The organism is Pseudomonas sp. AIG (genome assembly GCF_977020205.1).
Genome location: NZ_CDROCK010000002.1, coordinates 57,672 through 115,095, shown reverse-complemented (window position 1 = coordinate 115,095; position 57,424 = coordinate 57,672). Strand labels below are relative to the sequence as shown.

The 57,424-nt window shown below is 60.0% G+C and carries 52 protein-coding genes (2 of these 52 only partly in view); 13 read left to right on the top strand and 39 right to left on the bottom strand.

The window, feature by feature from the left end:
* The 24 genes from ACWR1S_RS01965 to ACWR1S_RS01850 all read right to left on the bottom strand — a co-directional run.
* On the bottom strand, positions 1-387 hold the beginning of the coding sequence (locus ACWR1S_RS01965; protein ID WP_454562252.1) for a sel1 repeat family protein. Its footprint begins 615 nt before the window's first position; 387 of the gene's 1,002 nt are visible here — the first part of the coding sequence; the start codon lies at positions 385-387; the stop codon falls past the left edge of the window.
* Positions 388-425: 38 nt separating this feature from the next.
* Positions 426-2,474: a type VI secretion system Vgr family protein gene (locus tag ACWR1S_RS01960; RefSeq protein WP_454562251.1), complete on the bottom strand. Its 2,049-nt coding sequence runs from the start codon at positions 2,472-2,474 to the stop codon at positions 426-428.
* Between the two features lie 28 nt (positions 2,475-2,502).
* Complete coding sequence (locus tag ACWR1S_RS01955) at positions 2,503-3,504, bottom strand: serine/threonine-protein kinase (RefSeq protein ID WP_454562250.1); 1,002 nt, start codon at positions 3,502-3,504, stop codon at positions 2,503-2,505.
* Positions 3,501-4,229 carry a PP2C family protein-serine/threonine phosphatase gene (locus ACWR1S_RS01950; RefSeq protein WP_038359322.1) on the bottom strand — a complete coding sequence of 243 codons (729 nt, stop codon included), beginning with the start codon at positions 4,227-4,229 and terminating at the stop codon, positions 3,501-3,503. The genes ACWR1S_RS01955 and ACWR1S_RS01950 overlap by 4 nt, the downstream gene beginning before the upstream one ends.
* Positions 4,229-7,768, bottom strand: coding sequence for a type VI secretion system membrane subunit TssM (gene tssM, locus ACWR1S_RS01945; RefSeq protein WP_454562249.1), 3,540 nt, complete (start codon positions 7,766-7,768; stop codon positions 4,229-4,231). The genes ACWR1S_RS01950 and tssM overlap by 1 nt, the downstream gene beginning before the upstream one ends.
* A gap of 13 nt (positions 7,769-7,781) precedes the next feature.
* Positions 7,782-8,657 carry a type IVB secretion system protein IcmH/DotU gene (gene icmH / locus ACWR1S_RS01940; protein WP_016985783.1) on the bottom strand — a complete coding sequence of 292 codons (876 nt, stop codon included), beginning with the start codon at positions 8,655-8,657 and terminating at the stop codon, positions 7,782-7,784.
* A 5-nt stretch (positions 8,658-8,662) separates the two neighbouring features.
* Complete coding sequence (tssK, locus tag ACWR1S_RS01935) at positions 8,663-9,994, bottom strand: type VI secretion system baseplate subunit TssK (RefSeq protein WP_007920300.1); 1,332 nt, start codon at positions 9,992-9,994, stop codon at positions 8,663-8,665.
* 2 nt (positions 9,995-9,996) lie between these two features.
* A complete protein-coding gene (gene tssJ / locus ACWR1S_RS01930) occupies positions 9,997-10,497 on the bottom strand; it encodes a type VI secretion system lipoprotein TssJ (RefSeq protein ID WP_007920299.1) in 501 nt (166 codons plus the stop codon).
* Positions 10,498-10,502: 5 nt separating this feature from the next.
* Positions 10,503-11,699 (bottom strand): type VI secretion system-associated FHA domain protein TagH, encoded by a 1,197-nt coding sequence (tagH, locus tag ACWR1S_RS01925; RefSeq protein ID WP_077575068.1) that lies wholly within the window; start codon positions 11,697-11,699, stop codon positions 10,503-10,505.
* 18 nt (positions 11,700-11,717) lie between these two features.
* Entirely contained in the window at positions 11,718-11,858 is a 141-nt protein-coding gene (locus tag ACWR1S_RS01920) for a hypothetical protein (RefSeq protein WP_003229566.1), read from the bottom strand.
* A 93-nt stretch (positions 11,859-11,951) separates the two neighbouring features.
* Entirely contained in the window at positions 11,952-13,472 is a 1,521-nt protein-coding gene (locus tag ACWR1S_RS01915) for a sigma-54 interaction domain-containing protein (protein WP_454562248.1), read from the bottom strand.
* Positions 13,473-13,482: 10 nt separating this feature from the next.
* Positions 13,483-16,140, bottom strand: a complete 2,658-nt coding sequence (tssH, locus tag ACWR1S_RS01910) for a type VI secretion system ATPase TssH (RefSeq protein ID WP_454562247.1) — start codon at positions 16,138-16,140, stop codon at positions 13,483-13,485.
* Positions 16,141-16,151: 11 nt separating this feature from the next.
* Entirely contained in the window at positions 16,152-17,159 is a 1,008-nt protein-coding gene (gene tssG, locus ACWR1S_RS01905; RefSeq protein ID WP_064116462.1) for a type VI secretion system baseplate subunit TssG, read from the bottom strand.
* A complete protein-coding gene (gene tssF / locus ACWR1S_RS01900) occupies positions 17,123-18,910 on the bottom strand; it encodes a type VI secretion system baseplate subunit TssF (RefSeq protein WP_007920286.1) in 1,788 nt (595 codons plus the stop codon). Before tssF ends, tssG begins: the two co-directional genes overlap by 37 nt.
* Positions 18,911-19,154: 244 nt before the next feature.
* Positions 19,155-19,538, bottom strand: a complete 384-nt coding sequence (locus ACWR1S_RS01895; RefSeq protein ID WP_454562246.1) for a hypothetical protein — start codon at positions 19,536-19,538, stop codon at positions 19,155-19,157.
* Positions 19,535-20,518, bottom strand: coding sequence for a DUF6402 family protein (locus tag ACWR1S_RS01890; RefSeq protein ID WP_141125948.1), 984 nt, complete (start codon positions 20,516-20,518; stop codon positions 19,535-19,537). Before ACWR1S_RS01890 ends, ACWR1S_RS01895 begins: the two co-directional genes overlap by 4 nt.
* 10 nt (positions 20,519-20,528) lie before the next feature.
* Positions 20,529-21,053 (bottom strand): PAAR domain-containing protein, encoded by a 525-nt coding sequence (locus tag ACWR1S_RS01885; protein ID WP_454562245.1) that lies wholly within the window; start codon positions 21,051-21,053, stop codon positions 20,529-20,531.
* An 11-nt stretch (positions 21,054-21,064) separates the two neighbouring features.
* Positions 21,065-21,472, bottom strand: a complete 408-nt coding sequence (gene tssE, locus ACWR1S_RS01880; protein ID WP_007920274.1) for a type VI secretion system baseplate subunit TssE — start codon at positions 21,470-21,472, stop codon at positions 21,065-21,067.
* A gap of 9 nt (positions 21,473-21,481) precedes the next feature.
* Entirely contained in the window at positions 21,482-22,957 is a 1,476-nt protein-coding gene (tssC, locus tag ACWR1S_RS01875; protein WP_007920272.1) for a type VI secretion system contractile sheath large subunit, read from the bottom strand.
* A gap of 25 nt (positions 22,958-22,982) precedes the next feature.
* Positions 22,983-23,486 carry a type VI secretion system contractile sheath small subunit gene (gene tssB, locus ACWR1S_RS01870; protein WP_003229587.1) on the bottom strand — a complete coding sequence of 168 codons (504 nt, stop codon included), beginning with the start codon at positions 23,484-23,486 and terminating at the stop codon, positions 22,983-22,985.
* A gap of 32 nt (positions 23,487-23,518) precedes the next feature.
* On the bottom strand, positions 23,519-25,081 hold the full coding sequence (gene tssA / locus ACWR1S_RS01865) for a type VI secretion system protein TssA (protein WP_007920270.1): 1,563 nt from the start codon (positions 25,079-25,081) through the stop codon (positions 23,519-23,521).
* 649 nt (positions 25,082-25,730) lie between these two features.
* A complete protein-coding gene (locus tag ACWR1S_RS01860; RefSeq protein WP_003213368.1) occupies positions 25,731-26,006 on the bottom strand; it encodes an HU family DNA-binding protein in 276 nt (91 codons plus the stop codon).
* A gap of 190 nt (positions 26,007-26,196) precedes the next feature.
* The gene (locus ACWR1S_RS01855; protein ID WP_454562244.1) at positions 26,197-27,345 is read right to left on the bottom strand and encodes an NAD(P)/FAD-dependent oxidoreductase; all 1,149 of its coding nucleotides are present in this window, start codon (positions 27,343-27,345) and stop codon (positions 26,197-26,199) included.
* A 20-nt stretch (positions 27,346-27,365) separates the two neighbouring features.
* The gene (locus ACWR1S_RS01850; protein WP_034152097.1) at positions 27,366-27,533 is read right to left on the bottom strand and encodes a rubredoxin; all 168 of its coding nucleotides are present in this window, start codon (positions 27,531-27,533) and stop codon (positions 27,366-27,368) included.
* A gap of 201 nt (positions 27,534-27,734) precedes the next feature.
* On the opposite strand from ACWR1S_RS01850, the gene ACWR1S_RS01845 reads away from it, so the two are divergent.
* Both ACWR1S_RS01845 and ubiA read left to right on the top strand, forming a co-directional pair.
* Positions 27,735-28,295, top strand: a complete 561-nt coding sequence (locus ACWR1S_RS01845) for a chorismate--pyruvate lyase family protein (RefSeq protein ID WP_454562243.1) — start codon at positions 27,735-27,737, stop codon at positions 28,293-28,295.
* On the top strand, positions 28,295-29,185 hold the full coding sequence (gene ubiA / locus ACWR1S_RS01840) for a 4-hydroxybenzoate octaprenyltransferase (RefSeq protein ID WP_034152099.1): 891 nt from the start codon (positions 28,295-28,297) through the stop codon (positions 29,183-29,185). Before ACWR1S_RS01845 ends, ubiA begins: the two co-directional genes overlap by 1 nt.
* 112 nt (positions 29,186-29,297) lie before the next feature.
* Here ubiA and ACWR1S_RS01835 read toward each other — a convergent pair whose 3' ends face one another.
* Positions 29,298-29,681: a COG4315 family predicted lipoprotein gene (locus ACWR1S_RS01835; RefSeq protein ID WP_077575084.1), complete on the bottom strand. Its 384-nt coding sequence runs from the start codon at positions 29,679-29,681 to the stop codon at positions 29,298-29,300.
* 151 nt (positions 29,682-29,832) lie between these two features.
* On the opposite strand from ACWR1S_RS01835, the gene phoB reads away from it, so the two are divergent.
* From phoB to ACWR1S_RS01820, 3 genes are all read left to right on the top strand, one after another.
* Positions 29,833-30,522: a phosphate regulon transcriptional regulator PhoB gene (gene phoB / locus ACWR1S_RS01830; protein ID WP_007896474.1), complete on the top strand. Its 690-nt coding sequence runs from the start codon at positions 29,833-29,835 to the stop codon at positions 30,520-30,522.
* 138 nt (positions 30,523-30,660) lie between these two features.
* Positions 30,661-31,947 (top strand): phosphate regulon sensor histidine kinase PhoR, encoded by a 1,287-nt coding sequence (phoR, locus tag ACWR1S_RS01825; protein ID WP_240049800.1) that lies wholly within the window; start codon positions 30,661-30,663, stop codon positions 31,945-31,947.
* A gap of 122 nt (positions 31,948-32,069) precedes the next feature.
* Positions 32,070-33,410 carry a hemolysin family protein gene (locus tag ACWR1S_RS01820; RefSeq protein ID WP_007920256.1) on the top strand — a complete coding sequence of 447 codons (1,341 nt, stop codon included), beginning with the start codon at positions 32,070-32,072 and terminating at the stop codon, positions 33,408-33,410.
* Positions 33,411-33,519: 109 nt separating this feature from the next.
* On the opposite strand, the gene ACWR1S_RS01815 is transcribed toward ACWR1S_RS01820, so the two are convergent.
* The 7 genes from ACWR1S_RS01815 to ACWR1S_RS01785 all read right to left on the bottom strand — a co-directional run bounded on the left by ACWR1S_RS01815 (position 33,520) and on the right by ACWR1S_RS01785 (position 42,751).
* Entirely contained in the window at positions 33,520-34,416 is an 897-nt protein-coding gene (locus tag ACWR1S_RS01815; RefSeq protein WP_454562242.1) for a peptidoglycan DD-metalloendopeptidase family protein, read from the bottom strand.
* Between the two features lie 206 nt (positions 34,417-34,622).
* Positions 34,623-35,579 (bottom strand): response regulator, encoded by a 957-nt coding sequence (locus ACWR1S_RS01810; RefSeq protein ID WP_242207864.1) that lies wholly within the window; start codon positions 35,577-35,579, stop codon positions 34,623-34,625.
* A gap of 177 nt (positions 35,580-35,756) precedes the next feature.
* Entirely contained in the window at positions 35,757-36,518 is a 762-nt protein-coding gene (gene phoU / locus ACWR1S_RS01805; RefSeq protein ID WP_016985766.1) for a phosphate signaling complex protein PhoU, read from the bottom strand.
* A 121-nt stretch (positions 36,519-36,639) separates the two neighbouring features.
* The gene (pstB, locus tag ACWR1S_RS01800) at positions 36,640-37,473 is read right to left on the bottom strand and encodes a phosphate ABC transporter ATP-binding protein PstB (RefSeq protein WP_454562241.1); all 834 of its coding nucleotides are present in this window, start codon (positions 37,471-37,473) and stop codon (positions 36,640-36,642) included.
* Between the two features lie 133 nt (positions 37,474-37,606).
* Complete coding sequence (gene pstA, locus ACWR1S_RS01795) at positions 37,607-39,277, bottom strand: phosphate ABC transporter permease PstA (protein ID WP_077575089.1); 1,671 nt, start codon at positions 39,275-39,277, stop codon at positions 37,607-37,609.
* Positions 39,278-39,293: 16 nt separating this feature from the next.
* Positions 39,294-41,327 (bottom strand): ABC transporter permease subunit, encoded by a 2,034-nt coding sequence (locus tag ACWR1S_RS01790; RefSeq protein WP_454562347.1) that lies wholly within the window; start codon positions 41,325-41,327, stop codon positions 39,294-39,296.
* 422 nt (positions 41,328-41,749) lie between these two features.
* Positions 41,750-42,751 (bottom strand): phosphate ABC transporter substrate-binding protein PstS, encoded by a 1,002-nt coding sequence (locus ACWR1S_RS01785; protein WP_034152107.1) that lies wholly within the window; start codon positions 42,749-42,751, stop codon positions 41,750-41,752.
* 188 nt (positions 42,752-42,939) lie between these two features.
* Between ACWR1S_RS01785 and ACWR1S_RS01780 the strand changes: the two genes are divergently transcribed.
* Both ACWR1S_RS01780 and ACWR1S_RS01775 read left to right on the top strand, forming a co-directional pair.
* The gene (locus ACWR1S_RS01780) at positions 42,940-43,998 is read left to right on the top strand and encodes a helix-turn-helix domain-containing protein (protein ID WP_454562240.1); all 1,059 of its coding nucleotides are present in this window, start codon (positions 42,940-42,942) and stop codon (positions 43,996-43,998) included.
* The gene (locus ACWR1S_RS01775) at positions 43,995-44,486 is read left to right on the top strand and encodes a PIN domain-containing protein (RefSeq protein ID WP_141125958.1); all 492 of its coding nucleotides are present in this window, start codon (positions 43,995-43,997) and stop codon (positions 44,484-44,486) included. The genes ACWR1S_RS01780 and ACWR1S_RS01775 overlap by 4 nt, the downstream gene beginning before the upstream one ends.
* A gap of 16 nt (positions 44,487-44,502) precedes the next feature.
* On the opposite strand, the gene ACWR1S_RS01770 is transcribed toward ACWR1S_RS01775, so the two are convergent.
* The gene (locus tag ACWR1S_RS01770; RefSeq protein ID WP_454562239.1) at positions 44,503-45,801 is read right to left on the bottom strand and encodes an MFS transporter; all 1,299 of its coding nucleotides are present in this window, start codon (positions 45,799-45,801) and stop codon (positions 44,503-44,505) included.
* A gap of 500 nt (positions 45,802-46,301) precedes the next feature.
* On the opposite strand from ACWR1S_RS01770, the gene ACWR1S_RS01765 reads away from it, so the two are divergent.
* Both ACWR1S_RS01765 and ACWR1S_RS01760 read left to right on the top strand, forming a co-directional pair.
* Positions 46,302-46,706: an acyl-CoA thioesterase gene (locus ACWR1S_RS01765; protein WP_003229628.1), complete on the top strand. Its 405-nt coding sequence runs from the start codon at positions 46,302-46,304 to the stop codon at positions 46,704-46,706.
* Positions 46,707-46,764: 58 nt separating this feature from the next.
* Positions 46,765-47,664 carry a D-hexose-6-phosphate mutarotase gene (locus tag ACWR1S_RS01760; protein ID WP_454562238.1) on the top strand — a complete coding sequence of 300 codons (900 nt, stop codon included), beginning with the start codon at positions 46,765-46,767 and terminating at the stop codon, positions 47,662-47,664.
* A 124-nt stretch (positions 47,665-47,788) separates the two neighbouring features.
* Here the strand turns inward: ACWR1S_RS01760 and ACWR1S_RS01755 are convergent, their stop codons facing one another.
* The 6 genes from ACWR1S_RS01755 to ACWR1S_RS01730 form a co-directional block, all read right to left on the bottom strand.
* Positions 47,789-48,325 carry a DUF3299 domain-containing protein gene (locus tag ACWR1S_RS01755; RefSeq protein ID WP_007920225.1) on the bottom strand — a complete coding sequence of 179 codons (537 nt, stop codon included), beginning with the start codon at positions 48,323-48,325 and terminating at the stop codon, positions 47,789-47,791.
* A 93-nt stretch (positions 48,326-48,418) separates the two neighbouring features.
* Complete coding sequence (locus ACWR1S_RS01750; protein WP_003229635.1) at positions 48,419-48,664, bottom strand: GlsB/YeaQ/YmgE family stress response membrane protein; 246 nt, start codon at positions 48,662-48,664, stop codon at positions 48,419-48,421.
* 110 nt (positions 48,665-48,774) lie between these two features.
* Positions 48,775-49,857 (bottom strand): 5-(carboxyamino)imidazole ribonucleotide synthase, encoded by a 1,083-nt coding sequence (locus ACWR1S_RS01745; RefSeq protein WP_454562237.1) that lies wholly within the window; start codon positions 49,855-49,857, stop codon positions 48,775-48,777.
* Between the two features lie 10 nt (positions 49,858-49,867).
* On the bottom strand, positions 49,868-50,359 hold the full coding sequence (gene purE / locus ACWR1S_RS01740; RefSeq protein WP_007920220.1) for a 5-(carboxyamino)imidazole ribonucleotide mutase: 492 nt from the start codon (positions 50,357-50,359) through the stop codon (positions 49,868-49,870).
* 37 nt (positions 50,360-50,396) lie between these two features.
* Positions 50,397-50,678, bottom strand: coding sequence for a hypothetical protein (locus tag ACWR1S_RS01735; RefSeq protein ID WP_454562236.1), 282 nt, complete (start codon positions 50,676-50,678; stop codon positions 50,397-50,399).
* Positions 50,650-51,558, bottom strand: a complete 909-nt coding sequence (locus tag ACWR1S_RS01730) for a LysR substrate-binding domain-containing protein (protein ID WP_127930274.1) — start codon at positions 51,556-51,558, stop codon at positions 50,650-50,652. Before ACWR1S_RS01730 ends, ACWR1S_RS01735 begins: the two co-directional genes overlap by 29 nt.
* A 180-nt stretch (positions 51,559-51,738) precedes the next feature.
* Between ACWR1S_RS01730 and aspA the strand changes: the two genes are divergently transcribed.
* From aspA to ACWR1S_RS01710, 4 genes are all read left to right on the top strand, one after another.
* Positions 51,739-53,163, top strand: coding sequence for an aspartate ammonia-lyase (aspA, locus tag ACWR1S_RS01725; protein WP_064116482.1), 1,425 nt, complete (start codon positions 51,739-51,741; stop codon positions 53,161-53,163).
* A 450-nt stretch (positions 53,164-53,613) separates the two neighbouring features.
* A complete protein-coding gene (locus tag ACWR1S_RS01720; RefSeq protein WP_454562235.1) occupies positions 53,614-55,062 on the top strand; it encodes an alanine/glycine:cation symporter family protein in 1,449 nt (482 codons plus the stop codon).
* A 171-nt stretch (positions 55,063-55,233) separates the two neighbouring features.
* The gene (locus tag ACWR1S_RS01715) at positions 55,234-56,238 is read left to right on the top strand and encodes an asparaginase (protein WP_454562234.1); all 1,005 of its coding nucleotides are present in this window, start codon (positions 55,234-55,236) and stop codon (positions 56,236-56,238) included.
* 248 nt (positions 56,239-56,486) lie between these two features.
* On the top strand, positions 56,487-57,424 hold the 5' portion of the coding sequence (locus ACWR1S_RS01710; protein WP_454562233.1) for an AraC family transcriptional regulator. It continues 55 nt past the right edge of the window; only the first 938 of its 993 coding nucleotides appear in the window; its start codon is at positions 56,487-56,489; its stop codon lies off the right edge, out of view.

Sequence of the window (57,424 nt, the reverse complement as noted above, 5' to 3'; positions counted from 1 at the left end):
TCGATTCAGAGCCCAGCAATCACTGTGTTTGAAAAGAAAAATCTTCAAAAAATGGCCCGCCTCATCTCGGACGACCACCCTGTCAGGCACCTTGGTTTCAATAGTGAGACCCAATTTGGCAGCATTTTCCGGAAGCAGCACCTTCAACTCATCGGCGGAAATCGAGCCCAAGCTCCGTTCGACAACCTTCGGTATTTTCCCATCAGCTATCACGTGAACATGCTTCACAGGAGACGCAATAAACGCTTTCTGTGTCTCTGGCTCAGATGCAAAAACTTTTACGAAATCAGCAAAATTGCCGCTTGGGCATTGGGCGGTGCTGGACGAAGAGGCAAAGGCCCCCGAAGTCATCCCCCAGCACAACAAAACAATCGAAAACCACTTCATCTGCCTTACGTACCTGTTTGTTGTCATCACGACACTCATCATTCGGAAAACACAAAAAAAGCCTTCGGTTTAACCTTCTCAGGCGGTGCATTCAACAACGCCTGATCCATCAAACTCCCCGCCTTATCCTTATCCGCCGCCCCCGGTAGCACCGGCGGTTTAATCCCGATCCCCGTGCCGGAGCCAGCCGAGCCACCCGCATTGATCTTGATCACCGGCCCAACCACCGTCACCCCACCGCCATCGAGCTTGATAAAGCTCCCACCCCCAAGAATGGTCAGCTCTGTCCCCGCCTCAATAACAATCTTGTCCCCAGCCTTGAGGTGTATCTCTTTCCCCACGCTGGTCAGTTGCGCCGTGCCCAACTTCACATGCTGGTTCTGCCCAACCGTGAGGTGATCATCCAGCTTCGCTTCAATCTTGCGGTCGGAAATCGTGGTGCGGTGTTCCTCGGCCTTCAGCTCGGTGTAGGTGTTCTTCACCACCGTGTCATGACGTTCATTGCCGACCCGAATCTTCTGGTCGTGCTCAACGTTCTCATCCCAATCACGCTGGGCGTGGATGTAGATCTGCTCCGCACCTTTCTTGTCTTCAATGCGCAGTTCGTTGTACCCACCGCCACCCGGTGAACTGAGCGTTTTGAACACGCTGCGGGTCTTGTTCGCCGGCAGTGCATACGGCACCGGGTTTTCCTTGTGGTACAGGCAGCCGGTCACCAGCGGTTGGTCGGGGTCGCCTTCGAGGAAGGTGACGAGGACTTCCATGCCGATGCGCGGGATGCTGATGGCGCCGTAGCGGTCGCCGGCCCAGGAGCTGGAGACGCGCAGCCAGCAGCTGGTTTTGTCGTCGGCGAGGCCTTCGCGGTCCCAGTGGAACTGGACTTTGATGCGGCCGTACTGGTCGCAGTGGATTTCTTCGCCTTTGGGGCCGGTGACCATGGCGGTCTGGCTGCCGAGGACGCGCGGTTTCGGGTGTTCGAGGGCCGGGCGGTAGAACACGTCCCACGGGGTGGCGAGGAAGGTGTTGCGGTAGCCCTGGTGGAAGTCGTCCTTGTTGTCGGTGGTGTCGCTGGTCACGCCTTCTTCGAGGACTTGCGGCTGTTTGCCTTCGTGGACGATTTCGGTGAGCAGCCACAGGTCGTTCCACTCGCTGCGCGGGTGGTCGGACATGGCCATGAAGTGGCCGCTGACCAGTTTGGTCTGGTCGCCGCGACCTTCGGCCTGCCGGTAGTCGGCGCGATGGCGTTCGAGGGCGCGCTGGCTGAGGAATTTGCCACGGGCGCGGTCGATGAAACGGCCGGGGTAGTCGTAGTCTTCCAGATCTGGCTCAGCGTCTTTGCTATCGAGAGCGCCTTCAGGTTTGTACGCCGCTTCCATTTGCAGGCGCGGTTTTTCGAAGTCGTAGTCGCGGCGCGTGGTGCGGCTGGTGCGGGTTTCCAGGCGCAGTTTGAAGCCTTTGATCACCGGTTCTTCGGCGACCATGCCGCTGCCCTGCACGTACGCGGTTGGCTGGCCGAGGTCGGGGAACACGGTCTGGTCGTCGCCGAACACCAGCAGGTGGGCCTTTTCGCTGTGCTGGAAGTGGTAGTGAATGCCTTCCTCTTCGCACAGGCGCTGGACGAAGTGCAGGTCGGTTTCGTCGTATTGCACGCAGTAGTCGCGATCCGGGCACGGCTGGCTGAGCTGGAAGCTGTAGGCGTTGCCCTTGATGCCGTGTTCTTCGAGGATCAGCGCGATGATTTTCGGCGCTGACATCTGCTGGTAGATGCGCTGGTTGGTGCGGTGATGCAGGTATTGCAGTTGCGGCACCATCGACACTTTGTAGCGGGTCAGGCGCTTACCGGCATCGCCTTGGGCGACGCGGTAGATCTGGCCGTGAATGCCACTGCCCTGCGGATCGAATGCGAGAAACGCCTGCTTGTGCAGCAGTTGTTCGAGGTCCAGATCAGGGTTTTCGCTGACCAGTTCGAGGTCGAAACGAAACGGCTGGCTGATGCCTTCGGTGCCGGTGAACGACAGCACTTGCAGGTCGCCGACGTAGTCTTCGACCTTGAGGCTGAAGTGGGTTTCGTTAGCTGGGTTGAACATAAAGTGCTCCCTGTTCGAATGTCATCCGTTACGCCCGAAGTCGCAGACGTTGCAGCCAGGACGAAGTGGCGCCCAAGGCGTCACGCAATTGTTGGGCAGTGATGCTGCGCTCTGCCGGGTCGAAGCTCAGCGCGGTTCGCAGCGCTGGCCAGCCGTGTTTCGGTAAATTCGCCGGGGCTTGCAGTTCGCGCTCCAGGTGCTCGTCGCGGGCCTGGGTCGAGGGCAAGCGGCGGAACGGGTGTTTGCCGCCCGCCAGTTCATAGATCACGCAGGCCACGCCGTACACGTCCGCGCTGGCCGACAAGGGTTGGCCCTCAAGCAGTTCGGGGGCGGCGTAGCCCGGGGTCCAGGCGTTGAAGCGTTCGCGGCTCAGGTGCGGCAGGCCGGGCAGCACGCCCTCCTCTGCCTGGCCCAAACCGAAGTCAAACAGACGCAAGCCATCTTCGCTGAGCATGACGTTGCTCGGTTTCATGTCACCGTGCAGCACGCCGCGACCGTGGGCGTAGGCCAGCGTGTCGAGCAGCGGCAGGACGATGTCGCGCAGTTCTTGCCACGGCAGGCCGAGGGGCCGCTCGCAGAGCAATTTGTCCAGGGTCAGGCCACGCATGTATTCCATGGTGATGAAGGCCCGCTGGCAGTCGGTGTCGACTTCAAAGGTGTGTGCACGCACGACGTTGTCGTGGCGCAGGCGTCGGGTCAGGGCGAACTCGCTGTAGAGCAAGGCACTGGCGTCCGGCGATTCGGCAAATTCTTCGCTGAGGATTTTCAGCGCTATGTAAGGATCGGGATCGCCGAACTGTTCGTGCAGCAGATCCCGCGCCCGGTAAACGGCGCCCATGCCACCGGCCCCGAGCAGACGCTCGAGGTGGTAGCGACCGGCGAGTACATCCGGCAGTGCTCCGATGCTGGCCTTGGTTGGCGCCAGCAAAGGCTCTGCCTTGTTTTCCTTGGCGAAGGCGAAGTAGGTCAGGTTGTTGGCCTGTTCTTCGCTCATCAGCAAGTCATCGATTGGCGATTCGATTTTGGTCATTGGCGGATCACCACGGCTGTCAGGTTGTCGCGCGCGGCGCCGCGCAGGGCGCCGTCGAACAAACGTTCCAGCGCCACGTGCGGCGCGCTGAGGCTGAGGGCGTTGCCGAGGGCATCGCTGCTCAGGCCCTGATACAAACCATCGCTGCAGAGCAAAAACGCATCACCCGGATAGACCTCGAGTTCGAGGACATCCAGGGTCAGTTGTTCGGCCGCACCGACGGCTCGAGTCAAGGCCTGAGCCGCCGGGTGCGCTGCCGCTTGTTCGACGCTCATTTGCTGCTCGTCGATCAATTGCTGTTGCAGCGAATGGTCCTTGGACAGCTGATACAGCCGCTGCCCACGCCACATATAACAACGGCTGTCGCCGGCCCAGATGCAGGCCGCGCGATTGCCTTCCACCAGCAGCGCGACGACGGTGCTGCCCATGATGCTGTCGTGACGCCCGGCGGTGACCGTCAACTCCTGCCCCAAACGCCGGTTCAGCCAGTGCAGGCACTGGCGAATGGCTTTGAGGCGTTCGTCGAAGTCCTCGTGTTGCGGCAGTTCAGCCAGGCTGGCGACGATCAACTGGCTGGCGATGTCGCCACCCTGATGACCGCCCATACCGTCCGCGACCACCCACAGCCCCTGCTGTGGCGAGTCGAGGAAGGCATCTTCGTTGCGCGCCCGCACCTTGCCCGGGTCGGTACGCGCCGCGCTGCGCCAGGCACTGGCCACCAGCATCAGAGCTGCACCGGCATACGGAAGGTGCGCAGTACGCCCATGTCGAACGGATTCGGCGTGCGCTGGCTGGTCAGCAGGTAGTTGGCGCGCAGGCCACCTACGTCGGCTTTCAGCACCAGCACGTCGCGACCGCTCAGGTACTCGGTCTGCATCAGGTCGAACAGACGGAACAGCGACCATGGGCCGGAGTTCTTCTCGATGCCGATCGGGCGCCCGGCCATTTTGTCCATGACCAGACTGGTGCGACCGTCTTCTGCATCGGTCGGCCACTTGAACGACATTGGCAGGATCGGACCGTGGCGGTATTCCATGGTCTTGTCGCCGAACTTGAACTCGGAACGGCTGACCGCCGGGTCGAGGGTGTACGGCTCCAGTTTGAACTGCACGGTCGGCTCGGCCGGGTTGATCGAGAAGAAGCTCTGACGAATCGTCAGTGCCGCCGCCATCTGGTCGAGATACATCTTCGATACCGGCAGGCTGTGACCATCGACACTGCGCATGCGGTAGTTGCCCGGATCGCCGCTGACGAACGGACGCAGGTAGCTGTCGAAGAAACGGTCGACGGTGCCTTGAGCGCGGAAGAACTCGCGGAAATCGCTGATCGCCACGTCGCTGGTGCTGCTGGCGCTGAACGGATAACGCTTGCTGATGGTTTTGCCATACACGCTGTACAGCTCGTTCTGATAACGGCCGTTCAGGTATTGGTAAGCATCGTTGAGCACCAGACGCCACGAGTCTTCGGCCAGCACGTTGAACCACACGCTCAGTGGACGCGGCAGACGACCGGAGGCATTGCGCAGGTTGGTCAGCGCATCACGCTGGCCGCTCATGCGGGTTTTCGCCATTTCGAACGCGGCTTGTTCCGGCGTGCTGGAACGGGCCAGACCGGCCAGTTGCAGTTGCAGGTCGTTGAGCGCGCTCAGTGCAGGCGTCAGATCCGCCGCCGGGCCGTTGTTGTCATCGAGCAAACGATGCAGCGGTTCGAAGCGACGTTGCAGCGACTTCTTCGCGGTGTCCGGCAGGGTCTTCGCCACGTTCAGGGCCGAAGCCTTGTCCGCGACAGCCGAGGCCAGTTTACCGACTTTACCCAGTTTGCCTTTCTGCCCGGCCAGTGCATCAGCAGCGTCGCCAGCTTCCTCGACAGGATCTGCAGCGGCCTGGAAGCGGGTGTTCTCACGCACTTCGGTGAGCAATGCGAGCACCGGCGAGTTGGCCGAGGTCAGGCCCGCCAGTTGCTCGGCGCCTTCACCGGCGTCGCTGATCGGCGGCAGGGCCACCTGGCCAACGGCTTCGCTCCAGTAGTTGGCGTAGTCGCGGAAGTACAGCTGCTCCAGCTCGACCATCAGGCGACGCAAGTCCATGTCGCTGATGCCCGCGCCTTCACCCAACACCCAGTTGTCACGCAGGATGTCGGTGACCAGCGCCGAACCCTGTACCGAGAAGTACTGCTGATAACCGGTTTGCGTGTAGAACCCCGGGATCACGTATTCGGTGCCGATAAACAGCGAGCCTTGTGGACCGAGGTGTTGACTGAAACGATAGTCCGGCAGGTTGCGCGCCTGCTCGCGGAGCATGCGGTAAACCACGGTGGCCAGCGATTCGCTGCGCAATACCTGACGCGCCTGAGTGACCAATTGGTCGTTCAGCGGGTAGATAAACGGCTGTTTCAGCAGGCGATCGAGGTGCGCACTCAAACCGTTCTGTACGGCGGTGTTGCCGGTGTAGCGCGTCGACCAGTCGGTAGCGACCCAGTCCTTGAGCCACGCGGCATCGCGACGATCCTTCATGTTCAGCATCAGGTACGCGCGCAGGCTGTTGAGCAAGCGATCGCGGTCCTTCATGTTGGCGCGAATCTGCCCTTCGAGCATGGTCGCCACCCGTGGCAGCAATTGCTTTTCAAGCTCGCGCTCGTAAGCCTCTTTGACCACTGGATTGACGTCTTCACCCTGATACAGACCGCCGCGCTCGTGATACGACACGTCGCCTTTTTTCGGGAAGACCTGGGTCGCCGCGTAGCTGGTGTCGAGGGTTTTCAGTACGCCCATGGCGTCATCGCGCGGCGACAAAGCCGTGCGCTGCTGCGTCCAGTTCTGCGCCAGGTTGCGCAGGTTTTCCAGACGCTCGTAGTTGGCCGAGAAACCGCCCGCCCAGAGCATACCGAACAGTGCCAGTGCCGCCAGTGCGCCGACGTACAACGCACGTTGGCCCCAATGAATACGGCTGCGTTCGCGCTTGTCCAGACCGGCCAGGTCGGATTCCGGGAAAATCACCTGGCTGAACAAGTGATGGATAAACCGCGAACGGCCGCTGCGCAGGGTCGGCAGCACACCGGCGCTCATGCCGAGGCTGGCGCCTATACCGGCAGTGGTTGCATCCATCTCTTGGGTCAGGTGCGGTGCGCTGGTCAGGTAGAAACCGCGCAGTTGCGTGGCACGCTGATAGCGGTTGCCGGTGAACGCCATGTCGACGAACAGGCACAGTCGCTCGCCGATCTGCCCGAGTTGATGCGGGAAGTCGAGGATGCGGCCACGGCGCTGAGTGTCGCGCTCGGAGTGCATGCGCATGATCACTTGGCTGTTGAGGCGACGCAGCAGTTCTTCGAACTCGTTGCGCAGCACAGCGACGTCGGTGCCGACCTGATCCTTGCGGAAACTGGTGCCGAGTACCTGATCGCTTTCTTCGCGAGTCAGTTGATCGAAGAACTCGTCGAAGCCGAGCAGCTTGTCAGCCTTGCTCAGGACCAGATACACCGGTACGTCGACGTGCAGTTTCTGATGCACGTCTTGCAGACGGCCGCGAATCTGGCGCGCGAGGGTGTCGATGTCCTGCTCACTGCCACCGAGCAGGGTTTCCACCGGAATGGTCACCAGCACGCCGTTCAACGGACGCCCGCGACGACGCTTGCGCAACAGCTCCAGCAACGTCGTCCAGGCACCGCCGTCGACTTCCACATCCGGTTGCGTGGTGTAACGCCCGGCGGTGTCGATCAGCACACCGTGGTCAGCGAAGTACCAGTCGCAATGACGGGTGCCGAGGGTGTCGCGGGTCAGTTTGCGGTCGATCTTGTTGATCGGGAATTCCAGACCAGAGAAGTCCAGCAGGCTGGTCTTGCCCGAGGCCTGCGGACCGATCAGCAGGTACCACGGCAAGTCACTGCGCCAGCGTTCGCTGCGGCCGCGATACAGGCTGGAAGTCTTCAGGGTTTTCAGCGCGTCTTTGAAACGTGCCTTCAACTCTTTCTGCTCTTCGTCGATCAGCTCTTCGCGGCGGATGCGATCCTGGCCGTCTTCGCTTTCTTCCTCGGCTTTCTTGCGGATACCGCTGCGCCAGCTGACGAAGACCATGGTCAGGCCCCAGATCAGGAACAGCACAGCGATGGTCAGCAAGCGCGCGGTCGAGCTCTCCCAGAACTTGTAGTCATCAACCGCCAACAACGGGCCGACGAACCACACCAGCAGCGCCACAAACAGCACCAGCAGCAAGGTCCAGACCCAGGTCTGGCGGAGGAAGGCGCCGACTTTCTTGAAAAACTTTTTCATCACACGTCCCTGTTTACGGCTGCGACTGCGGTTGCACCGCGGCAGGATCAAGCGGCTGATATGGTTGCAGAACGGTGTCGCGCTGCTCGCCCAAGACCCAGGCGAAGCCCGAATACATCACCACCAGACAGACGAAAGTGAACAACACCACCATCCACGCCGGCACGATGCGCACCAGGTTGCGGCGCTGATCGTTCAAGCCTTCCCAGTGCGGCGACAACTCGCGCGGCACGTCGCCACGCAACTGACGAATCTGCCGGTACAGAGCATCGCGGATGCCTTCAAGTTCGAGCATGCCGCGTGCCTGTACGCGGTACTTGCCCTCGAAACCGAGGGACAGGCACAGGTACATCAGCTCGAGCATCGGCAAGTGCTTGACCGGGTTCTTCGACAGCCGATCGAGCAACTGGAAGAACTTCTCGCCACCGAAGGTTTCGTTGTGGAAGCTGCTCAGCAGGCTCATCTGCGACCATTCGCTTTCGTTGCCCCACGGCGTGGTCACGACAGCTTCGTCGACCACGGTGCAGAGCACGTAACGCGCGGCCATCACCTGGCTGCTTTCGGCGCCGTTGTGCAGGGCGCGTACTTCAAACAATTTCAGCCCGGCAGTCAGGCGCTCGTTGAGTGCGTACAAGTCTTCGCGGGTTTCGCTGTGCTTGAGGCGCACCACTTCCGAAAGCAGCTCGGACGAGGCCGCGACCAGCGAATTGAGGCTGATGTTGAACGCTTCTGCCGGGCGCAAGCGCGCGGCGTAGATCATGCGTTCTTCCAGTTGCTCGAAACGCGGTGGCGCGGCGAAGTCGGTCAGCGGACTCGATGCCGGTCCGTGGCCCTGACGATCGAGCAGGACGGTTTTGTCGTCCTGGTTGTAATCCGTTTCCTTGATCATGTCGGTCAGTTCCTGATGGCCCAGAATTTCAGTTCAAGCTCGGCAAATTCGCCGGACACATGGAACGCGAAACCGCCGGAGCGCTCGAGTTGTGCCAGGTCTTCGGAACTGAGTTCGAGGATGAAATAGGTTTTGTTCGAGTGGAACGCGATCTGCCGTGGGGCCACCGGCAACGGTTTGACCTTGATCCCCGGCAAGTGCAGGTTGACCAGTTGGCGGATGCGCTCCACCGGGCCGACCTTGAGGTGCGCCGGCAAGCGGTGGCGCAGTTCTTCGGAGTCGCAGTTGGCACTGGCTGCCAGCACGAACGACGCCGAGCCGAGCAGTTTGTGGTCGTGCAACGGCGAGACGATGATGCCGTACTGACGCGCTTGCAGGATCAGTTCGATGGCGTGCTGTTCGAGCACCATCGACAGCACCTGACGAATCGCTTCCATCAGCTTGCGGAAGCTGCCGCCTTGGTCAGCGTGGGAGTAGCGACTGTCCAGGCGCGGGCGTTTGCTCTCGCCGGAGAAGGTCGCCAGATCGCCGAGCATGGTCAGCAGCGTGCGGTACAACTCTTCCGGGTGCACTTGCTCCAGGCCGAGGTAGTGGCGCAGCAACAGTTCGGTGCGGTTGATCAGTTGCAGCATCATGAAGTCGCCGACTTCCGCACCACCGACCTTGCCGTTGGAGCGAATCCGCTCGGCAATCGTGTCGCCACGGTGGTTGAGCATGCTGATGACTTCTTTCAGGCACGACAGCAGATAGCTGGAGGCGTGGGCCTGAATGTAGGTTGGCACGAAGTCCGGGTCGAGGCTGATCACGCCGTCCGGCGTGGTGTCGAGCACGTCGCAGATCTTCAGCTTCACGTAGGCCTGATCGCTCTGCTGCTCGCCGAGCAACAGTTTGAAGTCCGGGCGACCGCAGCTGACCTGGCTGGCGGAATCGTCGCCGGCGTTGGAGTCGGCCACTTCGGCGTCGTACGCGGTGTAACGCGCTAGCACGTCGGATTGCTCCGGACGGCGCGACTCGATGTGGTTGCCGGTGACCAGCGGCAGCGCCAGATAGATCGGCGTGTTGCCGGTGTTCGGCGGTACGTCGAGCGCCAGCGGCTCGGTGTTGCCACCGAGTTCGAACAGGCTGCCGTCCGGCAGAATCCCCGAGGCTTCACTGATCACCAGTTTGCCCATGTTGAGGAACTGCAAGTCGATCTCCAGATTGAGGAAACCCCAGGTGTAGCCACCCAGCAATTGGGTGCGGGTTTTCATCTGGTGATCGTAATAGCGATCGTTGTGCTGGAAGTGCTGCGGCCGCAGCAGCATGCCTTCCTGCCAAATGACTTTATGGGTATTCATGATCAGTCATCCGCCTTGGCGAGCACTTGATTGGTGTTGCGGATGCCGGTCTGGTCCAGAGTCAGATCGACTTCGGTGACTTCCAGCGGAGTGATCTGAACGGTGTGGCGCCATTGGGTGTCCGGCAAGTCGCGGTAAGCGGCGAGAACACCCACATAAAGGCTGCCCTCTTCCACCTTGAGCTTCATCTCCACGGTTTCGCCCGGGCGCAGCTCGAGTTCTTCGCTGGCCACCAGATCCGGGTTGAGGGATTCCTTGGCGCGCTCGTAGAGGCTGAAGAAGTCAGCGTTCTCGAAGGTCACCGGGTGCTTGAGTTCGAACAGGCGCACGACGATCGGCGACGGCCGACCGTTGAGGTCCGGATTGAGCTGATCGCTGCCGGTCAGCTTGAGGTTGATCTTGGTCACTTTCGAGTACGGCGACAGCGACGAGCAACCGGCGAGCAACACCAGCACGGTGAGCGCAGTCAGCGTCTTGAAAAAAGCGGTCGAGCGGCGAGACATGCGCATCATCCTTGGTGGTCGGTGTGGAGGGTGGAGATCAGGCGGATCTGTTCTTCGTAAGCCTGGGCAAAGTCGCGGGCCAGCAGACGCTCGCTCCAGTCATCGTCCTGACGCAGCGCCTGGTGATAACGGCCGAACGCTCTCCAGCGCCCGCCCGAGGTCGCGATCAACGGCTTGTTGTCGCGCTCGAAACGCAAGGTCAGTTGTTCCGGAGAGAAATGCTCCAGGGTGCCGCGTACGGCGGCGCGGCTGGCGGTCAGCAACGCCACTTGATGCGCCTGCAGATCGCGGAACGCGCGGGAGATGGCTTGCTCGGCCGGCAGATGGCCGGGCTTGCTTGGCTGCAACAGAATCTGCAGCGCTTCGCTCGGGTCGACGGCGAATTTCAGCGGGTTCTTGTTGGTGCCTTGCACGGTTGTCTGGGCCAGACGCAGCTCGTTTTTCAGCTCCGAGCGAGTGCGCAGGCTCTGCTGCAAACCGCCGATGCTTTGGCGCAGCAAGCGCGCAGCGTTCAGGGCCAGGGCTTCACGTTCGTCGTGGCTGAGGCCTTTGACGTCGACACCCAGCGCCGCACCGAAATGATCCCAGAAACCTTCGCTTTGACGCTCAACGGCTTTCGGTGCCGGAGCAGGCTCAGGTTCGGCAGGCGCGGCGATCAGTTCCGGCACCATCAGGCTTTCCATGTCGATGCGCGCGTAGTCGGCACGCTGACGGGAATCCTCAGGCTTGGTGTTCGGCGCCAGCAGTTCGTCGATTTCCGAGTACACACGCTCTTGCTGTTCGAGGGCATTGAGCGGGTCGAGATCGAGGAACGCATCGTCCGGGATGATGCTGCCGGCAGCGCGCGGGCGGCCGACTTCACCGTCGAAGGTCGCCGGGTCGCGCACCAGGCGCGCGCGAATTTCGAAGTCACCCAGCACGTAGGTGCTGCCATGCTCGATGCGCACCGGTTCGCCTTTGTGCAGACGCGCGCCGCTCTCGCCGTCCTGGACACCGTTGCTGCTGGTGTCGGTGAGGAAGAACGTGCCCTCGCGGTAACTGACAATCGCGTGGTGATTGGACAGGTGACGCTTGCGGTCAGGGATGATCCAGTCGCAGTCCTCGCCCCGCCCGATCACGCCGCCGGCCTGTTTAAAGGTCTTCTGGCACAACTCGGTGGGCACGAACTGCTTGGTGTTCAGCATTTCGAAAACCAATTCCATGTTTGATGCTCCTTGCGGTCACTTGCCGCGATTGACCGCTTGCGGATCACCCAACGGGCGATAGTCGTTGTCGTTGAATTTGTAATTGCCGCTACAGCCGCCAAGGCCGCATAGAACGACGAGGGTCAGCAGGACAGCGTGCCAGTGACGAACAGACATCAGAGGGTCTCCAGGTGTAGACAAAGCACAAAGCGCCGACCCTTGCGGGCGGCGCTGAAATTGGTTTTTGTGGGGATCTCGATGACGTTTTGCCTACCCATCGAAATCTCCCAGATTGATGTTCAGACGGCCGAGCCGATACAGCAGCGTGCGTCGCGGCAAGCCCAATTCGCGGGCGGCGAGGGTCTGGTTGCCGTCGTTTTTGCGCAAGCAATCGAGCAATAAAGTACGTTCGACCTGCTCCAGACGTTCACGCAAATTCAAGTGGCTGTTGTCTTCCGGCATTACCTCCATGCGCAGGGAGAAATGCTCGGCGAGCAACTCACCACCTTCGCACAACAGCACCGCGCGCTCGACCAGGGCTTTGAGTTCACGCACGTTGCCGGGGAAGTTGTAGCCGGACAGGTGTTCCAGCGCCGCGCTCGACCAGCGCACCGGGTCGCGCTGCAAATACGTGCAGGTCTTCTCGGCGAAGTGCTGGGCCAGTTCAAGGATGTCGCCGTCGCGCTGACGCAGGGCCGGTAACTCGATCGGGAATTGCGCGAGGCGGTAGTACAAGTCCTCACGGAATTTGCCTTCGCTGACCAGCGTCGACAGATCGCGGTGGGTCGCGGCGATGATGCGCACGTCGATCTTGTGGGTGTCGTTGGAACCCAACGGACGAATCTCGCCTTCCTGCAACACGCGCAGAATCTTCGCCTGCAACGACAGCGGCATGTCGCCGATTTCGTCGAGCAAGAGCGTGCCGCCATTGGCTGCATCGAACAGGCCGGCGCGGTCGCGATCGGCGCCAGTGAAGGCGCCTTTGCGATAGCCGAACAGCTCGCTTTCGAGCAGATTTTCCGGGACCGCCGCGCAGTTCTGCACGATGAACGCCTGAGAACGACGCGGGCCGCAATCATGAATCGCCCGCGCCACGACTTCCTTGCCGGTGCCGGTTTCGCCACGCAACAACACGGTGTACGGGCTGTGCAGGACTTTGCTGATCAGCGAATGGGTCTGGCGCATCGCCGCGCTTTTACCGATCAAGCCATAGCCGCTGATGCTCGGCACGCTGCGCGCAACCGTTGCCGATTCCGCCAGCGGCTGACGCAGGCGTTGCAGCAAATGCAATTGGCCCAGCACGAACGAGCCGAGCTGGCCGAGGGAATCGGCGAAGCCTTGCAGGTGGGTACGTCGGCGGCTGGCGCACAGCAGCAGACCTTCAACAGCTTTGTGCTGATTGACCAGTGGCACGCATAGCAGCGACTGCCACGGCGAGGTCGCCGCTGGCAGGAAACTGGTTTCGTGCAGGCTGCCACTCAAGTCGTCGAGACACACCACGCGGTTCTGGCACAGGGCGAATTGCAGCAGTTGTTCACCGTTGTAATCCGCCGGCAGGCTCGCCGCTTCGCGCGGTTGCAGGGCGCCGTCGAGGCATTCGGCGTTCATCCCCAGGCACGTGTGGGTGGCGTCGAGCAGATACAGCTGCGTCAATTCGCAACCGCTCAGCTCGGCCAGACCGCGCACGAAGTCACCCAGCAACGCAGCACCGTCCGCCGCCCGCGACAGACTGGCGAACTGCGCCAGCAACGCTTCGGCATAGACCAGTGGCTGCGGCACCTGAGTGAACATCACACCCACCTCAGGCGAACTCGCACGTCACGCTGGACTCGCCGTCGAGCGTGGCATGCACACGCTTGAGGCTTTCGCCGGTGGCCATGGCGTCGAGCAAACGATCCGCCACCAACGGCAACACGTGTTGATCGAGCAGATGGTCGATCAGACGCGCGCCACTTTCGCTCTGCGTGCAACGCTCGGACAGGTGATCGACGAGGTTCTGGCACCAGCTGAAATCCAGCTGACGACGGTTCAGGCGCTCGCCGAGACGACCGAGTTTGATCTCGATCAGCTCGCGCAGCACCGGGCCGCCGACCGGGTAGTACGGCACCACTTTCATCCGCGCCAGCAGCGCCGGTTTGAAGTGCTTGCTGAGAACCGGGCGAATGGTTTCTTCGAGGACTTCGGCAGTCGGACGTGCGCCGTTTTCGCAGAGGTCGCTGATCTTGTCGCTACCCAGATTCGAGGTCATCAGGATCAACGTATTGCGGAAGTCGATTTCGCGACCTTCGCCGTCGTTGGCCACGCCTTTGTCGAAGATTTGGTAGAACAGGTTGAGCACGTCCGGGTCGGCCTTCTCGACTTCATCGAGCAGGACTACCGAGTACGGCTTCTGGCGCACGGCTTCGGTGAGCATGCCGCCCTCGCCGTAACCGACGTAGCCCGGTGGCGCGCCGATCAGACGAGAAACGGTGTGTTTCTCCTGGAACTCGGACATGTTGATGGTGGTGATGAAACGGTCGCCGCCGTACAGCAAGTCAGCGAGGGCCAGCGCGGTTTCGGTTTTACCGACGCCGCTCGGGCCGACCAACAGGAACACGCCGACCGGTGCGTCCGGTTTGTTCAGGCCGGCAGCGGTGGCGCGCATCGAGCGATCCAGGGCGTGCACGGCTTGTTCCTGACCACGGATGCGGGTGCGCAGGTCGGTGGCGAAACTGGCGACTTTGGCGTTGTGTTCGCGAGCCAGTTGCGCCAATGGCACGCCGGTCCAGGCACTGATCACTTCGGCAACCAGACGCGGGCACACTTCGAAGCTGACCAGACGCTCTTTGACCTGTGCGGCGGTCAGGGCGCTGTGGGTTTCGTTGAGCTGGGCTTCCAGCGCTTCGACGCTTTGGCCTTCTTCGACTTCGGCGGCAACGGTTTCGATCACGGTGCCTTCGGCGTCTTCTTCAACGGTGACCACTGGCTCGACGGCAGCAGCTTCGCGGGCCTTGGCCAGTTGCTGACGCAGTTCCAGCAGACGCTCGGCCAGTTGCTTTTGCTCAGTCCACAGGGTTTCCAGCGCGACCATTTCGTCTTCGGCTTCGTCGAGACGTGCTTCCAGTGCATCCAGCGCTTCGTGGTCGATCAGCAGACCGGCTTCGGCATCGCGGCGCAGCGCCTGACGCTGACGGCCACCTTCAGCCAGTTCGCCACGCAGGCGCTCAAGGCTTTCCGGGGCAGCAGCGAGGCTGATGCGTACGCGGGCGCAAGCGGTGTCGAGCACATCGACAGCTTTGTCCGGCAGCTGCCGACCGGCCAGATAACGTGCGGACAGTTCAGCCGCCGAGACCACCGCGTCATCACGCAGGTAGATGCCGTGGCTCTTCTCGTAAACCTGGGCCAGACCACGGAGGATGGTCACCGCTTCGCTGACGGTCGGTTCGTGCAGTTGCACTGGCTGGAAACGACGGGCCAGCGCCGGGTCTTTCTCGAAGTATTTCTTGTACTCGGCCCATGTGGTGGCGGCGATGGTACGCAGTTCGCCACGGGCCAGTGCCGGTTTCAACAGGTTGGCCGCGTCGGAACCGCCCGCATTGCCGCCCGCGCCGATCAGGGTATGAGCTTCATCGATAAACAGAATGATCGGTTTCGGCGAGGCTTTGACTTCGTCGATCACGCCTTTGAGACGACGCTCGAATTCACCTTTGACGCTGGCGCCGGCCTGCAGCAAGCCCATGTCCAGCGACAGCAGCTCAACGCCTTTAAGCACTTGCGGCACTTCACCGGCAGCGATGCGCGACGCCAGACCTTCGACGATGGCGGTCTTGCCGACACCGGCCTCACCGACGACGATCGGATTGTTCTTGCGACGACGGGCGAGGATGTCGACCATCTGCCGGATCGCACCGTCACGGCACAGCACCGGGTCGAGTTTGCCGTCGCGGGCCTGTTGGGTCAGGTTGTGGGTGAAACGCTGCAACAGCGATTCGCCCTGAGCGGCCGGTTTGCCGTTGGCCGCCGGTTGCTCTTGTTGCGACAGGGCAAATTCTTTCAAGCGATCGATGTTCAGCTTGGCGAGCAGCGGCTGATAGCGGCTGCCGGCGTAGCGCATCGGATTGCGCAGCAGGGCGAGAATCAGCGCGGCGTCTTCGACCTGGGTCTGGCCCAGTTCGAGGTTGGCCACCAGCAGCGCATCTTGCAGCCACTGCACCAGTTCCGGAGCGAACACCGGGTTGCGCGAAGCGCTGTGTTCGACGCGCGATTGCAGCGCGGCGCTGAGTTCACCGGCGTCGACATCGGCATCTTGCAACGCGCGTGCGAGCAGGCCGTTCGGGCGCTCGAGCAGGCCGAGCATCAAGTCTTCGACGAGGATCTTGCTGCCGCCACGGGCCACGCAACGCTCGGCCGAACGTTCCAGATCACGACGGGTTTCGGCGTCCAGCGCCTGGATGAGTTGTTGCAGGTCTACGTTGATCATGGCTCACGTCCTTAATGAATTTTGCTGCCCAGGGTCACCACGCCGTCCGCTTTTTCGCGGCCCAGCCAACTGGTCCAACCGAGGCGACAGGCGTTCTGCTCACCGATGCGCAGTTCGCGGATTTCTTCCTGGCGCAAAACCAGGCGGATGTCGTAATCGAGCGGGTCACGCAAGGTGAACCGCACCAGCGCGCAGAGCGGCTGGTAACCGAAACCGATCGGCAGGAATTCATGGAATCGCTGCCAGTCGAGTTCGGTGATGTGAATGCGGAATTTGCCGCTGCGGTCGCGCACGTGTTCGCCGAGCACGAGGTCTTCACCGAGCAGGCTGTTGGCGCGGCCCAAACGATTGCGCTGCTCTTCGAGAATTTCCACGCGGCGCTCGATGCACTGCTCAATGACCAGGTCTTCGTGCTTGAAGTAGTAACGCAGCACGGCTTCGATCAGCGCCGCCGAGTGCGCGCGCAAGCTGAGCAAGCCGAGGTACGGCAGCAGGCGTTTCCAGTTGAGTTCCTTGGCCTTGCGAATCTCGTCGCCGCCCAGACCAATCAGCGCAAACAGCTGCGCCGAAAACGGGTCGAGCGCGCCGCTCTGGAAACTCGCGCGGTAACGATATTTGCGCCAGATCGGCAGCATCAGCCGTTGCAAGCGATGGTGGAACAGGTCGAGGAAGTTGCGTGTCGGGTTGCCGTCCTCGCTGTCGCCCAGGGCTTGTTCGCCGTAGAACGCCGGCAACGGCGAACCCGAGCCGACCAGGCCGATCAGGTTGAAACGCATGCGCGCGCGCATCTGCCCGTGCTCTTCGAAAAACTCCACGCGATCGACGTCGCTGCGCGGAAAGCCCAGGCTCGGGTTGGCCTGGAACTCCACGTGGTCGTACAGATCGTCTTCGCTCAGGTGCGGGTGTGCCTCGCGCAGCCGGTCGATCACCAGCAGCACGGCCTGAAACAGCGAGTACTCGCGTATTACCTTGGTCAGCCCGCTTAAAGCAGGGGCTGCAGGCCCATACGTGGTGTCCATTGGTACACCTCTCCCTGTGTGCTTTTTACGCGCAGCTCATGGAATGAATTGAGACTGGCGTAAAGCGCGAAAAACTCGTTAAGAACCGAAGCGAAAACGAACAGGTCGCCTTCGCCGATATACCCTTCCGGGTCGATGGTCAGTTCGGTGCGCAAACCGCGCACCGGCAACCCACGGTGCAAGCGGTCGACGTGGTGATGCTTGATGTGCTTGAGGCCGCCGAGCAGGCGTTTGCTGACCTTCTCCGCGTGCTGGTCGTAGTAGCGCGGCAGGTCGTAGGTTTCGAGAATCACCTTCAACGCATTGACGTCGGCCAAGGACAGATAGTTAAGCGACATGTTGCTGATCAGCTTCCACAGGAAGTCACGGTTCAGCGGTGGCGCGAAGCTCGACGTGGCCGGGGTGATGTTGCGGAAACTCAAGAACTCCGGCGTCTCTTCGCAGGCCATGCAGATGTCGCCGAGCTTGAGCTTGCGCGGCAGGTTCTGGTTGGTGCAGATCAGCTCGATCGACAGGGTTTCGTGGGCTTCGGTATGGCGGATGCCGAAGCTCAGGTAGGTGTCGAGACCGTCGTGCAGCAAGGACGAACGCTGGCGAATGCTGTAATGCGGACGGCTGTTGGGCACGTCGAAACTCGGGTCGTGCTCGAAGGATTCGAACGGCACGTACTCCTGATAACCGAGGCCGCCGGGCTTCCAGCCGGTCACGGTTTCCACCGAGAACACCCCGCAGTTTTCCAGATCGTATTCCGCTGGCAGCAACAGGTACTCGTCCTGCTTGCCGTCGAGGCGAATCGGCAAAGCATCGTGGGCGAACAGGTTGGCAATCGGCGTGCAGAACAACTTCACGTTATCCAGGGTCGGACGCATGCGCATGATGCCGCTCTTGCGAATATCGAAGCGCAATTCCAGGCCGCGCATCTGCTTGAGCGTGTCTTCCGGCAGCGCGTTGATGATGTCCAGACCGTTGACGTCGACGAACAGGAATTTGTCCTGGAAGGCGAAGTATTCCTGCAGGTAGCGATAGCCGCGGAAGGTGTTCAGCGGATACGGGATCAACGCTTCTTCTTCGGCAAAGCCCACCGGTTTGACCCGATCACCGGGAATCTTGAACGCCATCGGCTTGCCGCTGACGCCATCAATCGGTTTGCCGGCACCGTCGAGCGGGATCAGTTCGATGCCTTCGAGGTTGCGCAGCAGACTCAGGTAGAGCATCTGGCTGATGTAGCGTTCGCCGGCAAAGTGCAAACGCAGCTTGCTCAGCTCCAGCTCGCCGAGGTGGCCGTCGGCGCTCATTTCCAGACGCAGGCTGAGCAGCGAGCCGTCGCCCTTCACCGAGTAGTTCAGCGCGGCCAGATCCAGCGGCAGCACGTCAGTCGGGTAGCAGGTGCGGAAGCGGCAACGCACGTCTTCGATCGGTTTGCTTTCAATCGGCGTATCGCGCTCGACGCGCAACGCCGGCCCGGAACGCTTGAGCGGATCGAACTGCAAAATGCTGAACGCCGGCAGCGGGCGCATGTAGTTCGGCCAGAGCAACTGCATCAGCGAATGGCTGAGTTCCGGCAACTCGTCATCGAGCTTCTGGCGCAGCCGCCCGGTGAGAAACGCAAAGCCTTCGAGCAACCGCTCCACATCCGGATCCCGCCCGGCCTGGCCCAGATACGGCGCCAACGCCGGACTACGCTCGGCGAAACGGCGACCGAGTTGGCGCAGTGCGGTGAGTTCGCTTTGGTAGTAGTGGTTAAAGGACACGGGTTACCTGCCTGGTAGTGGAACGCATCAAAAAAAATACTCTGTAGATCGCGCAGACTTGGCCAGTCACGCGACGGTTCCTTGATCAGCGTTCAGTGCTGTCGCTTGCCCAATCAAGGAGCGTCTTTCCCAACGCAACTCAACGACCTGCGTAACAATAATCGCCAGTAACGCCACCCCGTCCTGCGCCACGGTGTATCAGAGCACTTGTAACGGGTTGTCCGACACCAAGGTGTGCAGATGGTCAACGACATTCTGGAATTATCCAACTTTCCCAGCCCTCAGAGCCTGGATATAAAATCATCTCACCTTCAAACTCTGGCGCAACACCTGAGTTACCTTCTCGCATCCACAGATACCATTCCGAAGTTTTCAAAAGCTTTCCATCCGAGGAATAGACACGATAGAAATACTTGCTACTGAACAACTCAAAAATACCGCCTGCGAGGCCTAACACGTCGTAATCAGGTGCATATCTGGACATGTAACACTTACCCGATTCACTTACATAAGTTTTCAATGGCTTTGCAATCATGGAGCTGTGCACTTTCAGTACAATCAGCAACATCAGAATCAATGCAATACCCATCAACAGCAAACGGCCGCGCGTCTTGGTAAAACTGGTCATGGCGTTACCTTTGGCGGCTTCGCACGCGCTAAAAACTCACCAAAATCGGCTTCCATGAAACGCAAGGAAATAGAGGTGGGCAATTTCTTGACCGTGGAATAAACGAATAAATCGCCACCCCTGCCATGCAAGGTACGGTACTGATTGAAACTATCGTTTGTTACCTTGTGGTAAAGCTGGCTGTCTGCTTCAAAGGTTTCTCGACCAAACGCAGTGAGTCCTTTGATGCCACTTTCGCTGCTCCAATACCCAAGAGGCTGATCCTTCCCGCTGTCATTCAAAAAATCATAAGTATCACGTATGTAACAGCCAATTTCTTCAATATGCAAAGTAGCCGGCACTCGCTTCGATTTTGAAGTAACAGTGAATTTCGTAACCGCAAACTTAACGAGAAATCCACCCAAAGCACCATAGACGTCATCCAGTGGATTGGTGATTCTATCGCTCGGATCAGTTGCGATCGACCTGAAATTATACTGCGTTGCTACTTCCAGTTCTCGCGCACTCATAGAACTGAAATCATATTCACCTTTTTTTAGATCCTTTTTTTCCTGATCAAGAATTCCTAGAGTTCTCAGACGTTTCATGAATTGCAATAGGCCAGGTGCCAGCTGATCGAACTTTCTTACGCGACCAACAAGTTCGTTGTATTGACTGGCATAAGCCGCCTTTTCGAGCAGCTCTTTTATTTCCTCGCCCGTTTGCGGTGAAGACGCGGTTAACCAATCAAAATCCAGATCGTCAAAAAGCTTCTCCTGAGTGATTTTCGAGACGTCCAGCTTCCCTTCTTTTTCATCAAAAGTCATTTCGAAAGGTTCGCCATCAAACCAGCGCTGCATCAAACGGGCAGCCTCCGTCCAACCCATCTTCCTCATCACATCAGGGATATCTGTGATCTTAAACTCATCTACAGCCACCTCTACTGGCGCCTTGTCAGAAGAAGGTGTCAGTTGGGTGGTTGCCGGTGCCGGTGCGTTCATGTGATAAACCTTATGCAATCACAAGCGAAGACTGTGGTTCGAAGGTAAGCGTGACGCTTTCAGCCAAGTCGGAGCCGATCGATGCTGTTTTACCTTGAGCATCAGTGACGCCTTTGAACTCTTTCCCGGAAGCCGTTCGCAGGGTGTATGCACGATTAGCAACCGGGGCTCCAGTTCTTGGATTGCGCGCGACGAAGTGCTGGGTGAATGGCCAACTGAGCGCCACCGGCAACGGCGGCACAAACGGCGCCGGCGAATGCGAATTGCCGATAATCACCGTCGAAGACCCAGCCGTAACCTTATTCCCATGCGCACCTTCAGAATCGACGGTGACAGCAGACTTGCCGTTGATTTTCACCGTCGTGGCCAAACCACCAACCATCGCACCACCACACGCGGAGGCATCGCCTTCACGGGCGGCCGCGAGGCCGTCGAAGAACACGTCGCCGGAACCGGCGGCGATCGGGTTGGTACCGTGGCCTGGAAGTGGGCAAGCGGTGGGGTCGGATACGCGTGCTGCGGGTTTGCCAGACATCGGGGATCTCCTTAGGTGACCTTCACTTGTCCGCTGCCATCCAGGCGCGCGGAAAAACTGACCTGACGCTTGAACCCTTCAACTTCCAGCAGGCCTTCGATGCTGAAGGCGAGGCGAAGCTGATCGTGGTCACGCGGCAGGGAAATGACACGCACGTTGCTCAGGCGTGGCTCGTAGGCTTCGATGAAGTTTTCGATGGCCAGACGGGCCTGACTCAGGGAGTCGTGCAGGCTCAGACGCATGTCATTGAGATCGGGCAACCCGTAGTCGGCCAGCGTTTGCACGCTGCCGGCCCGGGTGCTGAGCATTTTGGCCAGATGGGCAGCCACTGACGCCATGGCACAAGCCTCAAGGCTGTTGCCCTTGCGTAGTTGCGCGTCGCCGTTGAGGCGTTCGAACAGGCTGCCGTATCCGTCCATGAGTCGCTCTTACTCTTTGTCCAGCTTGCCAACCAGCGACAGGGTGAAATCGGCACCCATGTACTTGAAGTGCGGACGCACGTTCAAGCTCACGCGGTACCAGCCCGGCTCGCCTTCAACGTCGCTGACGATCACTTGCGCAGCGCGCAGCGGACGACGGCCACGCACTTCGGCGCTCGGGTTTTCCTGGTCGGCAACGTACTGACGGATCCACTTGTTCAGTTCCAGCTCGAGGTCGGTACGCTCTTTCCACGAACCGAGTTGCTCGCGCTGCAGCACTTTCAAGTAGTGAGCCAGGCGGTTGACGATCATCATGTACGGCAGTTGGGTGCCGAGCTTGTAGTTCAGCTCTGCCGCCTTGCCTTCTGCGCTGATGCCGAAGAACTTCGGCTTCTGCACCGAGCTTGCGGAGAAGAACGCCGCGTTGTCGGAGCCTTTACGCATGGTCAGGGAGATGAAACCTTCCTCGGCCAGTTCGTATTCACGACGGTCGGAAACCAGAACTTCAGTAGGAATCTTGGTTTCGATTTCGCCCATGCTTTCGAAGTGGTGCAACGGCAGGTCTTCAACCGCGCCACCGCTCTGTGGGCCGATGATGTTCGGGCACCAGCGGAATTTGGCGAAGCTGTCAGTCAGCTTGGTGCCGAACGCGTAAGCAGTGTTGCCCCACAGGTAGTGCTCGTGGCTGTTGGCAACGGTTTCCTTGTACACGAACGATTTGACCGGGTTTTCTTCCGGATCGTACGGGTTACGCAGCAGGAAACGCGGCACGGTCAGGCCAACGTAGCGGGAGTCTTCCGAGGTACGGAAGCTCTGCCATTTGGCGAATTGCGGGCCTTCGAAGTGGTCTTTCAGATCTTTCAGATCCGGCAGGCCGGTGAAGCTTTCCAGACCGAAGAATTTCGGGCCGGCCGCAGCGATGAACGGCGCGTGGGACATGCACGAAACGCTGGCCACGTACTGCATCAGTTTCACGTCTGGCGAGCTTGGCGACATGTAGTAGTTAGCGATGATCGCGCCCACAGGCTGACCACCGAACTGGCCGTATTCAGCGGTGTAGATGTGCTTGTACAGGCCCGACTGCATGACTTCCGGCGAATCTTCGAAATCGTCCAGCAGGTCTTCTTTGGAGACGTTGAGGATTTCGATCTTGATGTTTTCGCGGAAGTTGGTGCGGTCGACCAGCAACTGCAGACCACGCCACGACGATTCCAGCGCCTGGAAATCCGGGTGGTGCAGGATTTCGTCCATCTGACGGCTGAGCTTGGCATCGATCTCGGCGATCATGCGGTCAACCATGGCCTTCTTGACCGGCTCACCGTTGTTCTGCGGCTTGAGCAGTTCTTCGATGAACGCCGACACGCCGCGCTTGGCGATGTCGTAGGCTTCGTCGTCCGGAGTCAGACGGGTTTCGGCGATGATGCTGTCGAGAATGCTGTACTCACCGTTGCCGGCGCTCTTCTCTTGTGCTGCGCTAGTGCTCATTGTGTTGGCTTCCTTGGCTGGAGTCTCAGGCGTCCGGGGCTGCGGCGTTCAGGCCCAGCTCACCGAGTACGCGACCGCGGGATTCGTCGTCGGCGAGCACGCCTTCGATCGCTTTACGGAACGCAGGTGCGTTACCCAGCGGGCCTTTGAGGGCCACCAGCGCATCGCGCAGTTCCATCAGTTTTTTCAGCTCAGGCACTTGCTCGACCAGGCTGGCCGGGTTGAAGTCCTTCATCGAATTGACGCGCAGTTGCACAGCCAGCTCGTCGGCCTCGCCATCTTCCTGCAGACGGTTCGGCACGCTCAGCGTCAGACCCAGTTCTTGCTTGGCCAACACTTCGTCGAAGGTCATCTTGTCGATGCTGATCGGCTTGCGATCTTCGATTTTGCGATCGTCCTTGCGGTGGGTGTAGTCACCGATTGCCAGCAGCTTCAGCGGCAGTTCAATCTCTTCCTGAGCACCGCCGGTGGCGGGTTTGAAGGTGACGTTGATGCGTTCCTTGGGGGCTACCGAGCCTTCTTTGGCCATGGCTTTTCTCCTTGCGGTTGTGGCCCTGGGGCCTATTCGAGTACCACTTCGAGATCGAGGTGGCACAGCCTGCGATAAATCTCTTCCTTGCGTTCACGTACGGCATGGTTCTGCGGCAACAACTCGCAGCAGCTATGCAGTAAATGCAGCACTTCCAATGCAAGATCGGGCTCCCAGGCGTGCAGGCCTGAGTCCTGTAATGTCTGATCGAGGGTTTCCAGCTGGTTCTTGGCCAGTTCGTATTTCTTGGCCATGAAGCACAGGCGCGCGAGGGCGAACTGCCAGAAGAAACGTTCGCGTCCGCCGTGGGCCGACTGCAAACCTTGCTTGAGGGTCTGCACGGCAGGCTTCAAGCCTTCCTTGCGCAGCAGCGGCAGGACTTCTTCGAGGGCCTTTTCCCAGGCCGGCTGGGTTTCGACGTTTTCGCTTTCGACCTTGCGCGGCGCACTGGCGCTTTGCAGGTGCGGCATGACGTTGGCGGCGATCCACGCCCGGGTGGACGGATCGGCAAACGGCGCGCCGTCATGGAAACGCAACTCGACAATGCCGGGCAGCCGTTGAACCAAAAGCGCGAAGTGGATTTCCACTTCGCGCATGGCCAACTCGGCGTTGAGGTTCTGGAGACATTCCCAGACCATCCTCTGGCCATCGAACCAGAACGGCGCCTTCGCCAGGCTCGCCTCCAGTTCCACCAGCAGGTCGGCGTATTTGCCCTGATCGAAACGGTCCTGATAGAGCTTGAGTTTTTCCAGCGGCAAACCGCGCAGCACGGTGATCTGCTCGGCGTTGCGCTCGGGCACCGCGTCGATGGTCATCCACAGCAGCGTGCGATTCAGGCGCAGGGCGCGCAGGTCGGTGGCCTTCTGCTTGAGCCACCAGGCGCACAGCGGGCGGGCGCTTTCCTGTTGGGCACGCAGGGCTTTGTGCGCGTCTCGTTCGTTATCGATCGGCGCGCCGGGGGTGAGCAACTGGCTGGCAGCCTGCTTGACCTGCGCCACCGCCGCACCGACCACGCCAGGGGCCGGTTGGTTGTCGGCCGCGCGCTGGATCATGGTTTTCAGGCGACGGGAGATCGGCAGCAACAGCGGCGAATCATCGCCCAAGTGCTCAGCGCAAGCCGCTTCGAGACCGGACAGGTGCTCGGAGAGCTGCCGGAACATCGGCAACTGCTCTTTGATCGCAATGTTTTCGGTGATGACCTGCTCGAGACGCGGCACCAGCCAGCCGATGGCGGCGGCACGGGTGCGGGGTTTGAGCGGGTGGACGTCGGCCCAATTGTTTTCCGACAGATGGTGCAGCAGACCGAGGCCGGCCAGCAGCCCGGGAAAGGATTCACGCTGGTACAGCGACCAGGTCAGCCAGGCACCGACACGCAGATCCTTGGATTGGGTACGCAGCAGGTTTTCGCTGTTTTCGCGAATTTTCAGCCAGTCGATCTGCCCGCTTTCGTGCATCGACGAGGCTTTGGCGAGCTCACTTTCCAGGGCCTCGAATTCGCTCGAAAAACGAACGTCTTCGCCCGCGAAATTCTCTTTGGAAACAGAGACTTTAGCGAGTTCGAGGTAATGGGCGGAAAGTTTGCTTGAGTAGGACATCCATGGCCTTTATTAAGGATTACAGTCAGGCGCCTATTGGAGTTACCGCGGCGCGGGACAGTATCGAAGAGCGGTGAAGCGACTCATCCAATTGAGATGTGCTCTTTCAAGTGGGCGCATCGTAATCACTATGATGGCCACTAGCAAGCATCTGATTAAACAACAAGACGAAGTGTTCTTTGTTTGTTGTAGGAGGTTTCCCTATATTCAGTCAGGGAATCCCCGATGCTCTGTTTATATTCGCATACCCGTACAAAACACCGGAAAAGCCTGATTTAGAGCGATCGTTCCAATTTCTGTCGATCGCCGGAAACCGGGGCTGGCGAGAATGTCGCGGAGCATGACGGGTTTTGAAAAAATCGGATGTAGGATGATTCCGAAAGATTTCGCTGCTGTTTCAACAAATCACAGCAAGACAACCAACAACTCAGAAAGTGCCATCAATATGATGGCTTTTATATGTTGCGTATTGATTTAGTTGTGCAGTGGGTCGATAGCCCACAATGCAATCCGTTACGCCGCCTTATAAAGGTCCGTAACAATTGCTGCAGGCCGGAACAAATCACCAGGCATAAAAAATGGGCACCCGACCGCAATCGGTGTGCCCATTTTTTGGGGTTCTCCCCGTTATTCGAGGAGTTCGCCGCAATTATGGATTAACGCTGTCTTTCAACGATTTGCCAGGCTTGAACGCAACGGTGTTGCTGGCCTTGATTTTGACCGGCTCGCCGGTCTGCGGGTTTTTGCCGGTGCGGGCGCCGCGGTGGCGTTGCAGGAAGGTGCCGAAGCCGACCAGCGTCACGCTGTCCTTGCGGTGCAGAGCGCCGGTAATTTCTTCGAGAACGGCGTTGAGTACGCGGTTGGCCTGTTCTTTGGTCAGATCTGCTTTTTCAGCGATTGCAGCGGCGAGTTCTGGTTTACGCATTAGTGAAGCCCCTTTGACGGTTTTTTGTTGTTATGTCCGTGCTGTTCTCGTTGGAACAGCGCCCAAGGCGCCGCAGGCTCTACTCTGCGGCAGACGGGAGTGAGAATGGCACGCGGATACCGGCGGCGCCAGTCTCCCCGCGACCTTTGTAGGGGCAAAAGCGGGGTGATTCCGACAGAACGACCGGTATTTACGCCAGCAAGGCCGGAAGCTGTTTGTTCAGGGCGAGTTTTTCCATCACGGCTGCGCCGGTCAGCGCGTAACCGAGCAACTGGCCGTTGGCGCTGTGACACAGAGCCTTGATGTCGGCGCCCTGCCCTTCAACCGTCCAGACGCCTTCGCTGCCCCGTGGCAGCGGCGAAACCACCAATGGGCACACCGGGGTTTTCACGGTGATCGGCATCGGGCCGTAGCTCACGGCGGTAGGATTTCCGGCGAGGGTTTGTGCCAGTGCTCGCGCACAGCTCATGAGGGGCATCACGTACAGCAGATTCAGCCCGTCGACCTCGGCGCAGTCACCCAGCGCATAGATATTGGCGTGGGAAGTCTTCAGGTGCCGATCAACCACGACGCCGCGATTGACCTGCACGCCAGCGGCCGCCGCCAGATCGATGCGCGGACGCAGGCCAATGGCCGAGACCACCACGTCGCAAGGAATGACCTGGCCGTCGGACAGATGCGCTTCGAGGCCGTCGGCGACTTTCTGCAATCGGGTCAGTACCGGGCCGAGATGAAATTTCGCACCGAGGCTTTCCAGCCCGGCCTGCACCGCTGCCGCAGCGGCCGGGTGCAGCAGCATCGGCATGACTTGTTCACAGGGTGCAACCAGTTGCACTTCGTAGCCGCCAAGGATCAAGTCATTGGCGAATTCGCAGCCGATCAGGCCGGCGCCGAGCAGCAGCACCCGGCGCTTGCCCGCCGCAGCGGCGCGGAAACGTGCGTAGTCTTCGAGATCGTTGATCGGGAACACCAGATCGGCGCCATCGCCTTCGATGGGCACACGCACGGTTTCTGCACCCCAAGCGAGGATCAGGTCGCGGTAGTAAACCGCTTCTTCGCCGATCCACAGGCGTTTATGACCGGCGTCGATGCCACTGATGCGCGTGTGGGTGCGCACTTCGGCTTTCAACTGCTCGGCCATGGCGCCCGGTTCGGCCATGCTCAGGCCATCGGCGTCTTTGTTCTTGCCGAAACCGGTGGAGAGCATCGGTTTGGAGTAAGAGCGGCCGTCATCAGCCGTAATCAACAGCAACGGGGTTTCGCTATCGAGTTTGCGAAACTCGCGGGCCAGGTTGTAGCCCGCCAGGCCAGTGCCAATGATGACGACAGGTGCGCTCATGCCTTACTCCTCTGTTTTGCTTAGTTGATTTCGATCATTTCGAAGTCCAGCTTGCCGACGCCGCAGTCCGGGCACAGCCAGTCTTCCGGCACGTCCTGCCACAGCGTGCCCGGCGCAATGCCGTCATCCGGCCAGCCGTCGGCTTCGTTATAGATCAGGCCGCAGACCACACATTGCCACTTTTTCATTCAGGTACTTCCTCAGGGTTCAGGCTGGGTGCCGGCGCGGATAGTCGATGGGTGTTGCGCTGCCATCCGGCTCAGGGCGTTTTGTACTGATGGTGCCGGGCAGATGCAAGCCTGTTCGGCGCAATGGCGACCCGGATCAATCAATAGCGCAGCTCGCCATGGTAAGCTCGCCGCCTCATTTGCGGCCAATAATGACTCATTGTGCAACATTCAAATGCCTGCCCGACCCCGCTCTGGCTGACCCAAAGCCGACTGACGCCCCTCCCCGATTCGTTGACCCTCGACTGGTTGTTCGACGAAGGCTCCCTCACCCGCCGACTGACCCGGTTGTCCAATGACGGCTTCAGCGTCACGCCACTGTTTGAAGGCTGGGACACCCTGCGCGCTGACGAATGCGCTGCACTGGATCTGGCCGAGGGCAGCGAAGGCTGGGTGCGCGAGGTGTATTTGCGCGGTCACGGCGAGGCCTGGGTGTTCGCCCGCAGCGTCGCCTCACGCAGTGCCTTGCAGGGCGACGGCTTGCACATGGACGAACTGGGCAGCCGCTCGCTGGGCGAGTTGCTGTTTTGCGATCAGGCGTTCCAGCGCCGCGCTATCGAAGTGTGCCACTACCCTGAACATTGGCTGCCACAAGCGGCGAAAGCGCCTGAGCTGTGGGGCCGTCGTTCGCGTTTTGATCGTGGCGCGCTGAGCGTATTGGTCGCGGAAATCTTCCTGCCGAGCCTGTGGAGCGCCGCCCGCGCCCATCCGGAGAACTGCTGATGTATCAGAGCCTGCTCAAGTCCCTTAACCGCTTGAACCCGCGCGCCTGGGATTTCATTCAGTTGACCCGGATGGACAAGCCGATCGGCATTTACCTGCTGCTGTGGCCGACGCTGTGGGCGCTGTGGATTGCCGGCAAAGGCTCGCCGTCGCTGGCCAATATCGTGATTTTCGTCCTCGGCGTGATTCTGACCCGCGCCGGTGGCTGTGTGATCAACGACTGGGCGGATCGCAAGGTCGACGGCCACGTCAAACGCACCGCACAACGACCATTGGCGGCTGGCAGAATCAGTTCGAAAGAAGCGCTGGTGTTCTTCGCCCTGTTGATGGGCGTGAGTTTCCTGCTGGTGCTGTGCACCAATGCGCCGACGATCTGGCTGTCGCTGGGCGGTCTGGCCCTGGCCTTCACTTATCCGTTCATGAAGCGCTACACCTATTACCCGCAAGTGGTGCTGGGCGCAGCGTTCTCGTGGGGCATGCCGATGGCGTTCACGGCCGAGACCGGCGAGCTGCCGGCGGCAGCGTGGCTACTGTGGATCGCCAACCTGCTGTGGACGGTGGGTTACGACACCTATTACGCGATGACCGATCGCGATGACGATTTGAAGATTGGCGTGAAATCCACGGCGATTCTGTTCGGCGAGGCGGACCGGGTGATCATCCTGAGCCTGCAGGCGTTGTCGCTGAGTTGCCTGATGCTGGCGGGGTCGAAGTTCGAGTTGGGCGTCTGGTTCCATCTCGGCTTGCTGGTGGCTGCCGGGTGTTATGCGTGGGAGTTCTGGTATACCCGCGATCGCGACCGCCTGCGTTGTTTCAAGGCGTTTTTGCACAATCATTGGGCCGGGTTGGCGATTTTTGTCGGGATCGTGCTGGATTACGCATTGCGCTGAAGATTCAAACCTGTGGGAGTGAGCTTGCTCGCGAAAGCGTTGGGTCTGTTGCCACATAGGCTGACTGAGACGACGCCTTCGCGAGCAAGCTCGCTCCCACAGGGAATTGCGTTTACTTGTGCTCGTGCACCACGTGCCACACTTCCTTCATGCCATCGCCTTTCATTTCTCCAGGCTTCTCATCCTTCATGAAGGTGTACAGCGGTTTGCCGTCGTAGGCGTACTGCATCATGCCGTCATCACGCTTGATGACCGTCCATTTGCCTTCAGCCTTGGCCCCCGCCGGCGCCATCATCGGCGGCCAGTTCTTCGCGCAATCGCCGTTGCACATCGACTTGCCGCCAGCGTCCTTGTCGAACGTATAAACGGTCATGCCTTTGTGATCGACCATCATGCCGTCTTTCATCATGGCCGGCTCCGCGGCCATGGCAAATCCAGGCAGAGTCAGGGCGGCAGCCATCAGCAGTGCTTTGAAAGAAACAGTCATTTGAGTCATGGAAACCTTCTTTTGTGGTTGTCAGGATTCGGACTTAGAGCTTAGTTCAGGATCCGCACAATCGCCGCCGGACTAAAATACTGTCACACGACTGCAATAATTCCGTTATCTAATGCGGCGCAAGACAGTTAAATGACAAGAGGATTAAGGCATGGTTGGCAGGAGCATTCTGATCGTCGACGACGAAGCGCCCATTCGCGAAATGATCGCCGTTGCGTTGGAAATGGCCGGCTATGACTGCCTCGAGGCAGAGAACTCGCAGCAGGCGCACGCCATCATCGTCGACCGCAAGCCGGACCTGATCCTGCTCGACTGGATGCTGCCCGGCACCTCCGGTATCGAACTGGCCCGTCGTCTGAAGCGTGATGAGCTGACCGGGGACATCCCGATCATCATGCTCACTGCCAAGGGCGAAGAGGACAACAAGATCCAGGGTCTGGAAGTCGGTGCTGACGACTACATCACCAAACCGTTTTCCCCGCGCGAACTGGTCGCCCGCCTCAAGGCTGTGCTGCGTCGCGCCGGCCCGACCGACGGCGAAGCGCCGATCGAAGTCGGTGGCCTGCTGCTCGACCCGATCAGCCACCGCGTGACCATCGACGGCAAACCGGCCGAGATGGGCCCGACCGAATACCGTCTGCTGCAATTCTTCATGACCCACCAGGAGCGCGCCTACACCCGAGGCCAGTTGCTGGATCAGGTCTGGGGTGGCAACGTCTACGTTGAAGAACGCACCGTCGACGTGCACATCCGCCGCCTGCGCAAGGCCCTCGGCGACGCCTACGAAAATCTGGTACAAACCGTGCGCGGCACCGGCTACCGGTTTTCCACCAAGGCATAAAAAAGCAGCGGCAAGCTTCTAGCTACACGCGGCAAGTAAAAGCCGATCCGCTTTAGCTTGAAGCTTGTGGCTTGAAACTCGAAGCTGCGTTAAGGACGCTCCGTGAATCAAAACTGGCATGGCACCCTGATTCGCCACATGCTGTTGCTGGTCACAGCGTGTCTGGTGATCGGCCTGATCACCGGCTATTACGGCTGGAGCCTCGCGGCGGGTCTGGGCATTTATCTGGCCTGGACGCTCAAGCAGTTGCTGCGTCTGCACGAATGGCTGCGCCAGCATCAACCTGATGAAGCGCCACCTGACGGCTATGGCCTGTGGGGCGAGGTGTTCGACAGCATCTACCACCTGCAACGCCGCGACCAACGTGTGCGCGGGCGCCTGCAAGCGGTGATCGACCGGGTGCAGGAATCCACCGCCGCGTTGAAAGACGCGGTGATCATGCTCGACAGCGACGGCAACCTGGAATGGTGGAACCGCGCCGCCGAAACCCTGCTCGGCCTCAAGACCCCGCAGGACAGTGGCCAGCCGGTGACCAACCTGGTGCGCCATCCGCGCTTCAAGGAATACTTCGAGCAGGACAGCTATGCCGAGCCGCTGGAAATCCCTTCGCCTACCAACGATCGCGTGCGCATTCAGCTGTACCTGACCCGCTACGGCAACAACGAACACTTGATGCTGGTGCGCGACGTCACGCGTATTCATCAACTGGAACAGATGCGCAAAGACTTCATCGCCAACGTCTCCCACGAACTGCGCACGCCGCTGACGGTGATCTGCGGTTATCTGGAAACCCTGCTCGACAACGTCGAAGAAGTGAACCCGCGCTGGAGCCGTGCCCTGCAGCAAATGCAACAACAGGGCGGACGCATGCAGACGCTGCTCAACGATTTGTTGCTGCTGGCGAAACTGGAAGCCACCGACTACCCGTCGGACAACCAGCCGGTGCAGGTCGATACGCTGCTGCAATCGATCAAGAGCGACGCACAGCAATTGTCCGGCGCGAAAAACCAGCGTATCAGCCTCGAAGCCGACGCCAGCCTGTTACTCAAAGGCAGCGAGGCGGAATTGCGCAGTGCGTTTTCCAATCTGGTGTTCAACGCCGTGAAGTACACCCCGGCCGAGGGCAATATCCGCATTCGCTGGTGGGGCGACGATCAGGGCGCGCACCTGAGCGTGCAGGATTCCGGGATCGGCATCGACAGCAAACACCTGCCGCGCCTGACCGAACGCTTCTACCGCGTCGACTCCAGCCGCAACTCCAACACCGGCGGCACCGGACTGGGTCTGGCCATCGTCAAGCATGTGTTGCTGCGCCATCGCGCACGCATGGAAATCAGCAGCGTGCCCGGTCACGGCAGCACGTTCACCTGCCATTTCGCCCCGGCTCAGGTGGCTCAGGCGCGGGCCATCAGCGCCGCCGAGTAAGACCGACCGGCACTCGCCACTAGGCAATCGCCATGTCAGCCGCTACATTGGCTGACTTGTGCCTGCTTTTCAGGCGCGACTTTTCTCTTTCTTGAATCACACGGAACCCGCAAAACTCCATCATGGACCCTTCCCCTGGCTTGTCCCTCGCAACAATATTCGCCGATTTCGGCATGATCCTTTTTGCTCTGATCCTGGTTTTGCTCAACGGCTTTTTCGTTGCGGCGGAATTCGCCATGGTCAAACTGCGCTCGACCCGGGTCGAGGCCATCGCTGATCAGAACGGCTGGCGCGGACACATCCTGCGCACCGTGCACAGTCAGCTCGATGCGTACCTCTCGGCGTGCCAGCTCGGTATCACTCTGGCCTCGCTTGGCCTCGGCTGGGTCGGTGAGCCGGCCTTTGCGCACATTCTCGAACCGCTGCTGAGCGCGGTCGGCGTGCAGTCGCCGGAGATCGTCAAAGGCGTATCGTTCTTCACCGCGTTCTTCATCATTTCGTACCTGCACATCGTCGTCGGCGAGCTGGCCCCGAAATCCTGGGCGATCCGCAAACCCGAGCTGCTGTCGCTGTGGACGGCGGTGCCGCTGTACCTGTTCTACTGGGCGATGTACCCGGCGATTTACCTGCTCAACGCCAGCGCCAACGCGATTCTGCGTATTGCCGGTCAGGGCGAACCCGGCCCGCACCACGAACACCATTACAGCCGCGAAGAACTGAAACTGATCCTGCACTCCAGCCGTGGCCAGGATCCGAGTGATCAGGGCATGCGCGTTTTGGCCTCGGCGGTGGAAATGGGCGAGCTGGAAGTGGTCGACTGGGCCAACTCCCGTGAAGACCTGATCACGCTCGAATTCAACGCGCCGCTGAAAGAAATCCTGGCGATGTTCCGTCGCCACAAGTTCAGCCGTTATCCGGTGTACGACAGCGAGCGTCAGGAGTTCGTCGGCCTGCTGCACATCAAGGATCTGCTGTTGGAGCTGGCGGCGCTGGACCACATTCCCGAGTCGTTCAACCTGGCTGAACTGACCCGCCCGCTGGAGCGCGTGTCGCGGCATATGCCGCTGTCGCAGTTGCTGGAGCAGTTCCGCAAGGGCGGCTCGCACTTCGCCGTGGTCGAAGAGGCTGATGGCAACATCATCGGCTACCTGACCATGGAAGACGTACTGGAAGTGCTGGTTGGCGACATTCAGGACGAACACCGCAAGGCTGAGCGCGGCATCCTCGCCTATCAGCCGGGCAAGCTCTTGGTGCGTGGCGACACGCCGCTGTTCAAGGTTGAACGCCTGCTGGGCATCGACCTTGATCACATCGAAGCGGAAACCCTTGCCGGGCTGGTTTACGAAACCCTGAAACGGGTGCCGGAAGAGGAAGAAGTGCTGGAAGTCGAAGGCCTGCGGATCATCATCAAGAAGATGAAAGGGCCGAAGATTGTGCTGGCGAAAGTGTTGATGCTGGATTGAGTGCAATGCGGGAAACCGCGTTGCCTGCTAAAAGATCGCAGCCTGCGGCAGCTCTTACAGGAATCGCATTCCTATGTAGGAGCTGCCGCAGGCTGCGATCTTTTTTGCTTTACTGCTTGCCCAACGCAAAGTTGGGCAACGCCCCCAGCGGCTGGTTGAACTGATACGGAATCGACACCAGCCCCTCACCGGTATTGCGCTGCACCACAAAGTGCAGGTGCGGGCCACTGCTGTTGCCGGTGTTGCCTGACAGCGCCAGCGGACTGCCCACGGTCACTCTTTGCCCTTCGCGCACACTCACCGAGCCTTGCTTGAGGTGCAGGTACACGCCCATGGTGCCGTCGTCGTGCAGCACCCGCACGAAATTACCGGATGCATCATTACCGCGCCCGCTCTGTGCGTTCTCGGTCTTCACCACCACCCCGGCCCGCGCGGCAATGATCGGCGTGCCGACCGGCATGGCGATGTCCATCGCGTACTTGTTCTTCGGCCCATAGTGGCTGTATTGACCGTTGGCGCCCTGACTCAGGCGGAACGGCCCGCCGCGCCAAGGCAGCGGGTAGCGATAGCCCTGTGCGGTTCCAGAGGGGTCACCGAGGGAATAGTGAAATTGCGGCGTATACACCAGCGGCTGCTTGGCCGACACCGCCGTCAGCAGCGCCAGACGCGTATTGCTGCGCGCCGGCAGCACCCGGCGGATGGTTTGTGCCGGCGCGCCACGTACATTGCTCATCCCGGTAAAGGCCAGTGCGACCTCGACCGGCGCGTACAGATCGTTGCGCACGAACACCACGTCAGTGCCTTTCTGTTTTTTGATGTCGAGATAGACCTGCCGCTCGAGGCGCTCGACCATGCGGTCCTGAAAGACGAACACCTGCGCGCCTTTGCTCGGCCGGTCGCTGTACGAGACCACGCCGTTGGCGTCGGTGGATTTGTAAATGGTCATGGCCACAGCCGAGGTGGAGGCCATGAAGAGACCACAGAAAAACAGCAGGCGCGCGAGCATGGGCAAGAGTCTGTCGAAGTAAGGCCTGGGAATGAGCCTAGCAGGTGAAGCAGACCAGGCTAGTCGACAGATGTTTCAAATGATCGTCCCCACGCTCTGCGTGGGAATGCAGCCCCGGACGCTCTGCGTCCCATGCGAGAGGACGCGGAGCGTCCGGTTGAGGCATTCCCACGCAGAGCGTGGGAACGATCAGCGTAAAGCTGTGATCAAGCGCCCGGAACGAAGTGCTTCTGCGCCGTGCCGCGGGCGATCAGACGGGAGATGTAGTCGAGCTTCTGCGCATCCTGATCGACGAAACGGAAGGTCAGTTGCAGCCAGTCGCTGTCAGGCTTCTGCTCAAACGCGACGACGGCGTGCAGGTAGCCGTTGAGGCGGGCAATCTCAGCGTTGTCGCCCTGCTCCAGATCGAGCACGGCACTGTCGAGGATCTGCGGCAGGGTGTCGGTGCGTTTCACCACCAGCAACGCTTCCTTGATGCTCAGCGCCTTGATCACGCATTGCTGAGTACCGCTTGGCAGGCGCAATTGGCCTTGGCCACGACCACTGGCCGGAGCAGACGCTGCGGCGGGTGCCTTGACCGGTGGGCTGTTGAGCAGGCCACGGGATGGCGCAGCAGCGGGCGCTGGTGCGGCAGCAGCGGGTTTGGCAAACGGGTTGACCGCTGCGGCCGCCGGAGCACCGCCGACCACGGCAGGCTTGCCACCGGTCAAGGCACTCAGGGAATCGTTGCCGAACGCCGAGTTCATTTTGGTCGGCGCGCTGTTCATCAGGGTGTCGAGCTTGCCGACTTTATTCAGCGCCTGCTTGACCTTGGTCAGCAGTTGCTCGTTGGTGAACGGCTTGCTGACGTAGCCGGAAACGCCGGCCTGAATCGCCTGCACAACGTTTTCCTTGTCGCCACGGCTGGTCACCATAACGAACGGCATGGTCTTGAGGTTATCTTGCTCGCGGCACCAGGTCAGCAGTTCGAGACCGGACATTTCCGGCATTTCCCAGTCGCACAGGACCAGGTCGAAGGCTTCTCTGGCCAGCATGGCCTGAGCCTTTTTACCGTTGACGGCGTCCTCGGTGCGGATCCCCGGGAAGTAATTACGCAGGCACTTTTTCACCAGGTCACGAATGAACGAAGCATCGTCCACGACCAACACACTGATCTTGCTCATCCAACACCCCTATTAAAATCCCGGCAAGCATAACGCTGGCTGATGGCACATTGCCAAAACTCTTCAGTCACGCCGGGACTTTTCGTTCGCGGGTGCTGCTTTTTAATTCGATCTGCCTTGTGAAAAGCAGAAATAAAAACGCCCGGCCAAAGGGCCGGGCGCTTTTCTCAGGCAATCTTACTTATCGTCAGCATTGCCCGGAACATTAGCGGTTTCGCCGCTTGTGCCTTCAACTTCTTCCTTCATGCGCTTGAGGCCCATGTGGCGCACGTCGGTGCCGCGCACCAGGTAGATGACCAATTCGGAGATATTGCGCGCGTGGTCGCCGATGCGCTCCAGCGAACGCAGCACCCAGATAATGCTCAAGACCCGCGAGATAGAGCGCGGGTCTTCCATCATGTAGGTCGCCAGTTCACGCAGCGCGGTTTTGTATTCGCGGTCGATGATCTTGTCGTACTGCGCCACCGACAACGCCAGATCGGCGTCGAAACGGGCAAACGCGTCCAGCGCATCGCGGACCATGTTGCGCACTTGGTCGCCGATGTGGCGAACCTCGACGTAACCGCGCGGCGCTTCGCCTTCTTCGCACAATTGAATCGCGCGGCGGGCGATCTTGGTCGCTTCGTCACCGATGCGCTCCAGATCGATCACCGACTTGGAAATGCTGATGATCAAACGCAGGTCAGACGCCGCCGGCTGACGGCGGGCGAGAATGCGCAGGCATTCTTCGTCGATGTTGCGTTCCATCTGATTGATCTGGTCATCGATCTCGCGCACCTGCTGAGCCAGACCGGAATCGGCTTCGATCAGCGCGGTCACCGCGTCGTTGACCTGCTTCTCGACCAGCCCGCCCATGGCCAGGAGGTGGCTGCGCACTTCCTCGAGCTCGGCGTTGAACTGCGCAGAGATGTGGTGGGTAAGGCCTTCCTTAGAAATCATTGTGTTCGCTCCGCAAAAGCTTTAACCAAGAGCTGCAAGCTACGAGCTGCAAGCTGAAATTTGTCGTTACGCTGAACCGCTTTGACTTGCCGCTCGCAGCATGAAGCTCGCGGCTGTACGGTCAACCGTATCGACCGGTGATGTAGTCTTCGGTCTGCTTCTTCGCCGGATTGGTGAACAGGGTATCGGTGTCGCCGAATTCCACCAGTTTGCCCATGTACATGAACGCCGTGTAGTCGGACACCCGCGCGGCCTGTTGCATGTTGTGGGTGACGATGACGATGGTGAACTTGGATTTCAGCTCGTAGATCAGCTCTTCGACTTTCAGCGTCGAGATCGGGTCGAGGGCCGAGCACGGTTCGTCGAGCAGCAGCACTTCCGGCTCAACCGCGATGGTACGGGCGATCACCAGACGCTGTTGCTGCCCACCGGACAGGCCGAGTGCCGATTCATGCAGACGGTCTTTGACTTCGTCCCACAGTGCCGCACCTTTCAACGCCCATTCGACCGCTTCGTCGAGGATGCGCTTCTTGTTGATGCCTTGAATGCGCAGGCCGTAGACCACGTTTTCGTAGATGGTTTTCGGGAACGGGTTGGGCTTCTGGAACACCATGCCGACGCGACGACGCAGTTCGGCAACGTCTTCGCCTTTGCGATAGATGTTGTTGCCGTACAGGTTGATCGCGCCTTCGACGCGGCAGCCGTCAACCAGATCGTTCATGCGGTTGAAGGTGCGCAGCAGCGTCGACTTACCGCAGCCGGACGGGCCGATGAAGGCAGTCACGCGCTGTTTCGGAATGTTCATGCTGACGTCGAACAATGCTTGTTTCTCGCCGTAATACAGACTCAGGCCCGGTACTTCGATGGCCACGGTTTCCTGTTCGAGGCTGAGGCTTTGCTTATCGCGGCCCAGGGCAGACATGTTGATGCCGTGGGTATGTGCTTCGTGCTGCATGGGAGGCTCCCTGTGCTAACAAAATTCGGTTCGGTTTTTTGTAGGAGTGAGCCTGCTCGCGATTCAGGCGCTGCGGTTTATCTATGAAACCGCGGTGTTGCCATCGCGAGCAGGCTCACTCCTACATAAGAAATCAGCTATCCAGTGCTTTGTATTTTTCGCGCAGGTGGTTGCGGATATACACCGCCGACAGGTTCAACGTCGCGATCACCAGCACCAGCAACAGCGCCGTGGCGTACACCAGCGGACGGGCCGCTTCGACGTTCGGGCTCTGGAAGCCGACGTCATAAATGTGGAAGCCCAGGTGCATGATCTTCTGGTCCAGGTGCAGGTACGGGTAGTTGCCGTCCACCGGCAGCGACGGCGCCAGTTTCACCACACCCACCAGCATCAGCGGCGCCACTTCACCGGCGGCGCGGGCCACGGCGAGGATCATGCCGGTCATCATGGCCGGGCTGGCCATCGGGATCACAATTTTCCACAAGGTTTCAGCCTTGGTCGCACCGAGGGCCAACGAGCCTTCTCGCACGGTACGCGGGATACGCGCCAGACCTTCCTCGGTTGCCACGATCACCACCGGCACCGCCAGCAGCGCCAAAGTCAGCGAGGCCCAGAGCAGACCCGGGGTACCAAAGGTCGGTGCCGGCAATGCTTCGGGGAAGAACAAGCGGTCAACCGAACCACCGAGTACGTAAACGAAGAAACCCAAACCGAACACGCCGTAAACGATCGCCGGTACGCCAGCGAGGTTGTTCACCGCGATACGGATGATCCGCGTCAGGGTGTTCTGCTTGGCATATTCACGCAGGTACACCGCTGCCAGCACGCCGAACGGGGTGACGATCATCGCCATGATCAACGTCATCATCACGGTGCCGAAGATCGCCGGAAAAATCCCGCCTTCGGTGTTCGCTTCACGCGGGTCGTCCGAAAGGAATTCCCAAATCTTGCTGAAGTAGAAACCGACCTTGGTGAAGGTGCTCATCGCGTTTGGCTGGTAGGCGTGAACCACTTTGCCCAGACCGATTTCGATCTCTTTGCCGTTGGCATCGCGAGCGGTCAGCGCGTCGCGGTTGAACTGCGCATGCAGATCGGCCAGACGCGCTTCGATGTCCTGATAACGCGCATTCAACTCGGCACGCTCGGATTCCATGTCCGCTTGTGCGGTGGCGTCGAGCTTGCCTTCCAGTTCCAGTTTGCGACCGTGCAGACGGATACGCTCCAGACCGGCGTTGATCGCACCGATGTCGGTCTTTTCCAGCGACTTCAGTTGTGCCGCCAGACCGTTCACACGGTTGATCCGCGCTTGCAGCTCAGGCCAGGCAGCCTCGCCCTCGGCGATGACCTTGCCGTCCTGTTTGACGTTGACCAGGTAGCCGTAGAAGTTGCCCCACTCGCGACGCTCGATCGCCATCAACTCTGGCGGCGTGGTCTGGTTGGTCAGCCACTCGCCAACGATCCAGGTGAAGTCGTTGCCGTTCAGGTCACGGTTGCCGACCTTGATCAGCTCGCGGGTCATGAATTCCGGACCTGCGTCAGGCACCGGCAAACCGGCGCTCTTCAGTCGGGCACGCGGTACTTCTTCCTTCTGTACCACTTCACCGATGACCAGGTGATTGGCCTGACCCGGTACGTCGTAATTGGCATGCACCAGATCCGCCGGCCAGAAGTGACCCAGACCGCGCACGGCAATCACGGCCAGCAGGCCAATGGTCATGATGACCGCGATGGACACCGCGCCACCGCTGATCCAGACGCCCGGGGCGCCGCTCTTGAACCATCCTTTCAGGGAGTTCTGTTTCACAGACTTCTACCTTTGCTTAAAGCGACGAGTATTTCTTGCGCAGACGCTGACGAATCAGTTCTGCCAGGGTGTTCATGACGAAGGTGAACAACAGCAGCACCAGCGCCGAGAGGAACAGCACGCGGTAGTGGCTGCCGCCGACTTCCGACTCGGGCATTTCCACCGCGACGTTGGCGGCCAGGGTGCGCAGGCCTTCGAACAGGTTCATTTCCATGACCGGGGTGTTACCGGTGGCCATCAGCACGATCATGGTTTCGCCGACCGCACGACCCATGCCGATCATCAGCGCCGAGAAGATCCCCGGGCTGGCGGTCAGGATCACCACGCGAGTCATGGTCTGCCACGGCGTGGCACCGAGGGCCAGCGAACCGAGGGTCAGGCCGCGCGGCACACTGAACACGGCGTCTTCAGCGATCGAGTAGATGTTCGGGATTACCGCAAAACCCATGGCCAGACCGACCACCAAAGCGTTGCGCTGGTCGTAGGTGATGCCCAGGTCGTGGGAGATCCACATGCGCATGTCACCGCCGAAGAACCAGTTTTCCATGAACGGGCTCATGTACAGCGACAGCCAGCCCACGAACAGGATCACCGGAATCAGCAGCGCACTTTCCCAACCGTCCGGGACTTTCAGGCGGATCGATTCAGGCAGACGGCTGAAGGTGAAACCGGCGACCAGGATGCCGATCGGCAACAACATCAACAGGCTGAAAATGCCCGGCAGATGCCCTTCGACATACGGGGCAAGGAACAGGCCGGCGAAGAAACCGAGGATCACCGTCGGCATCGCTTCCATCAGCTCGATCACCGGTTTGACCTTGCGGCGCATGCCCGGGGCCATGAAGTAGGCGGTGTAGATCGCTGCGGCAACGGCCAGTGGCGCCGCCAGCAGCATCGCGTAAAACGCGGCTTTCAGCGTGCCGAAGGTCAGTGGCGAGAGGCTCAGTTTCGGTTCGAAATCGGTGTTGGCGGCGGTCGATTGCCAGACGTATTTAGGCTCGTCGTAGTTCTCGTACCAGACCTTGCTCCACAGCGCGCTCCAGGAAACTTCCGGGTGCGGGTTGTCGAGCAGCAACGGTTGCAGTTTGCCGTCGGCTTCGACGATCACCCGGTTGGCGCGCGGCGACAGGCCGAATACGCCTTGGCCATCGACCACCTGATCAACCAGCAGCGTGCGGTGCGCGGTGCTGTGGAACACGCCGAGCTTGCCGCTGGCATCCAGCGCGAGGAAGCCTTTGCGACGCTCTTCAGCAGTGATTTCAACGATTGGCGTGGTGCCCATCTGGAAGGTGCGGATCTGCTTCAGGCGCAGCTCACCATCGGTGTCGCGGGCCATAAACCATTGGGCCAGACCACCCTTGGAGTCGCCGACGATCAGCGAGATACCACCGACCAGTTGCGTGGTCGCGGTGACTTCGGCGTCAGCGTTTTCCAACAGTTTGTAGCGCCCGTTGAGGCTCTTGTCGCGCAGGCTGAACACATCGGCCTGGGCGCGACCGTTGACCACGTACAGCCATTGCTGGCGCGGGTCGACGAAAATGTTTTTCACCGGCTCAGTCATCTGCGGCAGATCGATACGCTTCTGCTCGTTGGTGACTTCGCCAGTCATCATGTTTTCTTCGCTGGTCAGCGACAGCACATTGAGTTGCGAACCGGTCGAGCCCACCAATATCAGGGTGGTGTCGGTGGCATTCAGGCTGACATGCTCAAGCGCACCGCCGGCTTCGTTCAGCGCGATCGGCGTCTCGCCGTACGGATATTCAATCGCCGGGCTGATGGTTTTCTTGCCATCGGGGTAGCTGACTTTATAGGTGTGGCGGAACACCAGCGCCTGGCCGTTGGACAGGCCCACAGCCACCAGCGGATGGCCCGGCTGGTCTTCACCAATCGAGGTTACGGTGGCGCCAGTCGGAACCGGCAGATCGACGCGCTTCAGTTCAGCGCCACTGTCGATGTCAAAGAACAGCGCCTGGCCCTTGTCGGAAACGCGCATCGCCACCTGATTCTGCTCTTCGAGCGAGATCATCAACGGCTTGCCGGCGTCCTGCATCCAGGCCGGGGTGATCGAGTCTTTCGCGGTCAGGTCGGCACCCTGGAACAGCGGCGCAACCACGTAGGCGAGGAAGAAGAAGATCAGGGTGATGGCTGCCAGCACCGCAAGACCGCCAACGAGGACGTACCAGCGGGTGAAGCGATCCTTGAGCGCGCGAATGCGGCGCTTGCGTTGCAGCTCAGGCGTATTGAAATCAATGCGCTTGGGAGGATTAGTAGTCATGTGGGAATTGGCCAGATCATTCATGCGCTCACCCTAGCGATCCTGTATGACAGAAAGATGACAATGCAGTGACGCAGCAAATCCACCGCCAGCGGGACTGGCAGAGGATCAAAAATTTGAGGTGTGGAAAAGGCCGGTCTGCGGGCAGATCCGGCCTTTTACCTGAGTCTGGTGGGGTTCACCCCGGACTCAATTTGTTACTTCTTTGCGACTTCAGCGCCGCCTTCCTGCAGACCCAGGTCAGCCAGTGCTTTTGCAGCAACCTTGGCTGGCAGTGGGATGTAACCGTCTTTCACTACCACTTCCTGGCCCTGTTTCGACAGCACCAGTTTCACGAACTCGGCTTCCAGCGGAGCCAGAGGCTTGTTCGGGGCTTTGTTGACGTAAACGTAGAGGAAACGCGACAGCGGATATTTGCCGTTCAGGGCGTTTTCTTCGGTGTCTTCGATGAAGTCAGTGCTGCCCTTCTTCGACAGCGCAACGGTTTTCACGCTGGCGGTCTTGTAGCCGATGCCCGAGTAACCGATGCCGTTCAGCGACGAGCTGATCGACTGCACAACCGACGCCGAACCTGGTTGTTCGTTGACGTTTGGCTTGTAGTCGCCTTTGCACAGAGCTTCTTCTTTGAAGTAGCCGTAGGTGCCGGATACCGAGTTACGACCGAACAGCTGCACTGGCTTGTTGGCCAGATCACCGGTCACGCCCAGGTCGCCCCAGGTTTTCACGTCGGCTTTGGCGCCGCACAGACGGGTCGACGAGAAGATCGCGTCAACCTGTTCCATGGTCAGGTGCTGAATCGGGTTGTCTTTGTGTACGAACACAGCCAGAGCATCCACGGCAACCGGGATAGCGGTTGGCTTGTAGCCGTACTTCTGCTCGAAGGCCGCCAGTTCGGTGTCCTTCATCTTGCGGCTCATCGGGCCCAGGTTGGAGGTGCCTTCAGTCAGCGCAGGTGGCGCAGTGGCGGAGCCAGCGGCCTGAATCTGGATGTTTACGTTCGGGTATTCTTTTTTGTAGTTCTCAGCCCAGAGGGTCATGAGGTTGGCCAGGGTATCGGAGCCGACGCTGGACAGGTTGCCCGACACACCAGTGGTCTTGGTGTAGCTCGGGATAGCAGGGTCAACAGCGGCGAACGCGTTGGCAGTCGCAACGCCAGCAGCGACAAAAGTCATTGCCGCCATCAAACGCTTCAGTTTCATGCCTTACTCCTAGCAGATAGGGTGTGTTAAGTCGGGGCCAAGTATCAGCAGGCCGTGTGAACACTCTATGGCTGAAATATGACAATTGGATGAAAGGCCAGCATGGGAGCCGTGTTAAAAAAATGAAACTCCTCTCGTGTTGACAAATCACTACTGAAAGATAGTCTTGTCAACCACGAGAGGGCCCCATGATAAACGACCGAATTCGCCGCGCACGCCTGCAAAAAGGCATCACTCTTGAAGCTTTGGCGATAGAGCTTGGCGATATAACCAAACAAGCCTTGAGCAAATATGAGAAGGGGTTGAGCACTCCGAACTCAACTCGTCTGCTGCAATTGGCCAAAGCGCTTCAGGTCAGTCCTGAGTACTTCTTTCGTGCGGATGCAATTGCGCTGGCGCCTCTGGAGTTTCGAAAACTGGCCCGAATGCCTAAATATCGCCAGGCACAGGTGGAAGAGAAAATTCGCGAGCACCTTGAGCGCTACATCGCGCTCGAGGAATGTTTCGACCCCGCAGACATCCACACTCCCGTCACACCGGCACAAATGATTTCTGTTTCCTGTATCGATGAAGCCGAAGGCGCAGCAGAGGAGCTTCGGCAGTTCTGGGGAATTGGTAGCGACCCCATTGCCAATTTGACCGAACAGCTGGAGGAGCACAGCATCAAGGTCGCAATGCTGAACGGCCCGGACGACTTCGACGGTGCCTGCGCAGCCACCGGTAATGGCGAGCACGTGCTGATTGCGTTGAATGCCGATCGTCCAGGCGAACGGATCAGGTTCACTGCCGCCCATGAACTCGGCCACTGGGTCATGGCATTACCAGAAGATATGCCGGAGAGGGACAAGGAAAATTGTTGCCATCGATTCGCTGGCGCGTTTCTTTACCCGGCGAAAAGTGTCACCGGTGACTTCGGTAGCCATCCTCGCTCCAGAGTTCATCCACGAGAACTGCTGATTGCAAAGCGTCAATACGGGATCTCAATGCATGCCGCGTTGAGACGCCTGAAAGATCTGAAGCTTCTCAGCGAAAGTGGCTATAAGTCCCTCACCATCCAATTCAGTGCCAATGGCTGGCGCAAATCAGAACCTGAGCCGTTACCTTGCAAGCCGCCTCAAAGATTTGAGTCGCTAGCATTCTGGGCGCTGGCAGAAGGTTTGATCACCAAGTCTCGGGCTGCCGAACTCCTGCGCAAACCAGTGAGCGCACTGGACCCCAATTTTTTGGGTTCACTGGAGAATGCATGAGTTTGATCTTCATCAGTGATACGAATATCTGGATTGACTTCAGAAACGCCGGATTACTGGAGCAGATGTTTCGCTTGCCATTCACACTTTGCTGCACCGACTTTGTCATGCATGAGCTTGCAGACTTTCCCCACCAGGAACTGCTTGATCGAGGACTGAGTGTCGAATCGTTCGATGAGTCTGGCGTGATCAGGCTCTTTGAGCTGAAAGTCGAGCACAACAACAGCTCACTGGCGGACGTGTCTTGTTACCTGCTGGCACAGGAAACAGGACGTCCGTTGCTGACCGGAGACGGCAAATTAAGGCGCCAGGCACAACGAGATGGACTGGAGGTGCACGGCGCACTCTGGTTACTCGATCTGATGGTTGAACATCACGTAATCGAAAAGCCGCACGCCGCAGACGCCTTGACCCATATGCTTGAGCATGGCGCTCGACTCCCAACTGGCGAGTGCGAAACAAGGCTCTCACGCTGGCGAGAGCCCTAGATAGCAGAATCCTGGATCAGCGCCCCTTCTTCCACAGCCACGCCCCGACCAGAATCCCCATCGCGCACAGCACCGCCACATAGTAGGCAGGCCCCATCGCGCTTTCTTTCAGCAGCAGGCTGACCACCATCGGCGTCAACCCGCCGAAGATCGCGTAAGCCACGTTGTACGAGAACGACAAGCCGCTAAAGCGCACCACCGGTGGAAACGCTTTGACCATCACATACGGCACCGCACCAATGGTGCCAACCAGAAAACCGGTCAGCGCATACAGCGGGAACAACCAGTTCGGATGATCGGCGAGGCTGTGATAGAACGTCCACGAGCTGATCAACAGGCCCAGGCAACCGAAGACAAACACGCGGCCGGCGCCAAAGCGATCTGCCAGTGCGCCGGAAATGATGCAGCCGATGCTCAGGAACACGATCGCCAGACTGTTCGACTGCAGCGATTGCGTCGGCGTGAAGTGATAGACGGTTTGCAGCACGGTCGGGGTCATCAGGATGACCACAACGATGCCAGCGGAGAGCAACCAGGTCAGCAGCATCGAGATCGCAATCGCCCCGCGATGGTCACGCAGCACCGCGCGCAGCGGCACTTCTTCAGCCAATGCCTTGCGCTGTTGCAGCTCGGCAAACACCGGCGTCTCGTGCAACCAGCGGCGCAGGTAGACCGAGAACAGGCCGAACACACCGCCGAGCAGGAACGGGATCCGCCAGGCGTAATCGGAAACCTCGGCAGGCGTATAAATGCTGTTGATCGCCGTAGCGACCAGCGAGCCGAGCAGAATGCCGGCGGTCAGGCCGCTGGTGAGGGTGCCACAGGCGTAACCCATGTGCTTTTGCGGTACATGTTCGGAAACGAAGACCCACGCGCCCGGCACTTCACCGCCAATCGCCGCGCCCTGAATCACCCGCATCACCAGCAACAGGATCGGCGCCCACATGCCGATCTGCGCGTACGTTGGCAGCAGCCCCATGATCAGGGTCGGCACGGCCATCATGAAAATGCTCAAGGTGAACATCTTCTTGCGCCCCAGCAAATCGCCGAAGTGCGCCATGACGATACCGCCCAGCGGCCGCGCGAGGTAGCCGGCGGCGAAGATGCCGAAGGTCTGCATCAGGCGCAGCCACTCGGGCATGTCGGCCGGGAAGAACAGCTTGCCGACCACGGTGGCGAAGAAGACGAAGATGATGAAATCGTAAAACTCCAGCGCGCCACCGAGGGCGGACAGCGACAGAGTCTTGTAGTCATTGCGGGTCAACGGTCGTGCGGGTTGCTGGGGCTGCGCGAGGCTCGAAGGCGCTGTGGTCATGGCAAGGGCTTCTCTTATAGTCGGAACTGCCGCCACAACAACGCTGGCGGTGGCTTGGGCAGGTTCGGCACCATAGCAAATTGTTCGAAAAAGCACATAGAGCCGCGTAATTGACGGTCGAAATGAGAACCGGATGGTCGTCGTGGAGTCTACCGACCGATATACTCGCAACCTGCTCCGGTTTGTAGGGGGTTGCTGTGCGAAAACGATGCTGTCATCCGGCGCTGTGAGAACGTAGCGAGCGAAAGCAAGACAAGGAAAAAACAGGCGAGGACGCGGAGTTTACGGGTTGTAAATGAGCAGTCCGAGCCTGTTTTTGACGCAGTATTGCTGAGCGCAGTAGTTCTCACAGTGTCGGCAGCCGGTTTCGCAGAGTTTCTCCTTAGGCGCCTGATGGAAAACGTGACGAACGTAGTAGGTTCGGTGCTGAATCGTTTTTCCCGAAGACGGCTACCACCAGCAATACCAACGAAGAGTCACGGGTCAGAGGCACCCCCGGCATGATAGAGCTCGAACAAGAAGATCCGATCCCGCAAGGCGACCTGGCCCTGCAAATCACCGCACTTCCACGCGAAACCAACGGCTTTGGCGATATTTTCGGCGGCTGGCTGGTGGCACAGATGGATTTGGCCGGCACCGCAATGGCCAGCCGCGTCGCCGGTGGCCGCGTTGCCACGGTTGCCATCGATCGCATGGCGTTTCTCGTCCCGGTCGCTGTCGGCGCGCAATTGTCCTTTTATACCCAGACCCTGGAAATCGGCCGCAGCTCGATCCAGATGATGGTCGAAGTGTGGAGCGACGATCCGCTGTCCAGCGAGTGGCGTAAAGTGACCGAAGCCGTGTTTGTCTTCGTCGCCATCGACGGCAGCGGCCGCACGCGCTCGGTTCCGCCACGCGCGCGTTAAACCTCGCGGCCGTTTTGCGGTCGATAATCGTCCCAAGTGTCTGATCGAGAGCTGTCCCATGAACACGCCCAACGTTGAAGCGGTGAAACTGGATGAACTGAACTGCTGGCGCATCCGCCACGGTCAGGCCGAAGTGCTGGTGGCCCAGCAAGGCGCGCACATCCTCAGTTATCAGATCGATGGCCAGCCGCCGATCATCTGGCTCAACGACAAGGCCGACTTCAAGACGGGCAAAAGTATTCGCGCCGGCGTGCCGGTGTGCTGGCCGTGGTTCGGCAAGTTCGAACGCAACCCGCAGAGCGTGCAGACCATGTTCACCGGTGAGCAACCAGCACCCGCGCACGGTCTGGTGCGAGCGATGGATTGGGAACTGGGCGGCATCGAATCAGAGGCTGACGGCGTCAAGGTCGAATTCAAGCTGCCCTGCCCCGAAGGTGGCCTGCCGGGCTGGCCGCACGAAGTCGATCTGACCCTGACCCTGCATTTGTCCGAGCAACTGAGCTTCAGCCTGACCAGCCACAACCGTGGCAGTGAAACCGTCAGCCTGAGTCAGGCGCTGCACACGTATTTCGCAGTGAGTGATGTGCGCAATGTGCACGTCGATGGCGTGGATGGCTTGAATTACATCGAGACGCTGGACGACTGGAAAACCAACAGCCAGCAAGGTGACCTGCAGTTTGCCGGTGAGACCGACCGTATCTATCTCGACGCTCCGCCGCAGTTGAGCATTGTCGACCCGACCTGGGAAAGACGCATTGTGCTGACGGCTACCGGTTCACGCACGGCGGTGATCTGGAACCCGTGGATTGACCGCGCGGCGGCATTGGCGGATATGGATAACGATGGCTGGCAGCGCATGTTGTGCATCGAGACGGCGAATGTGATGGATGACATCGTCACGCTGGCGCCGGGGGCGAGCCATACCATGGGCGTCAGCGTCGCCAGCAAACCGCTCTAACAGCACCGCAAAACCAAATGTAGGAGTGAGCCTGCTCGCGATAGCGGTTTGTCAGATCCATTAAATTGGCTGACACGACGCTATCGCGAGCAGGCTCACTCCTACAGTAGTTTTGTGGTGACTGTTAGAGATCGGACTCCTGCACCACCCGCACTTTGTCCGCTTCCAGCGCATACGCCGCATCGGCCAGGTCATTGCTGACCTTCTCGACCTTCAGCGTGCCGGTCACCCACAGCGGCGTGTAGATATCGTCCAGCTTCAAGCCCTTCGGATAACGCACCAGCACTAATTGATTCGGTGGCGGTGGTGGCACGTGGATGCAGGCGCCCGGGTACGGCACGAGGAAGAACAACGTGCTACGGCCCTTGGCGTCGGACTCCAGCGGCACCGGATAACCGCCGATGCGGATGTGCTTGTCGTTCATCGACGCCACGGTTTTGGTCGAATACATCACCGCCGGCAGACCTTTGGCCTGTTTCATCCCGCCCTTCTCGGTGAAGGTGCCGGTAGCTTCCGGGGAGTTGTGATCGATTTCAGGCATGGCCTCGAGGGCCTTTTGATCCGACTTGGGCATCAGTTCGAGCCAGTCGGTTTCCGGCAGTTCGCCGGCGTGGGCCAAACCGCTGCCCAGGAAAAGGAGAGTCAACAGAAGACGGCGCATGAAAGTGCTCGGTATAAAAAGGAAGGATCGTTGAATCGCCGAGCATTCTAGCCCTCCCGGCCACGTTGGCAGAGAGGGCTTTGTCGCTTTGGATCAGTTCTTTTTGATCAGGCCGTAGATCACCAGCAACACGATCGCGCCGACCAGGGCGCCGATGAAGCCTGCGCCCTGACCTGCCTGATAAATACCCAGGGCCTGGCCGCCGTAAGTGGCTGCCAGCGAACCGCCGATACCGAGCAGGATGGTCATGATCCAGCCCATGCTGTCATCGCCCGGTTTCAGGAACCGTGCCAGCAGGCCGACGATCAAGCCGATAAAGATGGTTCCGATAATTCCCATGGCAATTCCCTCTCAGTAGTAGATATGCGAAGCCTAGTCAGACTTTGGCATCCTGCCATGAGAGAACGGCGGCCCCTGAATGGTTCCGCCGCTGCCACATGAAACTGCCGTTACTCGGCGATCAGCGCTTCAACCTTGACGATCTGCGCCTGCAGCGTGGCCATGTCGGCGCAGCGCAAGTTGGCGTGACCGACCTTACGCCCGGCCTTGAAGGCTTTGCCGTAGTGATGCAGGTGGCAATCTTCGATGGCGATGACCTTCTCAACCGGCGGTACCACACCGATGAAGTTGAGCATTGCGCTCTCGCCGACCTTGGCGGTCGAACCCAGCGGCAGGCCGGCAACGGCGCGCAGATGGTTTTCGAACTGGCTGCACTCGGCGCCTTCGGTGGTCCAGTGCCCGGAGTTGTGCACGCGCGGGGCGATTTCGTTGGCTTTCAGGCCACCGTCGACTTCAAAGAACTCGAACGCCATCACACCCACATAGTCGAGTTGCTTGAGCACACGGCTCGAGTAGTCTTCGGCCAACGCCTGCAACGGGTGATCGGTGCTGGCCACCGACAGCTTGAGGATGCCGCTGTCGTGGGTGTTGTGTACCAGCGGATAGAACTTGGTTTCACCATCGCGAGCACGCACGGCGATCAGCGAGACTTCACCGGTGAACGGCACGAAGCCTTCCAGCAGGCAGGACACACTGCCCAGTTCGGCGAAGGTGCCGACCACATCTGCAGGTGTGCGCAGGACTTTCTGGCCCTTGCCGTCGTAACCCAAAGTGCGGGTTTTCAGCACGGCCGGTAGACCGATCGAAGCGACAGCAGCATCCAGATCGGCTTGCGACTGAATGTCGGCGAAGGCCGGGGTCGGAATGCCCAGGTCCTTGAACATGCTCTTTTCGAACCAGCGGTCGCGAGCGATGCGCAGGGCTTCGGCGCTCGGATAAACCGGGACGAACTGCGACAGGAATGCCACGGTTTCGGCGGGGACGCTTTCGAACTCGAAGGTCACCAGATCGACTTCATCAGCCAACTGGCGCAGATGATCCTGATCGCCGTAATCGGCCCGCAGGTGTTCGCCCAGCGCGGCCGCACAGGCGTCCGGCGCAGGGTCGAGGAAAGCGAAGTTCATGCCCAGCGGAGTGCCCGCCAGGGCCAACATGCGACCCAACTGGCCGCCACCGATTACACCGATCTTCATCTCAACAACCTCAGGCAATACGTGGGTCTGGATTGTCCAGGACGCTGTCTGTCTGCTCGGCACGGAAGGTTTTCAGTACCGCGTGGAACTGCGGATGCTTGGCGCCGAGGATGCTCGCCGAGAGCAGCGCGGCGTTGATTGCGCCGGCTTTACCGATAGCGAGAGTGGCGACCGGAATGCCCGCTGGCATCTGCACGATCGACAGCAGCGAGTCGACGCCCGAGAGCATGGCCGACTGCACCGGCACGCCCAGCACCGGCAGGTGGGTCTTGGCCGCACACATGCCTGGCAAGTGGGCTGCGCCACCGGCACCGGCGATAATCACCTCGATGCCGCGGCTTTCAGCCTCTTCGGCGTACTGGAACAGCAGATCCGGGGTACGGTGGGCAGAGACCACTTTGACCTCGTACGGGATGCCGAGCTTTTCCAGCATATCGGCGGTGTGGCTAAGGGTGGACCAATCGGACTTGGAGCCCATGATCACGCCAACCAGTGCACTCATCGTCGCGCCTCTTCTCTCTGGAGCGCCCGCAGGCGCGTCATAAAACAACAAGCCACGCAGGTTGCGTGGCTTGATTGTACGAAAAATGGCCGGACGTACCGGCCGAAGGCCGCGCAGTATACCGCAAAGAAAGCAATAAACAGCCCCCCGCACGACCATCTGTCATCTGCCGCAAATGCCCGGTTTTATTGACTTGAAGGTCAGCCAAAAAGATCAAAAGATCGCAGCCTTCGGCCGCTCCTACAAGGATATGCATTCCAATGTAGGAGCTGCCGAAGGCTGCGATCTTTTCAAGAGTTTTGTGCAGCGCCGCCTTCAAGCTTGCGCCACAGCAGGCGGACGTTGGCTTTGCGCACCAAGGCGCAACGGTACAGGCGGATTTCCAGCGGCACGTGCCATTGCGGGCCGCCGCAGACCACCAGCTCGCCACGGGCCAACTCCGCGCGCACGCTCAATTGCGGCACCCAGGCGATGCCAAGACCTTCGAGCGCCATACTTTTCAAGCTGTCAGCCATCGCGGTTTCGTAAATCGTGGTGAAGCGCAACTGCCGCTGACGCAACAATCCATTCACCGAACGCCCAAGGAACGCCCCGGCGCTGTAGGCGAGGAGCGGCACACTGGCCTCGCCTTCCAGATCGAACAGCGGCTTGCCCTCCGCATCCGCCGCGCACACCGGGAGCATCTCGGTCTGGCCCAAATGCAGCGACGGGAAGATCTCCGGGTCCATCTGCATCGCCGCATCGGGGTCGTAGAACGCCAGCATCAAGTCACAGCCACCTTCACGCAATGCATGCACCGCGTCGCCGACGTTGGTTGCGACCAAGCGCGTGGCGATGTTCAGGCCTTCATTACGCAGTTGTGCAATCCAGCGCGGGAAGAAGCCGAGCGCCAGCGAGTGAGCGGCCGCGACTTGCATCACTTCGCCCTGCCCGCCTTCCAGATGATGCAAATGGCGCAGCACTTCACCGAGCTGTTCAACCACCGTGCGTGCGGTCACCAGAAACAACTGCCCCGCTGCCGTCAGTTCGATCGGCGTGCGCGAGCGGTTGACCAGAGTCAGCCCCAGCGCAGCCTCCAGACTGCGGATCCGTCGGCTGAACGCCGGCTGGGTCACGAAGCGCCGTTCGGCCGCCTGCGAAAAGCTGCGGGTGGCGGCCAGAGCACTGAAGTCCTCGAGCCATTTGCTTTCCAGATTCATCACGTCCTCCCGGACACGCACCAAAACAGGTCACACGTCTGCCGCGCACGCGGCGTCACACGGGCATTATGCCGAATGTGCATAGGGCAGTGCTGAACAGCATTGGCCCAAAATTTCCTACAAGCCTAGCATTCGCAGCGTTCCGGCACAGACCGGGTCCATATCGAGATGATTTCTATCATGTCCTCCGCTGCATCTTTCCGCACAGAAAACGACCTGCTTGGCGCCCTCGAAGTACCGGCTCAAGCGTATTACGGCATCCAGACCCTGCGAGCGGTGAACAACTTCCGTCTCTCCGGCGTTCCGATTTCGCATTACCCGAAACTGGTTGTCGGTCTGGCAATGGTCAAACAGGCCGCTGCTGACGCCAACCGCGAGTTGGGTCACCTGAGCGAAGCCAAGCACGCTGCCATCAGCGAAGCCTGTGCCCGATTGATCCGCGGTGATTTCCACGAAGAATTCGTGGTCGACATGATTCAAGGTGGCGCCGGTACTTCCACCAACATGAACGCCAACGAAGTGATCGCCAACATTGCGCTGGAAGCAATGGGTCACCAGAAAGGCGAGTACCAGTACCTGCACCCGAACGACGACGTCAACATGGCGCAGTCGACCAACGACGCCTACCCAACGGCGATCCGCCTGGGCCTGCTGCTCGGTCACGACACCCTGCTGGCCAGCCTCGACAGCCTGATTCAGGCGTTCGCGGCCAAGGGCAAAGAGTTCGATCACGTCCTGAAAATGGGCCGTACCCAGCTGCAAGACGCCGTGCCGATGACCCTCGGTCAAGAATTCCGTGCCTTCGCCACCACCATGGGCGAAGACCTGGCCCGTCTGAAGACGCTGGCCCCGGAACTGCTGACTGAAGTGAACCTGGGCGGCACCGCGATCGGTACCGGCATCAACGCCGACCCGCGTTATCAAGCCCTGGCGGTACAGCGTCTGGCCCTGATCAGCGGTCAACCGCTGGTTCCTGCCGCCGACCTGATCGAAGCGACTTCCGACATGGGCGCCTTCGTGCTGTTCTCCGGCATGCTCAAGCGCACTGCGGTGAAGCTGTCGAAGATCTGCAACGACCTGCGCCTGCTGTCCAGCGGCCCACGCACCGGTATCAACGAAATCAACCTGCCAGCGCGTCAGCCAGGCAGCTCGATCATGCCCGGCAAGGTCAACCCGGTAATCCCGGAAGCCGTGAACCAGGTTGCTTTCCAGGTCATCGGTAACGACCTGGCGCTGACCATGGCAGCCGAAGGCGGCCAACTGCAGTTGAACGTGATGGAGCCGCTGATCGCCTTCAAGATCTTCGACTCGATCCGCCTGCTGCAACGCGCCATGGACATGCTGCGCGAGCACTGCATCGTCGGCATCACCGCCAACGAAGCGCGCTGCCGCGAACTGGTCGAGCACTCGATCGGTCTGGTCACCGCACTGAACCCGTACATTGGCTACAAAAACGCCACCCGTATCGCCGGCCTCGCCCTTGAAAGCGGCCGCGGCGTGCTGGAACTGGTGCGCGAAGAAGGTCTGCTCGACGAAGCCATGCTCGCCGACATCCTGCGCCCGGAAAACATGATTGCTCCGCGTCTGGTTCCGCTGAAAGCCTGAACCGACGCGTTACTTGTAGCACCGCTCACCAGGTCGAGGGACTAGACACCTCTCACCTTTTGAGGGCTTGGGGATGATTCTCCAGGCCCTTTTTTTTAACTTTCTGACCCTGAGACCCGTATGTCTGGGGACTGCTCGCTCTTACAGAAGAGCCGTCCCTGCACAAGCCCGGCGCCGGTAACGCCGGGTGTTTCAAAGCCTCGTTTCGTCGCTTGCACCACGACTGTGCAGACGGGCGCGCCACTGATCGGTATAGTGCCGCCCCTCTTCGCATGAGCGGTCGTCGGTAACGAGGCCATAACCCATGTGAAACCCGAACTAATAACAAACCCGCGAAATGGAAACGGGACGAAACCTTCGCCTCACCTGTCGTGCCGCGCGCACACCGGTGTAACACGATGTTTCTTCCATCCAGCATTTGCTCACACAAAAAACAGCGAGGAAAAATCCATGCTCGAAGTCATTAACGACTTCCTCTCAGGGAAAGTACTGATCGTGCTCATTGTCGGGCTCGGTAGCTACTTCACGATTCGCTCGCGTTTCGTTCAATTGCGTCACTTCTTCCACATGTTCGCGGTGTTCCGCGACAGCCTCACAGGCAGCGCCGGGCAACTCAGCTCGTTCCAGGCCCTGATGCTCAGCCTTGCCGGCCGTGTCGGTGCAGGCAACATCGCCGGTGTCGGCATCGCCGTGACCCTCGGTGGTCCGGGTGCAGTGTTCTGGATGTGGGTGACCGCACTGGTCGGCATGTCCAGCAGCTTCTTCGAATGCACCCTGGCCCAAGTCTACAAGCGCGCCGATGGCGACGGCCTGTACCGTGGCGGCCCGGCTTACTACATCCAGCACGGTCTGAAGCTCAAAGGCATGGCGGTGGTGTTCTCGGTCCTGCTGTTGGTCACCTACGGCTTTGCCTTCATTGGCCTGCAGTCCTACACCGTGACCCACTCGCTGCAGAACGCCTTTGAATTCAACCCACAACACACCGGTATCGTCCTCGCGGTGCTGCTGGCCATCACCTTCCTCGGCGGCATCAAGCGCATCGCCTCGGTGTCCGACCTGCTGGTGCCGATCAAGACCCTCGCCTATATCGGCGTGACCCTGTACGTGATCGGTACTCAGATCGAACACGTGCCAGCCATGCTGGAAACCATCTTCAAGAGCGCCTTCGGCCTCGACCCGGCCTTTGGCGGCCTGCTCGGCAGCGCCATCGTCATGGGCGTGAAGCGTGGCGTGTTCGCCAACGAAGCGGGCCTCGGCAGTGCGCCGAACGTCGCCGCCGTGGCTGCCGTGAAACACCCGGGCGCGCAGGGCGTGGTTCAGGCTTTCAGCGTGTTCCTCGACACCTTCGTGATCTGCACCTGCACCGCGCTGCTGATCCTGCTGTCGGGCTTCTACACGCCGGGCTTCGAAGGTGACGGTATCGTCCTGACCCAGAACTCGCTGGCCGCCGTGGTCGGTGACTGGGGTCGCATGTTCGTCAGCGTCGCGCTGTCGCTGTTCGTCTTCACCTGCATCCTCTACAACTACTACCTGGGCGAGAACAGCCTGCAGTTCCTCACCCGCAACCGCGCCGCGCTGATGATTTTCCGTGGCCTGGTGCTGGCGCTGGTGGTCTGGGGTTCGATGCAGGACCTGTCGACCGTGTTCGCCTTCGCCGACATCACCATGACCTGCCTGGCCTTCGTCAACCTGGTGGCCCTGGCCATGCTGTTCAAGGTCGGCATGCGTGTGATGCGCGACTACGACGGGCAGCGCCGCGCCGGCGTCAAACAACCCGTGTTCGACTCGAGCAAATTTACCGATCTGGACCTGGACCTGAAGGCCTGGCCGGCCAACCCGTCTGCCGCTGCCGGCAAGACCGAAGCCGAGCCGCAAGGCGTGCCTGCAGCGCAACGCTGACAGGTGAATGACGGGCGCATCCCCTGCGCCCGTCAGTTAAAGTGCAATGCATGACCTGTGGGAGCGAGCTTGCTCGCGAAGGCGGTGTGTCAATTGAGTAGATGTCGACTGACACGACGCCTTCGCGAGCAAGCTCGCTCCCACAAGGTATTCATCGTTTCGGAGAATCCTATGACCCCTTCGACTTATCCCGCCGCTCAAAACGTCATGGTGCTCTACACCGGTGGCACCATCGGCATGCAGGCCAGCGCCAATGGCCTGGCCCCGGCGTCCGGTTTCGAAGCGCGGATGCGCGACTACCTGCACAGCCAACCTGAACTCGTCGTGCCGCAGTGGCGCTTTCGCGAGATGTCGCCGCTGATCGACAGCGCCAACATGACCCCGGCCTATTGGCAGCAACTGCGTGAAGCGGTGGTCGATGCCGTTGATGTGCAAGGTTGCGACAGCGTGCTGATCCTGCACGGCACCGACACACTGGCCTACAGCGCGGCGGCGATGAGCTTCCAGTTATTGGGGCTGAATGCTCGTGTGTGCTTCACCGGTTCCATGCTGCCGGCCGGGGTTGCCGACAGCGATGCCTGGGAAAACCTCGGCGGTGCGCTGGTTGCCCTCGGCCAAGGTCTGGCGCCGGGCGTGCACCTGTACTTCCACGGCGAACTGCTGGCGCCGACCCGTTGCGCGAAAGTGCGCAGCTTCGGCCGTCATCCGTTCAAACGTCTGGAGCGTCAGGGCGGCGGTGTGAAAGCGCCCTCGATGCCAGTGTCGTTGAACTACAACCAGCCGAAACAGTTAGCCAAGGTTGCAGTGTTGCCACTGTTCCCGGGTATCAGCGCTGGAGTGCTCGACGGTCTCCTCGACAGCGGCATTCAAGGTCTGGTGCTGGAGTGCTACGGCAGCGGTACAGGGCCGAGCGACAACCCTGAGTTTCTGGCAAGCCTTGGCCGCGCACGGGATAACGGTGTGGTGGTGGTTGCCGTGACGCAATGCCATGAGGGTGGCGTCGAGCTGGATGTGTATGAGGCGGGCAGTCGCTTGCGCGGTGTTGGCGTGTTGTCCGGCGGTGGCATGACTCGCGAGGCGGCGTTCGGCAAGTTACACGGCCTGCTCGGTGCTGGGCTTGAAACTCAAGAAGTGCGCCGACTGATCGAACTGGATCTGTGTGGTGAGTTGCTCTGAGCAAGACTCTGGATCGGCCCTCACCCTAGCCCTCTCTCGGAGGGAGAGGGAACTGACCTTAGTGTCTTGCGCTATACGCCGACCTGAAAAAAAGTGTCGATTATGGATTCGGCACAGTTTTTTCACGTCGGCGTATCTCTTCAATATCCCCCAATCGGCCCCCTCTCCCTTTGGGAGAGGGCTGGGGTGAGGGGCTACTGCGGCATGCAACTTGCTGCGCTCCAGCCACCTCAAGGCTGGAAGATCCCATGCTCCACTCCCACCTCACCACCCTCAATGCCGTCTCGCTGATCCTCAATACCTTCAAGGCCGAAGGCCTGTCGAGCGAGGCATTACTGGCCGGCAGCGGCATCAGTGCGGCGGATCTCAGCCGTGCCGACACGCGCATCACCACCAATCAGGAGATGCAGGTCTGCGCCAACGCGGTCGCGCTCAAGCACGATATCGGTCTGGAACTGGGCCGGCGCATGCATGTTTCCTGCTACGGCATCCTCGGTTACGCCCTGCTGACCTGTGCCACCTTCGGTGACGCTTTGCGCCTGGCGATCCGTTATCCGGCGCTGTTGGGAACACTTTTCGAACTGAGCCTGGAAGACGATGGCGAGCGCGTCTGGTTCGTCGCTGCCGATTACCGCGAGAGCCCGGCGATGGCGGTGTTCAATGCCGAGTTCTGCCTGGTGTCGCTGAAAGTCATTTGCGATGACCTGCTCGGGCATGCGCTGCCCTTGCTCGCCACTCGATTCGAACACGCCGCGCCGGATTATCGTGACAGTTACGCCGAGCACTTCGACAGCCCGCTGCACTTCGCCGCCAAGGACAACGCCTTTGCCTTCGACCGTCACTGGCTCGACCAGCCGCTACCGCTGGCCGATGCCATCACCCATCAAGCCATGGCCGAACGTTGCCGCAAACAGAACCTTGAGTTCACCGGGCGTCAGGCGTGGCTGGGAAGGATTCGACAACTGCTCAGCGCGCAATTGAATGCTGCGCCGGGACTGGAAGGGCTGGCGCAACAGATGAAGTGCTCGCCACGCACGCTGCGCCGGCATCTCAAGGACATGGGCAGCAGCTATCAGGAACTGCTCGATGAACTGCGCTTCGAGCGGGCCAAGCAGATGTTGTGTGAGGATCAATTGCCGATCTATCGCATTGCCGAAACGCTCGGGTTCAGCGAGACAGCCAGTTT

Coding starts and splice junctions, on each gene's coding strand:
- ACWR1S_RS01960 (WP_454562251.1), bottom strand. CDS start 2,474: ATGTTCAACCCAGCTAACGAAACCCACTTCAGCCTCAAGGTCGAAGAC.
- ACWR1S_RS01955 (WP_454562250.1), bottom strand. CDS start 3,504: ATGACCAAAATCGAATCGCCAATCGATGACTTGCTGATGAGCGAAGAA.
- ACWR1S_RS01950 (WP_038359322.1), bottom strand. CDS start 4,229: ATGCTGGTGGCCAGTGCCTGGCGCAGCGCGGCGCGTACCGACCCGGGC.
- tssM (WP_454562249.1), bottom strand. CDS start 7,768: ATGAAAAAGTTTTTCAAGAAAGTCGGCGCCTTCCTCCGCCAGACCTGG.
- icmH (WP_016985783.1), bottom strand. CDS start 8,657: ATGATCAAGGAAACGGATTACAACCAGGACGACAAAACCGTCCTGCTC.
- tssK (WP_007920300.1), bottom strand. CDS start 9,994: ATGAATACCCATAAAGTCATTTGGCAGGAAGGCATGCTGCTGCGGCCG.
- tssJ (WP_007920299.1), bottom strand. CDS start 10,497: ATGTCTCGCCGCTCGACCGCTTTTTTCAAGACGCTGACTGCGCTCACC.
- tagH (WP_077575068.1), bottom strand. CDS start 11,699: ATGGAATTGGTTTTCGAAATGCTGAACACCAAGCAGTTCGTGCCCACC.
- ACWR1S_RS01920 (WP_003229566.1), bottom strand. CDS start 11,858: ATGTCTGTTCGTCACTGGCACGCTGTCCTGCTGACCCTCGTCGTTCTA.
- ACWR1S_RS01915 (WP_454562248.1), bottom strand. CDS start 13,472: ATGTTCACTCAGGTGCCGCAGCCACTGGTCTATGCCGAAGCGTTGCTG.
- tssH (WP_454562247.1), bottom strand. CDS start 16,140: ATGATCAACGTAGACCTGCAACAACTCATCCAGGCGCTGGACGCCGAA.
- tssG (WP_064116462.1), bottom strand. CDS start 17,159: ATGGACACCACGTATGGGCCTGCAGCCCCTGCTTTAAGCGGGCTGACC.
- ACWR1S_RS01895 (WP_454562246.1), bottom strand. CDS start 19,538: ATGACCAGTTTTACCAAGACGCGCGGCCGTTTGCTGTTGATGGGTATT.
- ACWR1S_RS01890 (WP_141125948.1), bottom strand. CDS start 20,518: ATGAACGCACCGGCACCGGCAACCACCCAACTGACACCTTCTTCTGAC.
- ACWR1S_RS01885 (WP_454562245.1), bottom strand. CDS start 21,053: ATGTCTGGCAAACCCGCAGCACGCGTATCCGACCCCACCGCTTGCCCA.
- tssE (WP_007920274.1), bottom strand. CDS start 21,472: ATGGACGGATACGGCAGCCTGTTCGAACGCCTCAACGGCGACGCGCAA.
- tssC (WP_007920272.1), bottom strand. CDS start 22,957: ATGAGCACTAGCGCAGCACAAGAGAAGAGCGCCGGCAACGGTGAGTAC.
- tssB (WP_003229587.1), bottom strand. CDS start 23,486: ATGGCCAAAGAAGGCTCGGTAGCCCCCAAGGAACGCATCAACGTCACC.
- tssA (WP_007920270.1), bottom strand. CDS start 25,081: ATGTCCTACTCAAGCAAACTTTCCGCCCATTACCTCGAACTCGCTAAA.
- ACWR1S_RS01860 (WP_003213368.1), bottom strand. CDS start 26,006: ATGCGTAAACCAGAACTCGCCGCTGCAATCGCTGAAAAAGCAGATCTG.
- ACWR1S_RS01855 (WP_454562244.1), bottom strand. CDS start 27,345: ATGAGCGCACCTGTCGTCATCATTGGCACTGGCCTGGCGGGCTACAAC.
- ACWR1S_RS01850 (WP_034152097.1), bottom strand. CDS start 27,533: ATGAAAAAGTGGCAATGTGTGGTCTGCGGCCTGATCTATAACGAAGCC.
- ubiA (WP_034152099.1), top strand. CDS start 28,295: ATGTATCAGAGCCTGCTCAAGTCCCTTAACCGCTTGAACCCGCGCGCC.
- ACWR1S_RS01835 (WP_077575084.1), bottom strand. CDS start 29,681: ATGACTCAAATGACTGTTTCTTTCAAAGCACTGCTGATGGCTGCCGCC.
- phoB (WP_007896474.1), top strand. CDS start 29,833: ATGGTTGGCAGGAGCATTCTGATCGTCGACGACGAAGCGCCCATTCGC.
- phoR (WP_240049800.1), top strand. CDS start 30,661: ATGCTGTTGCTGGTCACAGCGTGTCTGGTGATCGGCCTGATCACCGGC.
- ACWR1S_RS01820 (WP_007920256.1), top strand. CDS start 32,070: ATGGACCCTTCCCCTGGCTTGTCCCTCGCAACAATATTCGCCGATTTC.
- ACWR1S_RS01815 (WP_454562242.1), bottom strand. CDS start 34,416: ATGCTCGCGCGCCTGCTGTTTTTCTGTGGTCTCTTCATGGCCTCCACC.
- ACWR1S_RS01810 (WP_242207864.1), bottom strand. CDS start 35,579: ATGAGCAAGATCAGTGTGTTGGTCGTGGACGATGCTTCGTTCATTCGT.
- phoU (WP_016985766.1), bottom strand. CDS start 36,518: ATGATTTCTAAGGAAGGCCTTACCCACCACATCTCTGCGCAGTTCAAC.
- pstB (WP_454562241.1), bottom strand. CDS start 37,473: ATGCAGCACGAAGCACATACCCACGGCATCAACATGTCTGCCCTGGGC.
- ACWR1S_RS01790 (WP_454562347.1), bottom strand. CDS start 41,327: ATGCAGGACGCCGGCAAGCCGTTGATGATCTCGCTCGAAGAGCAGAAT.
- ACWR1S_RS01785 (WP_034152107.1), bottom strand. CDS start 42,751: ATGAAACTGAAGCGTTTGATGGCGGCAATGACTTTTGTCGCTGCTGGC.
- ACWR1S_RS01780 (WP_454562240.1), top strand. CDS start 42,940: ATGATAAACGACCGAATTCGCCGCGCACGCCTGCAAAAAGGCATCACT.
- ACWR1S_RS01775 (WP_141125958.1), top strand. CDS start 43,995: ATGAGTTTGATCTTCATCAGTGATACGAATATCTGGATTGACTTCAGA.
- ACWR1S_RS01770 (WP_454562239.1), bottom strand. CDS start 45,801: ATGACCACAGCGCCTTCGAGCCTCGCGCAGCCCCAGCAACCCGCACGA.
- ACWR1S_RS01765 (WP_003229628.1), top strand. CDS start 46,302: ATGATAGAGCTCGAACAAGAAGATCCGATCCCGCAAGGCGACCTGGCC.
- ACWR1S_RS01760 (WP_454562238.1), top strand. CDS start 46,765: ATGAACACGCCCAACGTTGAAGCGGTGAAACTGGATGAACTGAACTGC.
- ACWR1S_RS01755 (WP_007920225.1), bottom strand. CDS start 48,325: ATGCGCCGTCTTCTGTTGACTCTCCTTTTCCTGGGCAGCGGTTTGGCC.
- ACWR1S_RS01750 (WP_003229635.1), bottom strand. CDS start 48,664: ATGGGAATTATCGGAACCATCTTTATCGGCTTGATCGTCGGCCTGCTG.
- ACWR1S_RS01745 (WP_454562237.1), bottom strand. CDS start 49,857: ATGAAGATCGGTGTAATCGGTGGCGGCCAGTTGGGTCGCATGTTGGCC.
- purE (WP_007920220.1), bottom strand. CDS start 50,359: ATGAGTGCACTGGTTGGCGTGATCATGGGCTCCAAGTCCGATTGGTCC.
- ACWR1S_RS01730 (WP_127930274.1), bottom strand. CDS start 51,558: ATGAATCTGGAAAGCAAATGGCTCGAGGACTTCAGTGCTCTGGCCGCC.
- aspA (WP_064116482.1), top strand. CDS start 51,739: ATGTCCTCCGCTGCATCTTTCCGCACAGAAAACGACCTGCTTGGCGCC.
- ACWR1S_RS01720 (WP_454562235.1), top strand. CDS start 53,614: ATGCTCGAAGTCATTAACGACTTCCTCTCAGGGAAAGTACTGATCGTG.
- ACWR1S_RS01715 (WP_454562234.1), top strand. CDS start 55,234: ATGACCCCTTCGACTTATCCCGCCGCTCAAAACGTCATGGTGCTCTAC.